Consider the following 57,671-nt stretch of genomic DNA (forward strand, 5'->3'; position numbering starts at 1 on the left):
AAATTTGCCAATAATGTGCTTGCGGATGAAGAGGGTTACGACCTCTTTTTGGACAAGGATCAGTTGGCCGGGCTGCCGGAGTCCTTTGTCGCCGCAGCGGCGGCTCTGGCGGAAGAAAAGGGCAAGAAAGGTAAATATGCCATTACCAATACCCGCTCCTCTATGGATCCCTTTCTGACCTATTCGGATAACCGCGAACTGCGCGAGCAGGTCTGGACCAATTACTATAGTCGCGGCGACAACGGCGACGAGCATGACAACAATGCCATTATCGCCGAGATCCTCAAGCTGCGTGACGAGCGCGTTGCCTTACTGGGCTTCGACAATTATGCCCAGTGGCGTTTGCAGGATCGCATGGCGAAAACACCGGAACGCGCAATAGAGTTGATGGAAGCCGTGTGGCCGGCGGCAGTCGCTCGTGTCAAGGAAGAGGTGGCGGACATGCAGGCGGTAGCCGACGCCGGGAAGGCCGGGATAACCATCGAGCCCTGGGACTATCGCTACTATGCGGAAAAGGTTCGCAAGGCCAAGTACGACCTGAATTCCGATGAAGTGAAACAATATTTACAGCTGGACAAGCTGCGCGAAGCCATGTTCTACGTGGCCGGGGAATTGTTTAATTTCGAATTCACGCCGGTCAAAGAGGGCGCTGTGCCGGTCTTTCACGAAGATGTGAAGGTCTGGGAAGTGACCGACAAGACCAGCGGTGAATATATCGGCCTATGGTATCTGGACCCGTTTGCGCGCTCCGGTAAGCGCTCCGGCGCCTGGGCGACCATGTACCGCGATCACTCCACTTTTGATGGTGAGAGCACTGTGCTGGCTTCCAACAACTCCAATTTCATCAAGGGTGCGCCGGGGGAGCCGGTACTGGTAAGTTGGGACGATGCCGAGACGTTTTTCCACGAGTTTGGCCATGCTTTGCATTTCCTCGCCTCCAATGTCACCTATCCGACGTTGAATAGTGGGGTGCGCGACTACACCGAATTCCAGTCCCAGTTGCTGGAGCGCTGGCTCTCCACCGACGCGGTAATCGACAACTATCTGGTGCACTATAAAACCGGACAACCAATCCCCGACGACCTGGTAGCCAAGATCAAAAAGGCCTCCAAGTTCAACCAGGGTTTCGCCACCACCGAGTACCTGGCTTCTGCACTGGTGGATATGAAGCTTCATACCACCGATCCCAAGGATATGGATCCGGACGCCTTTGAGCGCGAGACCTTGTCGGAACTGGGGATGCCTGAAGAGTTGGTTATGCGCCACCGGACCCCGCACTTTGGTCATATTTTTTCCGGTGAAGGCTATTCCGCAGGTTATTACGGCTACCTGTGGGCGGATGTGCTGACCTCCGATGCGGCGGAAGCTTTCGCTGAGTCCAAAGGAGGTTTTTACGATCAGGAGGTGGCGGACAGACTGGTCAAGTATCTGTTCGCGCCGCGCAATGCCTTGGATCCGGCTGTCGCCTACCGTGAGTTTCGCGGTCGCGATGCCAAAATCGAGGCTCTGATGCGCGATCGGGGTTTCCCCGTGCCCGACAAGAAGGCCTCCACCATCGCGGTGAAGGACTGATTCAGTCCACAGTGTCCGGGGCTTCGGCTCCGGATCTGTGCCGGCAGGTCGCTGTGTCGGAAAGGGAGGTTGAGGCCCGCCTATCCAAGTTGGGAAAAAATTGCAGAGGTTTTTCGACAGGCTGCTGGTCAATAGCCGGGATAACAAAAAGCCGCAATTTATTGCGGCTTTTTTATTGTCAACGGAGCAGTGGTGCAATCGCGTTTTTGCTGCGCGTTGCTATTGTGCCGCCAACCCAAATTATGACCCTGTATCGATTGGGTTGTCGCCCCTGCAAACCGGCTCAATTACATGGGATCACCTGATTTTGAAAGCCCGCCGGCAACTCAATCAATTGTCGGGTCAATATATACGCGCTCACCCTCTACCCAGGTTTCCAACACATTGGTGCGCCAGATTTCCTGTGGGTCGATAGTGAAAATATCCCGGTCCAACAGGATAAAATCAGCGAATTTGCCCGCTTCCAGGCTGCCGATAACTTTTTCCTGGTGGCTGGCATAGGCCGCATCCAGAGTGAAAGCGCGCAGAGCCTGGGGCAGTGTCATGGCTTCCTCGATGCGCCAGCCCCGCAGTGGCTGCCCCTGGCGGTCGCGGCGGGTAACGGCGGCGTGCAAGCCAAACAGCGGGTTTGCCGGCTCCACCGGAAAATCAGAACCGCCGGCGATCGGGGTACCCTGTTGAATAAATTTCTGCCAGGCATAGGCGCCCTCCAGCCGTTCCTGGCCGAGCCGCGCGGCGGCCATGTTCTTGTCACTGGTGGCATGGGTCGGCTGCATCGACGCGATCAGGTCCATCTGGGTAAAGCGGGGAATATCCTCGGTCTGCAGAACCTGGGCGTGCTCTACCCTGTGTCGAAACGGCTTCTGGTCGCTGTCCCGGTGCAGTGTTTGCAGGTGATTCAGTACTATGTGATTTGCGCGGTCTCCAATCGCGTGTACATTGACCTGAAAGCCGCGGTCTGTGGCCAGTTTAAGCAGCTCGAGTATTTTGCTTTGCGGATACAGCAGCAGGCCGGTTTCGCCGGGCCTGTCGTGGTAGGGTTCCAGCAGCGCGGCACCGCGGCTCCCTAGCGCCCCGTCGGCGGACAGCTTGATACTGCGCACAAACAGGCGCTCCTCCGGCTCGCCGATTACGCCGGCCTCAAGCAATTGGGCAAACCGGCTGTCGCTGGCGGCGATCATGGGGTAGGCCCTGAGTGGGATTTCGTCCGCAGCGGCCAGTTGCCGGTAGGCGGTCAGTGTCTGTCTATCGACCCCGGCATCGTGGATACCGGTAAGCCCCAGCGACAGGGCCTTGTCAAATGCGACCCTGAGCGAAGTTTTGTCGTCCTCAAGGCTCGGCGCGGGGATAGCCCTCTCGAGTAGGGACATGGCATTGTCGATCAGGACTCCGCTGGGAGAACCGTCCTTATTGAAAATGATTTCTCCGCCGTCGGGTGACTTGGTATCTCGACCTATTCCCGCCAGCTTCAGGGCTGCCGAATTTGCCCAGCCGGCGTGGCCGTCGATGCGGCGCAACCAGATGGGGTTGTCCACTTCCAGTTTGTCCAACTGGACACGGGTCGGAAACTCTTTGCCCGGCCAGAGAACCTGGTTCCAGCCCCGGCCCAACAGCCATTGCCCCGGCTCGAGTTTTTGCGCAAATGCCTCCACCGCCTTCAGGGTTTCGGGAAGGCTCAGGTCGCGCAGCTGCAGCTGTTGTTGCAGGCGTCCCAGTTCCCGCACATGGCCATGGGCGTCGATCAGGCCGGGTAGCAGTGTCTTGCCGCCGGCATCCACCGTTTCGGCGTCCGGGTACTGACGGGACAGGGCTTTGTGGTCGCCTACTGCCAGAACCTTGCCCTCTTCAAAGGTCAGGGCGTTAAAGGTCTCGAGGCCCTCTTCGGTTATCTGGTAGCCATTGAAATTATGTATTAAGGTGGCCGCCTGAAGGGCCCAGGAAGGGACCGCGAGTGCAATAAGCGCCAGGGTGCGGAGAAGGTGCATAATTGTTAGCCTTTTATTGAACCTATGCCGGAATTGTCCATGGTAGCAGCCGGTTTTCATGGCGGGCAAGCGGTACCCTGACTATTGCAGGCCCGCTACGGCGCTTACTGTATGGTCATGGTGGTGAGAAAACCCTTGGCTGGGTTGTGAAGGGCGAATGCGGATCAAAAGTGGATCAAAAATGGGTCAGGGGGCCTAATGCTATCGAAATGGCTGTTGATCGTCGGTTGCATATTTATTGTGCTGGGATTGCTGTTACATTTTTTCCCGGGCGCACTGAACTGGTTTGGCCGCCTTCCCGGTGATATTCGTATCGAGTCGGAGCGCACGCGGGTGTATTTTCCCATTGTATCCATGATCGTCCTGAGTATCCTGCTCAGCCTGCTGATCGGTTTTTTTCGCCGCTAGCAGCCTGTTGAAAAAATATTTTGTAACAGTTTGTTGTCACGAACGGAGATATTCGAGCCATAAATCAAGGGAGCAATTGCCTGATTTGTGCGTAGGATTTTCGGACATGCACAACAAGCCCGGGTTGAGGAAGGCCAGGAAAGGCTTTGCCAACAGACCGCTGGTGGCTTGCCAATTCGCGGGCCTGGCCAAGTATAGGCCTCTCCTGGCGGGCCGCGGGCGAGTGGGGTCTCTTTGCGCAGAGGCCGGCTGGATCCGGAATATAATATGATATTTATCAATGTTGCCCGCAAATCGTCGAAATTACGTTTTTCGCATACCCGCGGTGGATTGGGTGTCTTAGTCCTCATAGGTAGCTGACAGTGAAAACAAACTTTATGACCAGGGCGGGGTATGATGCCCTGAAGCAGGAGCTGGATAGCTTATGGCGACAAGAGCGGCCGGAAGTGACCCGCAAGGTGACCTGGGCGGCATCGTTGGGGGATCGCAGTGAAAATGCGGACTACCAGTATAATAAGAAGCGGCTGCGCGAGATTGATCGACGGGTGCGTTATCTCAGAAAACGTATCGAACAGGCGAAGATAGTCGACTACTCGGCGGAGCAGGAAGGGCGGATTTTTTTTGGGGCCTGGGTGGAGATTGAAAATGACGCCGGGGATAGAAAGCGTTTTCGTATCGTCGGTGTGGACGAGATTTACGCACGTAAGGACTATATTTCCATTGACTCTCCCATGGCCAAAGCTCTCTTGGGTAAGAGTCTGGATGATGATTGCTCGGTAAAGACACCAAGCGGATATGTTTACTGGTTTGTTACCAATATCGAATATGAAAGGCCATAATTCGGGGAATTTCTTTAGCTAAATTTTATAAAGCCAGTAAAGTCCATGAATCGCGGTAGTCGGAAAATCTGTTTCATGAGTTGCATCGTCAATTACAAATAGTTTTAATTTAAGATCTAAATATTCTCTTTTCTTTAACGTATCATAAAATTTCTTAGTATCCTTAACCATATCATGCTTCCATCCGCTACCTTGATACTTCGGCATCTCTAAACTTCCAATCGACACAAATACATTGGCCCGCAAATTATCATTTTCCTGGGAATAACTTTCTTCCAGATCAAAAATCACTCTGTCGTCATACCATAGCGACGGACTCCCCAGGATGTAGTTCTTAAACATCCCTCCGTCTTTGAAAAGAATATAGGCTCCAAGTAAACCACCAAAAGAATTTCCCACATAGGTTCTTCTCGATGAATCTGCACGAAACCTGGTTTCCACCTCTTTGAATATCACATCCCGAATAAATTTTATATAGTCCTCAGCCCCACCCGTAGGGTCTTCCCAGTTAGCCTTTACGGTAGGCGTATAATCCCGCTGCCTACTTAACGCTGCAGGAGTCTCTTTATCCCAGGAGATACCGACAATAATCGCTTCTTCCATCGTATTCACGGTCATCGGATATCTGGTCGCGCCAGAAACAATCTGAAAAGTATACATGGCATCGGTAAGATAAATTACTGGATACTTTTTATTCGAGCTCTCATAGCTCTTAGAGAGCTTAATGAAGAGTTCATAGTCTCTATCCTGGATGGCATCCGTAATAGGTATGGTAGTTGACCGGGGAATCTCAAATGGTTCGTTGGACTTTACATGACCAAGTACAGGTAGGAAAAATACCAGCAAAATAAATCGAAAATACATTTTAATTTCTATTAAATTTTCAACCTTTCCAAAAGATATAGTTTTTACACGTTGAAAATTTCCAAGCTAGGCCACCCTTACTACCCAACATAACTAGATATGGCAGCAATTTATTTGCGCAAAAAAAGTTCCACCACTTCTTTTTTTGCTGCCACAACATAGGTGATAAGCAGGTTTTCCTGATTAATATCCGTTAGATAATCAACGTCTTTATGCATGTCTCTGATCAGATTGAATTCGTCAGTATCGAGGTTGTATGACCATAGCTGATTGTTGCGATTAATACCATAAATTATATTGCTTTCGACGACAAATCTTTTTTCGCTACCTTGACCGAGTAATTTATCGATAAGCTGGTCTTCAACGGGACCGGGCTTCCAGAACCGGTTCATATGGTCCATATAAATTAGTCGTTCACCCTGGTCTTTTTGGGCCCAGTAAACCCGCTTTTCATTAACGGTTGTAAATTTTAAATGATTTAGATCAGCTTCAGAAAAAATGGTGATTCCGTTGATATTCATGGACAGTAAGGCGGTATTTTCTTCGCTGTTCCATTGAAATAGCCAGTTAACAGGATGCGTTAGTAAAAAACTATTGGTTCTGCCATCCAGAAAAACCTGGATGAGCTGCTTGTTGGCATTTATCAGGAGGCTTTGGCCATCCACAGCCCAATCCATTCCATTAATATTGGTGTCTATAGGAAACTGAGTGATTTGTCTCAAATCTTGGCCGTCAGCTATCCATACCTGATCCTCTCCAGAACGCCTGGAGCTAAATGCGACCAGGCTTCCATTGGGTTGGAAGACACCATTGTCCTCGCCCAAAATTGACCGGGTGGTGCTTGGATAGAGTTTGCGGACGTCAACTTCAGCCGGTGTATTGGTTGATTCTGGTTCATGCAGAGGAATCGATGCGATATCACTGTCATATCGACCCTTAATGGCAACTGCCCTTTGCCCGCTCTGGTGGAAAGTTGGTGAGCTGATCGCTTGATCCAGAGGCAAATCAATCTTACTGATATTGCCGTTATAGGATAGAGAGAAGAGCCGGCGACCTGTGCTGAAGATTAGCTGATCCTCTAAAGGGGAAAAATTAGGGTAAACTTCCGTATTTTCTGCTATTTCGTTTGGGTATTCTATCGGGTTACTGGATAGAATTTTTCCATTAGTATCAAGCAGATCCAGGTGAAGCCGACCATCTTGGTGCTTGCTGGTTATCGCGATCAGGCCTTTGCGGATCGAATAGTCGAAATCGACTAAACTTCCATCTTCCAGGTCATAGAGGACCTGGCTCTTATTATCCCTGGTAGAATAATTGATTAACTGCCAGCGGTTGGTCAGTTTTTGTAAAATGGCGAGGTTACTGTTATTTAGCCATACCGGTTTTTTGATTCTGGAATTTTCACAGCGCATTATAGTCTCTGGTTGCTGAGGACCTTCTAGAGCCTTCTGAAAATCCAAACTAACCAGGTCATAACATATATTTTGGGTTAGTGGTTTGGTGCAATCCTCCATTGCGATAAAAACGAGTGTTTTTCCGTCGGGCGATAGCGAATGGCCGTCGTAAGTTCCCCAGCTTCTGGTCAACTCAAATTCTTCCTGGGTATATATATCCCTGGCCCAGAGTTTATTGACGCAGAGTTTATTCAAATAGCGATGAAAGAGAATATACTGGCCGTTGGGGGAGTAGGCAGCATCAAATTCCTTATGGTCGGTCGCAGTTATCGGCTGCAGCCTGTCGAAGAAAAGCTGTGGGCTCTCTCCGGAAAGACTGAGTTTAAAAACGATAACACCTGAAATTAGCAGTCCCACAGTAGCAATGACTAAAATCCTGCTGTTTTTGCGAAGCTTGACTCGATAATCCGGGTTGTTAGTTTTTTCATTGACTTTAGGGGTGGTAGAGGGAGCAGAAGAAGTGCTCAATTCGCGCGGTGTTACTGTACCTTTGAGGTGAGTACTATTTGTCCAGGTAACATCGCACTCCAGGCTATAGCCCTGTTTGGCATGAGTCTTGATATAGGACTTTAGCTTTCGATCCTCGCCCAGTGCTTTTCTGAGTTGCGCGATACTCCTTTGCAGCGTATTTGGTGTGACTATTGTATCGGGCCAGATCTCGGCTAGCAGCTCGTCCTGGCTCACAACTTTTTGCTGGTGTTTTGCCAGGTAGGTTAAAACGGCGAGCGCTTTTGGAGGGATGGTTTGGGATTGTTTGTTTTGGGTAATTTGATTCCTGGATAAATCGATGAAAAAGTCACCCACCCAATATTGTATGGTCATCGATCTACTGTCCTGGACAAAATTTGAGCTGAATGTGAGATAAAAAATAAGGCCGATGCTAGCATAAATTTTGATCACGGTTAACGCTGATCCGGACTCAATAAAGTGTCCTGGCTTTGTGATCAGCCGCTTATTTGAGGTGAATCAACCAATATGCTTTCTGCGATGCTGGGTACCTTCGCCGGGTTGGCGTAATTTGTTCAACAAGTGTTCATATTTCCTGATAACTTATTGATAAATAAGCATTATTACTCTGGTAACCAAATAAGTTGCTGGGTTGATATCTGGTATCAGCAAAACATCATCCAAAAGTCAGCTGGACGTCAGGTATCTAAGAGCCAGTTTATTTACAGTGAGGGTCCCCCAGGTCATATGTAACCACATGGATATAGGTATGAATAAACACTTGCTGGCAGCCATTTTCTTTTTTCTGCCCCTCGCGGCTCTCAAGGCCAGTGAACCCAGACCTCTGGAGTTACCCAAAATCCAGGTAGTACCAATTCAGGATTCCAGCACCGGTAGGGAATATGAGCTGTTGATTAAGTTGCCCGAGGAATATGCCAAGAGTGGCGCTAAAAAACACCCAGTTATTTATTTTACCGATGCCATCTGGGCTGTGGAAATACTTTCTGCAACCGTAGAATACACAATTCAGGATGCTATTTTAGTGGGTATTGGCTGGCAAAAGAATCGGGTTGACTGGCAAAAGAACCTGGCCGGGGCTGAAAAGGAGTGGTGGAGCAGATTCCGGGACCTGAGACCGGCATCAGATCAGGTTAGTCACGAGAATAAAGGCGAGGCTCATCAGTTTCTCGCATTTTTAAACAATGATGTCATCAAATATGTCGAAGGCAGTTACCGGGCGAATCAGGATAACCGTACCTATTTTGGCTATTCCCTCGGAGGTGCTTTTGGAGTCTATACATTGCTTAACCAGCCGGATATTTTTCAGAATTATATTATCGGTAGTCCGAGTGGCCTGGCTTCCTATATGGGTTCCCTGTCGGAAGCCGGGTCTCAGAAACCCATAAGTAGCCTGCCAAAGCAAACCAATGTCTTTATTTCATATGGTGCCCTGGAGCATAAGTTGGGCGACAATGTAGAGAAATTTGTCGGTCAGCTAAGGAACCGTAAACCGGCTAATTTATCTTTACAGTCGGTGGTCATTGAGTCGGCTGACCATAATACGGCTTTCCCAAAAACCTCGGTTCGCAGTATTGATTGGCTGGCAGGCCGGCTCTAACTCTAGTCGGTGTTGTATCAGGTGATAGTGTAGAGCTCATTTTTATGGGATCAAGCGCTCGATTGGGAATAAGTGTCCGTTTTAAAATCAATATCCTCAGCGCTAAAACCCCGGTTCAGTAGCTGTGATTGAACAGCTTTGCATACGCTCTGGTTCGGTTGACCCGGCTCAACGCAGTCAATGAGGTTACCCTGACACTTGCACTGGACAGGGTAGTGGCGCTCCCGTTACCCATCCAGATTCCTGATAGTAATGCCTGGGCCGGGTTCGGCCAGGGGAAATCCGAATACACGGCTGTAAAATTCCAGCTCACCCTCCAGGGCCATCTTGATGCTGTCACCACTGCGAAACCCGTGGCTTTCGTCGGCAAAAGTAATGTAAGACACCGGGATTTCCTGTTGCTCCAGCGCCTGCACCATGGTCTCGGCCTGACCTGGGGGCACCACTTTGTCCTGCAGCCCCTGGAAAAAGATTACCGGGCAGTTGAGCTGCTGCACATGATTGACCGGTGACCGATCCCGGTAAATCTGCTCTGCGTTTGGCCAGGGGCCTACGAGTTTGTCGAGATATCTGGATTCGAATTTGTGGGTGTCACGGGCCAGGGTGGTGAGATCGCCAATTCCGTAGTGACTGGCGCCGGCCTGAAAGACGTTGTGAAAGGTGAGCGCCGCCAATACCGTGTAGCCGCCGGCGCTGCCCCCCTTGATCAGCAGACGGTTCGGATCTGCCAGTCCCTGGGCCGCCAGGAATTTGGCGCCGGAGCAGACTTCCTCCACATCGAGGATACCCCACTGGCCCTCGAGGCGTTCTCGATACTCGCGCCCGAAGCCGGTACTGCCCGAATAGTTGACGTCGAGCACGGCGAAGCCCCGGCTGGTCCAATACTGCACCTTGAGATTCAGGCCCGCGGAAGTCGCTGCGGTGGGGCCACCGTGACTGAAAACGATCAGTGGCGGCTTTTCTCCCGTTGGTGCCTCGAAGGCTAGGTTAAGGGGCGCATAATAGAAAGCGTGTACCGATCGTTCCCCGACAACAAATTCAATCGATTGGGCGGGGGACAACACGTGGCTTTCCAGCTCAAGACTGCTGCTGCTGGCGATTTGCTCGAAGCGATCACTGTGGCTGTCGTAACTGATGATGGCGGGAAAGCGGTCTGCCGCACTGGCAATCATCACCGCCTCGTTTCCTTCGCAGCGGAGGCTTTCGAGATCACAGTAAGGCTGTTTGATCACCTGGTGATTGCCGCTGGTGAGATCAATTTTCCCCAGGTGCCAGCGCCCGTTCTCGCTAAAGGTGCACAGAATCTCATCGGAGGTGGTGAAGCTGTATGTGGACATGCCAAACACCCACTGTGGCGTAGCAAAATCCGCATGGCGCCGCCATAGCGGTGATGGGTCGCCGACCCGGTAGAGATTCCACCAATTGTTGCGGTCGGATACATAGAAGAGTTCCCCCCGCGGTGACCACTGGGGTTGAAAGACCGATTCCCCGGCTCCCCCGGCAACCACTCTAGGATCGCTCGCCAGGCCCCCGGAATCCATCGAGGCCAGACACAGTTCGGTGGCGTCCCAGGGCATGTCGGGGTGATGCCAGCGCAGAAAGCTCAGTTGCCGGCCTTGGGGGCAGAGGGTGGGGTTGGAGTAAAAATCCGCACCTTCTGCGAGGACCCTTTGCTCCGTCCCGGAACTCTGGTTGAGACCGATGGAAATGATGCGCGCCACCGCTTCCTGGCCGAGGTCACAGGGTGAATAGTCCTCCTGTACACAAAGCAGCCGCTGTCGCTTGCGATCCAGAAAGAGGTCGGCGTAGCGGAAGGGACCTTCAGGAGTGATGGGTTCCGGCACCCGGGTATCGAGATCCATTTGGTAGATGCGCTGGTCCGCGGCGAGAACAAAGTAAACGCGGTTCTGCCACACCAGGTAGCTGGCGCCCCCATATTCGTGTGCTTTGGAGCGGACGCTGAGTGGGGCAGGGGTGATGTCGGTGCGGCCACTGGCCGCACAGTACTGGACCAATACTGAACGCCCCTGTTCTGCCGGGCGGGATTCGAGCCAGTAATAGCGGCCTGCAACCAGGCTCGCCTCGCTTAATCTGACGCTGTTTTTAACCAGCATGTCCGCCTCTATGGTGGATTTCCAGCTGCCGTAGGGCGCCTGAACTGCCTTGGTTGCAGGGGGCTTGCTCACCGGTGGTCTTCCTCGTTCGGCTTCCTTCTGTGGGGTGCGCTATTTTGAAGGCCCGGTTGCGGGCATACAAGGGAACCTCTAATTAATTAGGCGCCCTACGGGGCTTAACGCCGGGTCCGTCCGTTGCGTTGCAGCTGCTTGAAAGGTAACCAGCGTTCCTGCGCGACTGTGCCATACCGGCGCACTCGACGCTAAGCCTGAGATTGCATCGAATTAATCCGGGGTTCCCAAGAGTCCTTTTGGTTGCGTTGACGATATGCTAGCCTCATCAACCAAGCAGTTGCTTGGTGCCTGGCCATAGGTTGCCTCGCCAATATTTTTGCTGCAGGTTATTCCCGGTTGCCTGCCCGGCGGGGGAAACCGGGGTGTGTTGGCTGTCCACTGGGGAATGGTGGTATCGGGGATAGCTCTGGAGCGACTTGGCAAAGCTGTCGCCGAATCAGAATAAATTAGGAGATGTCACAATGTCGGATGAGGTTGTTATCACTTGTGCCCTGACCGGGGTGCTCACCAACCCCAGCCAGCACCCGGTTCCGGTGACCGCGACGGAAATGGCGGCGTCCGCCAGGGAGGCTTACGATGCTGGCGCCTCTGTGATGCATATACATTTTCGCGCACAGGAGCCGGGGCGAGGGCACCTTCCCAGTTGGGATCCGGAAGTGGCAACGGAGATTGCCGGGGCGGTGCGTGCAGCCTGCCCCGGCGTCATTCTGAATTTCACTACCGGTACTATTGGCCGCGATCAAAGTGGCCCTCTCGCTTGTATACGGGCGGGGTGCCCGGAAATTGCCGCCTGCAACGCGGGCAGCCTGAATTACCTGAAAGTGCGCTCCGGAGGCACCTGGGCCTGGCCACCGATGTTGTTTGAAAACCCGGTGGACAAGATCGAGGAGCTGCTGCAGGTCTGCCGGGAAACCGGAGCCCGGCCGGAGTTCGAGTGCTTCGATACGGGTATTGTGCGCTCGGTCTCAATGTTTGCGGAAGTGGGCCTGGTCGAACAGCCGAACTACAACCTGGTGATGGGGGTCGCCTCCGGGATGCCGGCGGATACCGGGATGCTGGCGTTGCTGCCCAAATATATGCGGCCCGGAGCTTTGTGGCAGAGCACTGTTATCGGTCGCGGCGAAATCTGGCCGGTACACCGCAAGACCGCTGAGCTGGGGGGGCATCTGCGCTCCGGCGTTGAGGATACTTTTTATTTGCCGGGGGGCGAGAGGGCCAGCGGCAACGGTCAGCTGATCGAGGCGCTGGTGCAGCTAGCCGAGGACTGTGGGCGCAAAGTGGTGTCACCGCAACGGGCGCGGGAGATTTTTCTGTGATCCCGGGGCCGTAATTCCTCTGGCAGCTTGTTGAAAAAAGGCATCCTGCCTGTTTCAAAACACGAAAAGCGAAAAATGTGATTTTCACTTTTCTCCTAAAATCAACGATTTATGCGTCGCTGATTTTGCCGGAACATCCATATTCCGGTAGCAGGCGTCGAAATTCTTCGAATTTCAACAGCCTGCTAGGGCGGTGGCAATCAAAAGTTTGTGCACAGGAAAAAGCGGGGCAGGCTGGGTGCCTACGGCGCCCTGCAAAGTCGTTCCGCTTTCGTTTTTCAATGTGCACTGTCGGTGGTGGCTGCCTCCGGTTTTATCCGCGCCAGCAGCTGTCCACCGCGAACCTGTTCGCCGGCCCTGACCTGCAGCTGGCTGATTGCGCCGTCGCAACCGGCTGTCAGCGGGTGCTCCATTTTCATGGTCTCCATCACCGCAATTATTTCACCGCGCTTGACCGGCTGGTTGGCCTGAACCCGGACTTCGACGATCATGCCGTCCATTGGTGCTGTCAGGCTGTCGCTGTCCGGCCCACCCGTGGAGGCGGCTGCTGAGTGGGTCCGGTCGAGGAAATTCCACTGCGCGCCCTCCCAGGCGATCGCAAGCTTGTCATTTTCCAGGTGCCCGGAGAAACAATAGCGCACAGCATCGATTTCCAGTTGCCAGTCATTCGCCCGTAAATCCAGGGGCCGGATTACAAAGGCCTCATTCCGGGATTCCACCCGGTAGCCATCCTCTGAACACGACAGGAAAATCGGCAGCTGTTCCGCACCGCGCTGCAGCTGATAGAGCGTTGAAGCCGGGTCCCCGCCACTGCGCCAGTTTGCGCGTCCGCTCCTGACGTCTTGAGGCGGCAGTCGTCGCTGGTGAAAAACCACCGCCGCCACTGGTGGCAGCAGGGCCGGCATTTGAGGCTGCTTTGGAGTGTCCGCCACAGCCTCGATAAAGTCCGTGGCCGCGTGGCCGGCGATAAAACCGGGGTCCGCCAGCAGTTGTATCAGATAGGGTCCATTGGTGGTGGGCCCCAGGTATTCCAGTTGTTGCAGGGATACCAGGAGCCGCCGCCGGGCCTGGTCGCGGTCTCTGCCAAAGGCGATCAGCTTGCCCAGCATGGGATCATAGAATGGCGTAACCTTGTCGCCGGCGCTGATACCGTGATCGCACCGCAGACCCGGGCCCTCTGGTTCACTCCAGCGGTAAACAGTCCCCGTCTGGGGCAGGAAGCCGTTGTATGGGTCTTCGGCGTAGAGCCTGGCCTCGATAGCGTGGCCATTAAAGGTGACTCCCTCCTGCCGGAGGGGCAGCGACTCGCCCCGGGCTATGGCGAGCTGCCAGGCGACCAGGTCCAGACCGGTGACCATTTCGGTAACCGGGTGCTCCACCTGCAGCCTGGTGTTCATTTCCAGAAAGAAAAAATCACCCTTTGCATCCAGTAAGAACTCCACCGTGCCCGCACCCACATAGGCGCAGGCGTGTGCCAGGCGCACAGCGGCAGCGCCCATGCGTTCGCGCAACTGATGGTCGACGGCGGGAGAGGGGGATTCCTCGATGATTTTTTGGTGGCGGCGCTGTACCGAACAGTCCCGTTCACCCAGGTGGATCACATTGCCCTGGCGATCGGCAAAAATCTGGATTTCGATATGGCGGGCACTGACAACAGCTTTTTCCACAATGACTTCGTCGCTGCCAAAGGCGCTCAGGGCTTCGCTGCGGGCGGAGCGCAACTGCTCCCGCAGGCTTGCGCGGTCCCTGACCAGGCGCATACCCCGCCCGCCGCCGCCATCCGCGGCCTTGATCATCAGCGGCAGGCCTATGGCCGTGACGGCCTTTTCCACTTCGGTATCGGAGAGGGCTGCGTCATCACTGTCGGCGACAAAGCCGGGGATGCAGGGCACGCCGGCGGTGGCGGCGAAATTTTTTGCCCGCCGCTTGTTGCCCATAAGTTCGATCACCTCCGCCGACGGCCCCACGAAGACCAGTCCCCGATCGGTACAGGCGCGCGCGAAGTCTGCATTTTCCGACAGAAAACCGTAGCCCGGGTGAATAAGGCTGGCACCAACCTTTTCTGCCGCAGTAATGACCTTGTCGATGCACAGGTAGGACTCCTGCGGGGTAATGCCACCAATGGCCACCGCTATGTCCGCTGTGCGCACATGGGGTGCATTGCGGTCCGCGTCGCTGAAAATGGCGGCCACCCTGTAGCCCTCCGCGCGCGCCGTGCGCATTATGCGCAAGGCAATCTCCCCGCGATTGGCAATCAGCAGGGTTGGAGGGGTCGGCTCGTCAGCGGCTGTGTGTGTCATCAGGTTTGTTTGTCACTCTGTGAATTGCTTTGAATAGCATTGTGGGTTTTGCCCTGTGTCCCGCTTTGCGGTTCTCGCTGCACTGAATTAATCGGGAAGCGCCTTAACCGGCTGCCGAAAAAACGGGTAAATGGCCTGCGCTCCCGCGCCGGCAACTCAGCTGGTAGCGGATCACCTGTTGGATTGCCCGGTTACGCATTGCCGCGCCGGCCGGGCAAAATGCCCATCAATTTGCAAATGATTCCCAGCATGACCTCATCCGCGCCACCACCGATGGATGTCAGGCGGCTGTCGCGGTAGGAGCGGTTGATCGGGGTTTCCTCCATATAGCCCATGCCCCCCCAAAACTGCAGGCACTGGTCGGGAACAGTGCGGCTCAGGCGCCCGGCCTTTAACTTGGCCATGGACGCGAGTGTGGTGACATCCTCTCCGCCTACATAGGCCTCTACGGCCCGCCAGGTGAGGGCACGCAGGCACTCCACTTCCATTTGCATTTCCGCCAGGGAAAAGTGCACTGTCTGGTTGTCCAGCAGGGGCGCGCCGAAAGCCTGGCGGTCGCGCACATAATCGATTGTCGTGCGGACACAGTTTTCCAGCCCCTTGATTGACAGTGCCGCGCCCGCCAGCCGCTCTTCCTGAAACTGCAGCATCTGCAGTGAAAATCCTGCACCCTCGTCGCCGATACGATAGCGTTGCGGAATGCGTACATCATCGAAATATACCGGCGCCGTGCCGGAGGAGCGCATGCCCATCTTGTGCAGTGACTCACCGATGCGCACGCCGGGGCTTTGCGCGGGAATCAGCAGCAGTGATTTGTTGCGGTGGGGCTTGCCCTCCCCGGTGGTCACCAGTGTGCAGAAGAAATCGGCACTGGGCGCATTGGTGATCCACATCTTGCTGCCATTGACGATGTAGTCCTCGCCACTGGCCACTGCCGTGGTCTTTACGCCCGCCACATCCGAGCCGGCTCCCGATTCCGAAACTGCAATGGCGGCCACCATCTCACCATTAATTGCCGGAGTGAGAAATTCCCGCTTGAGTTCGTCCCCGGCAAACCTGGCCAGGGCCGGCGTGGCCATGGAGGTCTGTACGGCGATCGACAGTGGTACCCCGCCGCAGTGGGCGGCACCCAGCTCCTCGAGAAAAATCGCCTCATAGCTGAAATCCAGGCCGAGGCCGCCGTAGGGCTCCGGCTTACTGATGCCAAGCAACCCCAAACGACCCAACTGGCGGAAAATTTCGTGTACCGGAAAGGCCGCAGCTTTTTCCCACTCCGGGACCTGGGGATTTATCTCTTCCCGCACAAATTTGCGGACTGTGCGCTGTAGCTCGCGGTGTTCATCGCTGAGTAGCATGGCCTCGTCTCCTGTGTGTGCCTTACCTTAAAAGCGCGCCACGCCAAAGGTGGTTTTATGCGGGTGTGCCTTTTCTGCCGCGCGGCAGATCTGCAGTAGCAGCCCGAGCAGTTTGCGGGTATCCCGCGGATCGATGATCCCGTCGTCCCAAAGCCGCGCGCTGCAGGCGAGGGCGCTGGAGTTTCCCTGCATAAATGCCGCTGTATCGGTTTCCAGCTTATCGAGAGCGTCGTCGTCCAGCTGCCCCGAGCGGCGCATCTTCTGCTCCGTGACTATGCGCATTACCCTGCCGGCCTGAGCGGCACCCATTACCGCAGTGCGTGAGTTGGGCCAGGCGAAAATAAACCGGGGGTCGAAACCGCGGCCGCACATGGCGTAGTTGCCCGCGCCGTAGGAACCACCGACAACGATACTGAATTTGGGCACGCTGGCATTGGCGACTGCCTGGATCATCTTGGCGCCATGTTTGATGATGCCGCGCTGCTCTACATGGGTCCCCACCATAAAGCCTGTGGTGTTGTGCAGGAAAAGCAGGGGGGTGCCACTCTGTTGGCACAACTGGATAAACTGCGCCGCCTTGTTGGCCCCCTCGGGGGTGATTGGCCCGTTATTGCCGAGGATGCCGATAGGGGCGCCCTCGATCCGGGCGTGACCACACACTGTCTGGCGATCAAAATCCGGTTTGAAATCCAGTAGGGCCGAATCGTCTGCGATACGGGCAATTATCTCCCGCACGTCGTAGGGTGTTTTTGCGTCTGCGGGCACAACACCCAGCAGTTCCTCGATTGGATAGCGGGGTTCACACCAGTTGTGCTCGAATGGCTCCGCTCCCGGCCTGGGCAGTGTGGCAACAATTTCCCGCGCTACGCGGATAGCATCTGCATCATCTTCCGCCAGATAGTCGCCACTTCCCGCCTGGTGACAGTGCATCTCCGCCCCACCCAGGCTTTCCTCCTCGGCGATCTCTCCAGTGGCGGCTTTGAGCAGGGGCGGGCCAGCCAGGTACATCCCGGACTGCCCTCGGATCATCACTACATAGTCGGACAGCCCCGGTTGATAGGCACCGCCGGCGGTGGCGCTGCCGTGCACCACTGTGATCTGGGGAATGCCGGCCGCGGAAAGCCGGGCCTGATTGGCAAAACCACGTCCCCCCGGGGCGAAGGTTTCCGTCGCATAGAGCAGGTTGGCGCCGCCGCTTTGGGCCAGGGTTACCGTTGGCAGGTGGTTTTCCAGCGCTATCTGCTGCATACGCAGCGCCTTTTCCATGCCCGCCGGAGAGATGGTTCCACCCTTGACCGCATAATTGTCCACCCGCACCATGCAGCGCTGGCCGCTTATGACCCCAATACCACAAATAGCCCCCCCTCCGGCACCGGTGCCATCGCTGTCGTCGTACAGCCTGTGGCCCGCCAGGGCGCAGAGTTCCACAAATGGTGCCCCGGGATCCAGCAGCCGGTTGAGGCGCTCGCGGGGCAAAAGCCAGCCGCGCTGGTGGTAGCGCTCGGCTTTGGCCTGCTCGGCCGCGAGAGGTAACTGCTCGGCGTCGCGGAATCGGGCAATCGCCTCCAGCATGGCTGCGCGGTTGTTTCCGAATGTGCAATCGTCGGTGTTGAGCTGGGAATTGATTGGTTGCATCAGAGCTTGCCTTCCGCCTCCAGTTCCCGCACCACTTCCGGCTTGCGGCTTCGATGAAATCCGTTGAAGGCCTGTTTGTCACGGGGGGCGGTTGAGCGCCACATGGGTGAGCGGTGGTTGAGGCCTGCGCCTCCATCTATGCGAAGGGTCTGGCCGGTGATGTAGAGAGCCGCGTCGGAGAGCAGGAAGCAGACACTGCCACTGACTTCCGCCTCCTCCCCGAGGCGGTACATGGGGATGCGTTGGCGAAAACCCGGCAGCAATTCGCGCAGCAAGGCGGGATCATAGGTGTCGAAACCGCTGGAGAGAATATAACCCGGCGCCACCGCATTGACGCGCACAGAGTGGGGCGCCCATTCAACTGCCGCGCTCTGAGTCAGGTTTTCCATGCCGGCCCTGGCGGCGCCGGAGTGTCCCATCATCGGCATCCCGCCCACATTGTCGGCAGAAATATTAACTATGCTGCCGCCGTGCGTCTTCATATATTGCGCGAATACCTCGCGCGCCATCAGAAATCCACCCACCAGATTGTTGCGCACCACCGCTTCGAAGCCGTTTTTGCTAATGTGTTCCAGCAATGCCGGGAACTGCCCCCCGGCATTGTTCACCAGTCCGTGAATGGCCTCTTGATGGTCCAGAATCCGGGCCACTGTCTCCTTCACCCTGTCCTCATCGCGAATATCGAGGCTGAAAGGGCTGCAGCTTCCCCCGTCCGCACGGATCTCGGCAGCCACGCTTTCGAGCTTGTCGAGGCTGCGCCCCAGCAGAACCACCTGTGCGCCGAGGCTGGCCAGTTCATGGGCTATGCAGCGGCCGATACCGCTGCCGGCACCGGTTACGACGATGGTTTTGCCGTTGAAGGTGTCGGCGCGCAATACACTTTGGTAACCCATGCTGTTGTTTCCTTGACGAATCGCTATTGCATCTGAGGTGTTGGATACGCAGAATAACCTAAAGCTACCAAGCAAGTGCTTGGTAAGCAACAGCTTTAATGGGAGTTTGGATGGTTGTTCAATCAAAGGGGCGGGTAGCGGCTCGGCGACCGGCTGGTGCCGGCTCACAGACACTGATCAGCGCACTGGTGGCTGCGGGTGAATTGATCGACCCGGACTCACCGCGGGGCAGGCTGCTGAACGCCGCGGCGCGGCTGTTCGACCAGAAAGGGTATGCGCGCACGACCGTAAGGGATATAGCTGCCGAAGTGGGCATATTGTCCGGCAGCATCTTTCACCACTTCGGCAATAAAGAGGAAATACTCAGTTGCGTGATGCAACAGGTGACTGTGTATGCCCGCGCCCGAATGGCTCAGGCTGTAGAAGCCGCGGCGTCTCCCAGGGAGCGCTTGCGGGCCTGTATCCTGAGTGAACTGGAGGCAATCCACGGTTTGGCGGTGCCGGGGTTTTCCATTCTCGTGCTGGAATGGCGCAGCCTGTCCAGCCAGAACCAGAAAAAAGTCCTGCGCCTGCGTGAAGACTATGAGCGTATCTGGCATGGAGCCATCGCCGCGGCAAAAGGTCCCCAAAGCGACGCCGCCTTGATAAGGCGGCTGTTGCAGGGCGCGCTGATGCATACCTATAACTGGTTCAAACCCTCCGCAAAGGGAATGTCACTGCAACAACTGGCCGACGAAGTGTTGAACGTTTTTTCTCCCCAATAGGCGCCACTCTTCGTTGCTCGTCGCTCATTTGGAACAACCAGACCCCGCCCCTCTTGCCTCGATTGGCAACTTTTCTGTCACAACAGGCCCAATTCCGTTAGTGTGAACAGGTCCTAGCCCCTCTGGCGTATAAAGCTCCTTTTGATTCGACGACCAAATGCGTTATGGAGTGAGAATGAGGGCTTGTCACAATCCGGTAAAAATAGCCTTGTCAACCCATAGCTGACATCATGACTCAGTCATCCCCTATCAAATTCCTGGTGCCTGTTAATCCGGCAGGTAAAACAGATCTGGCCTGTCAGACTCGTTTAGCAGGCTGCCGGCGAAGCTTGCCAGGCGGCCCGCTGCCCTCAACAGGAGGGTTTGGGCCGCGAATCCAGCGATTAACTGCTTGGATTGTTGCGCGCTGTTGTGTACACACGCCGCAAACTTTTGCCTGGAAAACCTTGAAGTGATTTTTCAGCTGGGAAGCTATGGTACTTATCGAAGGCAATGCCAAAGTGAGGCACACTTGCTAAAAAGCGGCATAGACAGTGCTCATCCTGCGCACGGGATTGTGGAACCACTTGAGAATTCCAATGAAATTAGGGCTAAAGTAGATTTCTGTGCCAGATTGGTAATAGGACTGTTTAAATGGAAATATCCTCTATAGTATGATCAAAAACCTGAGTTGTTTTAAGAGTCTGGAAAGCATGGAAGTTCTCGAAAAAAGACTGTCCCTATGGAAATAATGGAACGATAAATTTCCGAATAAATTTAGTTTATTGGACTGCATTTGTAGAAAAATTCCGGTCTGTTCTAGTTGAGTTTAGGAAGCCTGATTTTTTCCTGGAGCATAGGAAAAAACTAGAAGTTGCGCATCCATGTTGAACTGATAATCAACAAGTGTGGCGGTAAATAAGTAAAAAAATTTTAACAGACAGGATTTTCCCAGGTTTGGTTCTCTACCCACAGAGCGGAGGGGAAGGAAAAATTGCATAATCGCTCCATGGAAGATTTTCTATCTCCAGCTCTAACGGCATATTTAAATGCGAAATTACAAAAAGAGCTAACCGACAGGGTGAATCTTCGGTGCGTATTTTTTCCTCTCTTTGGTTAACAGCTGTGCTGGCAGCTTGCGGCATCGCCTATGCCGTTATTGCAGCCACCTTGCCCCGGGCGCAGCTATTCGTTACATGGGATAGCCTGGAGCCGGACAAGTGGGCTTCCATCTGGCTCATCAAACAGCATATCGATCCCGATGCGGTGGTGGAGGTGCGGGCTACCGGAGATCCTGTTTCCGATGGTATTCCTTTTGGTGTTCCAGAGGCGGTCTACAAACGCACCGGCAGCCGCTCGGCCTTTGAGAGTCTCCTGCTCGGTTTTGCGCAAACCGACCCGACACTGCAAGCCATGGGCCGTATTATTACTACTATAGAAACCACTGCATGGAATGCGCCCAGTGATCCCCTGGTGCATGTGGTCGAGCGGAATTTTCGCCAGTTGCAGGACCGTTACGGTCGCGCCTATGTTCCCATAAGCTGCTATGCCCACTTTTTTGACGTCTTATACGCTCAACTGGCTATGGCAGCCCCCCCGGACATACTCGGTCAATCGCTGAGTTTAGCGGTGGATAATCAATCCTGTGCACAGGCGCCCACCATGGCTGAGCGCACAGGGGCCCTGCGGGTAAAGGAAATGGCAATCGAAAACCTGCTGACGGAGATTGCCCTGAACAAATCCGTCGTATTTGTCGATACGCGCGAGCCTGCGGAATTTCAGCGGTCGCATATTCCAGGTGCTATCAATATTCCCATGCGCAGCCTGAATGAAAAAGTCTACCGGCAATTGAGGCAGGCCGACCTGGTGATCAGTTATTGCGTCAAGGACTTTCGAGGCTATGAGGTTGCGCGGCAGATGCTGGACAATGGCCTGAACAATGTTGCCGTGATGAAACCGCACGGCCTTTCCGGTTGGCAGTCTTCCGGGCTGCCGATAACCTCGCTGGACTTGCCGGAAAAGGCCGCACTGGAAAAACTCATGCATTGCGCAAAAGGGCAGCAGGAATGCCTGAAGTAGCCCTCGCAAAATCGGAGCTTGTACTGGCGCCCGACCGCTTGTGGCGCTCGGCACGCCCTTTCTGGGTAGCGGTCTTTGTCCTGCCCCTGTGCCTTTGGCATATCACCTCCGACGTCTATGTCTATTTTCGCTACGGCGCCCCCAGTGGTCAGGTCTGGTATGTGTTTTCCAAATTATTCGGGCTTTATGGCGCTCTCCTGCTGTGGTATCAGGTCGTTTCCACGCTGCTGAAGAAAACTCGCTATGCGTGTGTGCTGCCTCGCTGGACACTGCTGCGTCACCGCTACCTGGGCGGTATGACGCTATTGTTTGTCGCGGGGCATGTGGCATTTTTTGTTACTGCCGTATCCCTGCGCAAAGGGGTGTTCGCGGGGAGTCTGTTGCTGCCGGATTTCCGGGACTTTTATCACAGCGCTATCACTTTGGGATTGGTGGCAAAACTACTGCTGCTGGTGGCGGTGCTGGCCGCGATGGGGCGGAAGTACATTCCGGGGGTTTGGAAGGGAGTGCATCGGGGAATGCTTATCGTTGTGGCGTTGGGGCTAGTACATGGCTTCCTTATCGGCACTGAAACCCGCTACGGCCTTTATGAAATATTCTATTGCGCACTCATGGCCGCTATAGGAGTGGCATTGTGGCTGCGCTGGCGTGAAGCCGAGGAGAGCCGCCTATGAACACCCCGCTGCAATTTTCGCTGATGCTGCTTCTGTGTTTGTTGTACCCGGCGGCACAAGCTGCCGCGGGCAAATGTGATCAGTGGCCTCGGGGGTTGGTTTTTGTTGGCCTGACCGATGACGGCTGGCAGACCTATGTCGTGACCAAAGCCGGCCACGCACCAGCCAACATGCATCTCGACACTGAAGCGAGAACACCAATATATACATCCGCGCCGGAGTCCCTGATCTATATCGACGATGCCGGGCGCGTCAACCAGCTGTCCCTGCAACCGCGCAAGGGCAGGGTATTGCTGGCTCCGTCCAGCGATGCCAGCTACGCCCAGCCGGAATTCGATCCGCAGAACAACGCCCTGTACCTGGTGCAGCTCAAGGCCGGCAAGAGTGTCGATACGGATATATTGCGCCTGGACCTGGCCACTGAAACCGCCAAACCCGTGGTGCTACAGCGCTCGGCGCAGTTTGAACCGAAAACCGCCCGGGACTGGCTCTACTATAGCAACGTCCACTGCGTCGTCGGCTGTGGCAAGATCATCCAGGAAATCTGGCGCTACCATACAGTTAGCGGCATCGCGGAGCAGGTCACACTGCTAAATACCATCAGCCGGCAGCCGGTTGTAGACCCGCAAAACGACTGGTTGTATTTCAGCAGCAACGCCGCCGGTAACTACCATATCTACCGCCAGTCGCTGACCGGGCAGGACAGCGGGCGGGTCGAGCAGCTCACCCAAGGCGCCGTCACCGATATGTCGCCCGCCATACACCAAAATCGCCTCTATTTTATCCGCCACAATGCCACCGGCAGCCAGTTGATGTGCCGGGATAATGACAGTGGCGAATTGCTTGCCCTGGCGCTGCCGGGCGGCGTGGGGGACATTCGAGACCTGGAGATCAACTGATGCCCAATCACCTGATTGTTTTCGCCTTGCTGCTGGGCATATCCATGCCCTTGTACGCCTCCGTCAGTATCGAGCAGTATGGTGCACAGGAGTTCAACCCCTCGCTTGGGCAGACGTTTGATATTCCCGTCCGCATAGACGAGCCCGGTAGCATACAGGTGGATATCTTTACCCCGGACGGCGATTTGGTGCGCAGCCTGCCCGGCGGCAGACAGACCGGGGCCGGCGTCTATCCCGTTACCTGGGATGGCCGTGACCAGGCCGGCACACCTGTGCCCGACGAAGCCTATATTCCCGTGGTCAGGCTGGTGACAGGGCGCGATGGGGAAGCTGCCAGCTATGACCCCCGCACGATCAGTGGTGGTGAGGAAGTCATACTTCCGGTCACCACCAACGCCCGCCAGCAGCTGATTTTTCAGTTGGATAAGCCCTCGCGGATTTTAGCACGGGCAGGCGTTAAGTCGGGCCCCATGATGAAATCCATCCTCAACTGGCAGGTGCGCGGCAGGGGTCGCAACATGGCCTTGTGGAATGGCAGCGACCAGGATGGCCTGGTGAATCTGTATGACAACGACAGACTGGCGCTGCTGGTCACTGGGTTTGAATTGCCCCTGCATTCCATTATCGCCGTCGGCAACGAAAACCTTGAGTATCTGGCCTGGCGTACCGCCAGGCAGTGGCCGGTCGGCATCCCGGACTTGAGCGAGGCTCAGTTTGAGCGCGATGGACGCCGTATATCCCGCCATTATTACTTGCCGCGCTCGGTGGAAATAGATCCCCGTATCACCCTCGAAATTATCGACCAACTGCCGGTTGGCGAAGACGGAATTCCCATTGTATCCGGGCCCATCGCACTGCGGGTAGATATGCACAAGGAAGATCGCTGGGCGATGCAGCAGAGTTTATACGAAGTGGCATTTTTTATTGATTATGAGTTCCTGTCCGAGGAGGAACAGGGCTATATGCCCCTCACCTGGCGCTGGAACCCGGTGGCCCTGAAGCCGGGTATTCATATGGTAACGGTGAATGTGTCCGGCTTTAACGGCCAGGTGGGTGTCAAAAGTCTGCAGATAGCAATACCCAAATAATATTCCGAGCCTGTGGTTGCAGTTAATTAGCCAGAGGTTCGCTGGGAGGTTGTTGAAAAAGCCCTTCAATCGCAGTCAGGCCAACGATAGCGCCTTGCAGTATGAGCGCGCCAGTCAACTGACCTTCATAGATCACGGCGTCAACCAGCGCAGCTATCAGTATCAGTACGACCAGGCCAGCCGCGTCAGCCAATGGCAGGGGGTAGCGGACGAGACCAGAAGCTACAACTATGACAGAGTGGGGCGCTTGACCTCAGTGCAGTCCCCAAATACGCCGGATAGCTTTAGCTACGATGCCCTGGGAAACCGCCAAAACAATAATGCCAGCTTTGATAGCGCCAACCGGATTACCGAAGACAACGATCACTCCTATTTGTACGATGTCAATGGCAATCGTATACAGAAAACTAACAAGGCAACGGGCGAAATTGAGCGCTATACCTATAACGGCCTCGATCAGTTGGTAGCTTATCAATACCATGCCGATAGCCTGTCCAGCCCCACAATCGACTACAGCTACACCTATGGCCCCATGGGGAGGCGTTGGTCCAAGAGCAACAACCTGGGTCCCGAAGTGACCCGGTTTTATTGGTCCGGCTCAACCTTGATCGGAGAAAACCTGAATGGCACGCGGCGCCGCTACCTGGCCGTCGGTGTCACACCGCTGGCTTATGTGGAAAATGGCCGGCAGTTTCACTATCTGCGGGATCACCTGGGCACAGGGCACCAGGTGATAGACAACTCCGGTACAATCGTTTGGGAAGGGGACTATGCAAGCTTTGGTCAGGTACAGGAGCTAGTCACCTCTGCAGAGAATAATCTGCGTTTTGCAGGACAGTACCATGATCGTGAAAATGGACTGTTTTACAATTACTTTAGAGACTATGATCCTGGCATTGGTAGGTATCTTCAGAGTGACCCCATCGGGCTTAAGGGTGGTCTCAATACTTATGCTTATGTGGGCGGTAACTCCCTGATTTACATTGATCCACTTGGACTCGAGGTTTTGTTACAAACTCACCCTGTCGCATTTGGGCTGGACCATGCCAAAGTGACTATTATTCCAAATAATCAAGCTGTATGGGCGAACGATTCTCGGTTTTCAAATTCACTTCCTGACGGAAGGAGGTACCTTACTTTGGGGGCGGGACCAGAGGGCGGTGATTTGGTGAGTAATATAAACCGATCAAGGGATGTAAACCTTGGGTACAACCAAACGAGCGCACTATGTCCAATTCCAGATCAGTACGCTTCAGAAGATGAACTTATTCAAGCACTTTTGAATGCGGATCAAAACTATCAAGACAATTTAGATTACGAGTACTTTCCCCAATCCTTCACTGATGGGTACAATTCCAACTCCTATGCAAATGGGCTACTACGTGCAGTAGGAATTACAATGCCGACTCCTCCAAGTTCACCGGACTTCAATAAACTGCTGCCAGAAAATTCGTTTAGGTGAGTCTATGAACCTATTCTTACAAGTTATTTTGGCGGTAGCTGTTTATACCATGTATATGGTTTCGTCCAGGTATTTTGAATTTGCAAGTCCAATTGCAGACTGGTTCTTTCTGGTAGTTTGTTCACTGATGCCGGTTGCTTTTCATAAGTCAATGAAAAATTCTGTTGTAAGAACCGTTTCCTTGGTTATGTTAAATGCAGTGATTTTATTTTTTGATAGTTTTTGGTTAATCGAATTTATATTTAAGGATGGCCTATAAGCTGCCAGTTCTGGTATTGAGAAAAATTAAAATTTGGTTGGAATAGTCTTCTGTCGAATTTACCCTTTCTTGAGCAATTTATTGGCATTATATTTGATCAGAGTGTGCTATTTTTTTAAGATTTCCAGGGACTTAAGTATAGAAAGCGTTAAGTTGGCGAATGCGGATTTATTCGACTTTATTTTTCACCCGAAACGGGGAGGATTTTGTAGTGTATACAGGTTAGGCGGCTTAAGCCGCCAAATAATTTTCCAGTAAATTTTCTGTTATTTCAAAACCTAATTTTTTCTTGGCCTGCTATTCAAATCGTATAGCATCAATCTCACAGACCCCGCTCGCTGAGCGTTCCCATAGGCTATCATTGTAAACTTGAAAACGGACTCGTTTCTGACCCATGTATGCAGCCAAGAGAAAGGAGGTCATATTATTGTATCCAGGAGCTGAGGGGGAAAGCCATACTCCCGTCGGACATTCGTCTATGCCTGTTTCCATCCAAGCAACAATATCCGTTCCTTCCTTACCTTCAATCGCCCCAACATCGTCATAAGTGAAAAGCCTTTCTATTGTCACTATATCAGTTGTTACGATCTCTGCCTGTACCAGAGAAGACACTGATAGCCCCAGAAATAATAGAAATAAATTTTTCTTCATAATTGTATGCCTTTGTCAATCTCTCATTAGGGTTTGTTGTTAAGGGTAAATGATTATATCACACTGTTTTTTGGAGGGTATTTGAGGGTTTAAGCTGGGACCTTGATTGACCAAGGTCTTGGAATATGCTTAAAGCAATGTTATGGATCAGTCAGGCGGATAAGAAGATACTGGGTAGAAGTACAACTAGACTTGGCATACTGCGACATTCCTACTTGGCTCTTGAAGTGCCCTTGGTTTGCCGGCCCGATTTGGCTCGAATAAAAAGTAACTCCCCGATAACTTAGAAACCATTAGGCCTCCTTGCCGCTTCGATCGTTTCTCAATCATGTTGGCTGAAAATAAATCAATGCAGCTTCAAGTCAGTCGAAAAAATTTTTCTTGTGATTAGAGACAGGTGAAGACTGCACATGTGATAATGCGCGCCAACTAATAGAACGAAAGTAAGCTTTTCCTTGGGGACTGCCGCCTATGGAAACTTTGCTGTCCCTTGTGGTGGCAAGTTTTTGGCAACCATAATTGTATGGCCCCGGTGAGCACAAATTTCTCTTTCGAGGGCATCATGTTGGCACAGCGATTTCGTCAGTTCGTTTCAACTTCAATTTTTATCCTCAGTTTGGCCTTGGCAGCTGGTGGTGCCTCGCTTAGCCATGGGCAGACTGCGCCCTATATCCAAGCGACGAGAGTATCCGAGTTCCAAATTGAAGTAACCGTTGGTGGTGTACTGGACACTCTATATTGGGTGCGGGAATACCGAAATGGCGCCTATGCCCGGGAAATTATTAGTTATCCTTCTACTGTAAAAACCAAGACAGTAACCATTTCAGCCGAAGGCGTTTATAAATATGAAGCGAGATACGTAGGTGTAGATCAGCTCACGAGGAATATAAGCACCTCCCTCGAGGTCATTTTTCCACCAGATGGCCCCTTTAATGTCAATGTGTCGACCGTCGAAGCCCAGGTTGGCGATACGGTTACCGTGACCTGGGAGGATGTGCCTAATGCAGATGACTATAATGTTTGGCAAAAAATAGGCAGTGGGGGATGGACGAGTTTAGCTACAGTTCCCGATGCCTCTCCCAAGTCATATTCCGTACAAGTCATGAATGTGGGCACTTATCAATTTGAGGTCGATGCTTGCAAGGATAGCGATTATACCGAGAGTAGCGCCTGTGGAGATGGGGCAGAATCTCCAACCGTTGAGGTCGAGGGTATAGATTACGACCTTGGGTCTTATGGTTACTCAGTGTTTGCCGGTGATCTTAATGGAGACGGTGTTCATGAGTACTACTTTTACAGTAGAGAGCGGCTGCTCCTTCTTCACGGTGATATTGTCACGCCTATAACCTTGCCCGCGAACCCCACTTTTATTATTAACGGTGTGATCACCGGCCTAGCCCCACCTTGGAAACATGATCCTCCACAGGAATGGTCCCTGACAGATTACGATCTTCTTGGGATGACCCAGCTTACCGAGGGCGTCGACTACTTTACCGGGGATTTTGATGGAGATGGTAAAGTTGATTTCCTTCTTAGAGGGCAGAGTCTGGCGGAGTATGGAGGGCCAACTGAATACCCTTATATCGTCTACGCAGTAGATCAGCTGTCAGTGCCTAGCGGCATAACGCATTTGGTGGATGTTTCCTCCGATGTATCCGAGCTGGTAGCGCAAGGTAGCTCGTTCTCTATAAGAGATGTCAATGGGGATGGGGCTGATGATCTCGTATTTGGATCAGGCAATGCCTATATTGCAGACAAGGCCTATCTGTCCACAGGGGGAGTACCGCAAAATCCCCTGGATTTGACTGTTCCAGAAACACAGCACGCCAATCTAACCGGAAAAACAGAAACTATTTCGAGCGTGACTGCCGGCGGTGCTGCCAGTATCAGTGTGCCCCTGCAGTTGCCGGAGGGGTCGGGTGGGCTGGCACCGGAACTGGCATTGAACTATTCGAGCCAGGCTGGCAATGGTCTTATGGGCTTTGGCTGGACGATGCCCGGTCTGTCGGTTATCCAGAACTGTTACCGCACCTATGTACATGATGGCAGTGGCAGTGTGAATAGTGACGATAAGGACCGCTTTTGCGTGGATGGACAGCGGTTGGTAGCAGTCTCCGGCACCTATGGGGCGCTGAACTCCACTTATCGCACGGAGATCAATACTTTTCGTGAATACACTTTGGTGAACGATTCCAGCGGTGATACGGGCTTCACTGTGTCCTCCAAGGACGGCAAACAGGCCACCTATACGCAGATGGGACCGGATACCTATGTGCTTACCCAGTTGAAAGACAGCAGTGGAAACAACAAGATTGTCTATTCCTATCTGGATGACAGCAACGGCCTGCGTATCGACAAGATCGAGTATGCCTATGGGAGTGGCACCACGCCCAATGCGATGGTTGACTTCGTCTATGAATCGAGGCCGGATGCACTGGCGGGTAATCTGGTTCCCGGCGAGATGGATTTAAAGCGGCGGCTGAAGCGAATCGATATCACCAGCCTGGACAGCGAATATCGCAGCTATAGTGTCAACTACCTGAAGCAGCCTGACGATGGCAGTGTGCTGGTAAGCCGCGTTGCCAGTTTGCAGGAATGTGTGGGCAGTTCCTGCCTGCCGGCTTTGAGCTTTGAATGGGAAATCGCGGATAATCCCGGCTTTAGTTCCGTGGTTGACACGAGTAAATATGTGGAGTTCCACCACACTAATAATTCCCGCTTTCAGCCGGACAGCGTCGCCGATGTCAATGGCGATGGCAAGGATGATTATCTCTGGTATTATAAAGATGATGAAGGAAGAAGATACTTCCAGATAGCTTTCTCCGACGGTCAGAAGTGGGTGCGATCTGCCACCAATTATACGGTTCGCTCTTATTCTGCCGCCCGCAACGATTGGCATTTGGTCGACTACAATGGCGATGGGAAGCTGGATCTGCTGCACCGTACTGAGGACTACGGCTGGGTTGTAAGGCTTTTTAACACCAGTACCAATCACTTTTCCGGTACTTCGATTGGTACCGGAATACCCTCTTCCGCCGGCAACCAGACCGTCCTAACAGATGTAACCGGTGATGGCTGGGCCGATCTGGTGATGCGGCATGAAGATTCCCAGGGCATGAGCATCTATTATGCTGAACCTAACCCGAGTGGCGGCTTTAAATTTCCATCAACTCCCGACCGGACACTGGAGTTCAATGGGTTGTTCAGTTCGTGTGGTAGTGGTGATGCAACCTATGAGATTCTCGATCTGCATGCAATGCGAGTGCTTGACGAGGACGGTGATGGGCGCACGGAATTTCTCTATCCGGTAAAAGAGCAGTGCTCCAATGGAATCCGGAAGTATTTTTGGGGCAAAAGTGATTCCAGCAGTTCGAGGTTGAGCAGTTCGGGAGTGGATCTCGGTGATGGGGTAGGGCAATACCAGTGGATTCCCGCGGATCTGAACCGGGATGGCCTCACCGACCGGGTACGCAAGGACGATGAGAACAATTGGTCCTACGCTCTTTCGGTCGATGGCATTGTTTCGTCTTACACCAGTCTTGGAGAGAAGAGTAGCCGGGCCGAGCTGGTGGACTATAACCACGACGGTTATCTGGATTTTATTTGGCCCGGCAGTAGCACTCTAAAGGTAAAACTCTGGAACGGCTCCGGCTTTGATTCGGAGGCTATCGATGCTGGTGTTCCATCGAGTACGGAGGACTTTATTCATCCCGTGTTTGCCGATATCAATGGAGACGGCTACCGGGAATATATTTATGTTTACGATGGCGGTCAGCAGAATCCCCATGCACAAATCTATGCTTCACGGGAATCCTCTACACCAAATAATGTAATTAGCAAAGTGACTGGTGCCTACGGGGAGCAGGCGACGTTCACCTACAAACCCCTGACCGATAGCAGTGTCTATACCAAGGGGAGCAACGCCGGTAGTGTCGACTGGGGAACGCCGGTATTCGACATCACCGGCTCCTCTTACGTGGTGTCCAAGTATGAGTTCAGCATGCCTACAGCGGCCAGTGCCACAAATCTGGAGGCGCTGACTTATCAGTATGAAGGGCTCAAATTCCAGGGTGGAGGCCGGGGTTCCCTGGGGTTTGCCAAGGTCACCACCACGGATGCCCGAGTAGGGAAGACGGTCAGCACCTTCAAGCAGGAGTTTCCCTATTCCTTTATGCCTTTGACGGTGGAGCAGTACAGCCGCGAAAGCAAATTGTTGTCCCGGCAGACGAACACTCTGGCATCAAAGTCCAGTGGGGGAGTGTACTGGCCCTATGTTGAGACTTCGACCACAGATTATTATCTGCTGAAAAATAACGGTGCCAGCGCCGGCGCTTTGTATAAAAAGCTAAGTGTAAACAACGATTACGATGATTACGGCAACCTGGAACTGTCCACCACGGAAATCCGCAATGCGGCCAATGTCCTGGTGTCCACAGTAACCCAGGACAACTGTTTTAGCTGTTACAGTGCGCCGGCGTGGTTTCGCGAACAGGGGCGGGTTGCCAGAACTTCTGTGACTTCTACCCGCGGTAACGAGTCGGTGCAGCGAGTTGTCCGCTTTGATTATTTTACCAGCGGCAGCAAGCAGGGCCTGTTGCAAAATGAAATCATTGAGCCGGATTACACCGGTGCGGATGCCGACGATCTCAGGCTCACCACCAGCTATGGCTACGACGATTTCGGCAACCGGCTGAGTACCACCAAAACCGCCGCGAACGAGCCAAGCCGCGGCTCCAGTTCTGAATATGACGCGTTAAAGCGCTATATCGATATTGTGCGCGATGCGGACGGCCGCAAGCTGACGGAAGTGATAGCCCGTAATGTGATGGGTCTGCCCACGGAGGTGCGCCGCTACACCAATGTTTCCGGCAGCGCCTATGTGACCACCAACTTCGAATACGATGTTCTCGGTCGGGAGACTTATCGGGATCCGGGCGATGGCCCCTGGGTAAAAACCGAGTACCGCAACTGCAGTGGCTGCGGTGTAACCGGGGCGGCCTACTACACCGAAGTCACCAGCGAAACCGGGGCAAAGTCCAGCAGCTATTATGACCTGTTGGGCCAGGTGCTGCGCACAGAACAGTTGGGTTTGGATACCAGCGACGTGATTCAGGTGCAGACCGAGTATGATGATCTGGGCCGCGTGGAGCGCCAGAGTGAACCTTACAACAGAGGCTCCCTTCCGCAGTACTGGACCCAGAACAGTTACGATATTCAATCCCGTCTCACTTCGGTGCTGTTGCCAGACTCTGGCACCATCGTCCATACCGAACCGGTACTGGAAAGCAACCTCATTGTGGCCGTAACCACCAACCAGAAGGGACAGACGCGTACGGAGAAGACCAATGTCCTGGGAGAGCCGGTCTATGTGGTAGACCACAAAGGCGGCACGGTGGAATACCAGTACACGGCGAGCGGCCAAGTGGAGCATGTCATCAGCCAGGGCCGCGCGGGCGAGAACCTGGGCATTACCATCACCACCAGATACGACCGGCGCGGACGCAAGGAATCCATGTCCGACCCCGACAAGGGCAATTGGAGTTACCGTTACAATGGCTTTGACGATCTGGTAGAGCAGACCGACGGCAAGCAGCAGCGCACCGAAACCCAATACGACCGTTACGGCCGCCCGCTGCGCCGTACCGACTGGACCGCCGTCGGGACCGTGGATTACCACACCCGCTGGTACTACGATGACCAGGATGCCGGCGGCACCAGTGTGCCCTATGCCCTGGGCCAGGTGACCTCGGTGGTCCACTCGCGCAGTGCGAACGACGAGCTATGCTACGATGCCACCGCCGAGTACTGCGCCCTCTACAGTTACGACAGCGCCGGGCGCCAGCGCTCCATGTCCTCGGTGCTGGGTGTCGGCGGTGCGGATGGCGACTTTATCCGCCAGACGGAGTACGACAGCCTGGGGCGGCCCTACAAGCAATTCGATGCCCTGGATGGTGTGGTGACCAGTGGCGGCAGCGCCATTACCAGTGGTACCCGCCAGTACTATACCAACAGCGGCCACCTCAGTTATGTGGTGGACCTGAACAGTGGCAATGAGTTGTACCGGGTGATCGACACCAACAGCCGCGGCCAGGTGACGGACTATGACGTCGTCAGCGGCGCTGTGCGGGTGGATCACAACTTCGACCCGGCCACCGGGCGCCTGCTGTCGCAAAAGGCCGACAATGCGACCACCACTGTGCAGCAGATGGCCTACGGCTGGGATATCCTCGGCAATCTCACCAGCCGGAACAACCAGCGGAGCGGTCAAAGCGAGTCCTTCTGCTACGACCACCTCAACCGCTTGCTGCAGGTGAATCCCGATACCACCAGTGTCACCGGCTGCAACCCCGATGCTACCAGTACCCAGTACCGCTACGACAGTATCGGCAATGTCACCCACAAGGATGGGCAGGCCTACGTCTACGGCTCCAGCAAGCCCCACGCGGTGACCCAGGTTGGCAGCAGCAGTTATGTCTACGCCGACAACAACGGCAATCTCACGTCGGACAGCACTGGGCGCCTGTTCAACTACACGACTTTTGACAAGCCATCCCTGATCAGCAGCGCCAGCGGTGACAGTACTGCCTTTGACTATGGCCCCGACCGGGCGCGCTATAAGCGCGTGGATACGCGGGCCGGCGGGGAGGTCATCACCACCCTGTACCTGGGCGCTGTGGAGCTGATCAAGCGCAGCAGCGAAAGCACGGTTAAGTGGAAGCGCTATCTGCCCGGTGATGCCGTATTTACCTATACCACCAATGCCGCCAATGAGCAGCAAAACCTGGACAAGCGCTACCTGCTCAAAGACCATATCGGTTCCACCGATGTGGTGCTCGATGGCAGTGGTGCGAGCATCAGCGGCGAGGGGATGTCTTTCGATCCCTGGGGACAGCGGCGGGACAGCAGCTGGCAGCAGATTGACATCAGTGCTCTGGTGGCGACAGACTACAGTTTGCTCGATACCCTGACCGACACCACCACACGCGGCTTTACCGGCCACGAGATGGTGGACGCCCTGGGCATTATCCATATGAACGGGCGCGTCTACGATCCGGCGTTGGGCCGCTTTTTGCAGGCCGACCCCATGATCGACGGCGCCATGGATACTCAGGGTTACAACCGCTACAGCTATGTCAAAGGCAACCCCCTGACATTGACCGACCCTACAGGCTATTACAGCTGGGGGGATTTCCGCAAAGACTGGAAAGAGTTTTGGAAGGACCGCAGTGTCGGTGTGAGTGTCGGTTCTAATGGCGTTGGTGTTTATGGCGGCGATCCCAACCCCGACAGCCAGGGATTCTGGGCGCCTGCGGGTGGTGCAGGGGCAGCACTGCCGGAGGGGTCGTCCAGCGGCGCCTTCCGCTCCGCCAACTCGGAAGGTATTTCGGCACTGGCCTATGCCAGTTCCGGCACCATATATAATGGCGGTGGTTATGATGCTGTTGTAGCGGAGGAGACGTTAGGGTACTTCGACGTTGGCCAGGGTGATTTTGGTTCAGTTCTACGAGTTAGTGAATTTAGCGAGGATGCCTTTTTACTTGCTAGTAACGATGACTCGGTAACGATGGCTGCTGCTTTAGCGAGTGAGCGGCGCAAGAATGCACAAAAGGGGCGAGAGCACTATATGAAATATGGCGTATATCCAAGGGTTAATGGTAAACGCCAAGCTCCTAGCACATGGGACAAATTGGTTCACGGTTGGAGAGTAAAGAGTGAAGTGGAAGTTTTGGGTGAAACTGCTCAATTTATGAGAGACAACCCAGACTTTGTAAATGGCGTCAAATTGACTGTAGATGTTGCAACAGTGCCATTTAAGATTGTTAGGCTTGCTGCTGACTCTCATGTCGTTATCGAGTCCTCAGTTGCTGGGTACAACGGAGCTTACGGTGATGCTGCGATAGGGCTGATATCATTAGCCGCAGGTTCCGGTGCAACTCACTTTCTTAAGAATTTTAATATCAAAGACAATGTCGTTTTAGACACTTCAGGTTTGATAACTTCAAAGGCTACTGAAGCTACACTTCAACAGGATTGCTTTTCGTGCGTGAAATAAAGATATGGATAGCAGGAGTACTTTGTTTCCTGATATATCGTTTTCTATTTAATAGCCTCCTGTCTACAGGTGCAGTTGTTGGTGTGCTATTTTTAGTGCTGAGTATGTTTTGGTTTATTGTTCCATTTCTTTCTGGGAAAGATATATTCCTGCCCAGGTTCTCCAATACCAAGTTTAAAAAAGGAGCTGATGATTCAGTTAGAATATTCCTTTTTCTGCTTGGGCTAGGCATGTTCTATGTATCTCTAGAGGCTTAGTGCACGAAAGGGGCCATCCGGTTTACACAGGCTTAAAGGTTTATTTAAAACCAAAGGGATAGAATCTCTAAATGCTCTCCAAGAGTGCATTTCTGAAAACGGGTTTATAACTTTACAAGTATATGATGGTTATGGATTTGTGGGTTGTTTAAGAGTTTTTTAATGGACACAGGTATAAAAGCTTATATAGGCACAGGTGTTGGGGCTGGTTTTTCAGCAACAGCAACTCCAGGGGTCATAAGATGAAATTGATTGGGAGTAGAGCTGAAAATGAATACAGAGATGAATTGATTCGTTCTCATGAATCTTTGTTTGAGGATAAAAGTAAGAGAGATATTTTACGTGCGCTGTGCAAGCGATATCCTGATATACAGACTGCGTACACTATTGGCTGGATTTCAGAACAAGGGGAAGATATATACACTTTCTTGATCGATACAAGCTTAATTTCAGTAGTTGAAGTTGGTCGGCTGGATTCGGGAGATAAAGTAATCATTAAAGTTATGTCGTTATCGGAGTATCAAAAAAATCTAAGTAAAGCTGATCGATTAAAATTAGCTGTTGCAGTTGATTTGGCTGAATCTGAGGGTTGCTAGGTGCAGCCACCTGGGGTCAAGAAAATTAGGGTGGGAATAAAATTCTGATTCTTGTGTTTCTATAAGGAGTGATTAGTTGATTTTGGTGGATTAAAATCAAACAATCGCTCCTATCTTATCTCTATGATAATTGTGTCGGATGAGAGTGTCGCTAAAAAGTTGATTCAAACGCTTTCCTTTAACGTATACTTAGACAAATACTAGAAAGTGCAGATTTCGCTCTATCTTCTTAAAGTGTGTTTTTCTGGTAAGTGAAATGGGATGGCAGTAAATAGCCTGGATCAACGGAACAACTTCTTTTATTAATTGGGTAAGCTATTGAGTTTTTTGGCCAATGGATTTATTTATATCCTTGGTTTCAACTCGGGTGCAAGTCCCGAGTCTACGGAACTAGCCGGCGGTATTGATATTGACGTCCTCTTTCTATTTGCACTTTCTATCTATTCCTGTGGTCACTCTATTTTGGTAGGAAAAACCGGTCTGCAATAGGCTGAAGGCTGGCTGAATTATCGATTTTGTTTTTAAATCAGTCCTCCCGCGGTAGTCTTGACGGATTAGCATCGAATCAGCTCTAATTGGAATCCCTGTTATTATCCAGGGCAACTTAATTTCCAGACAGGGATCTGCCTTTAATGCGCTGTTTTAGCTCAAAGGCTGGGGCTATTGCTGGAATTAAATATTAAGCAATAAAATAGAGAGTAAGGAATGATCAATTCTTTTGGTAAGTATTTTGCTTCTTTTCTTTTGGCCTTTGCTAGTTTTTCTGTAGGCGCGACTGAGCATTACCTAAGGGGTACAATGGACTATCTGGCAAGCACCAAAACCGGCTTGGTGGTTAGACTGGACACTGGGGTTCCAGATAATTGTGCCGGAGCGACTGTGATGCGCATCAGAAAAGAAGACTCGGTAATTATATCCGTCACCCTGGCTTCCTGGGCAAGCGGAAAGAGAGAGGTGGATGTATATACTGAGGCCCTTGCAGCTGGTGTATGTTATATCTATCAACTCGATCCAAGGCCCTAACAGGTTGTTGAAAAAGGCATCCTGCCTTTTTCAACACACGAAAAGCGAAAAATGTGATTTTCACTTTTCGCCCAAAATCAACGACTTAGGCGTCGTCGATTTTGCCGGAACATCCATATTCCGGTACCAGGCTGTCGAAATTCTGCGAATTTCAACAGCCTGCTAATAAATAAACGATTATTAACTCCGGAATTCAATTGGTGATTCCTTATCCATTGGATTGCCGGGTTAATAGCAAGGCCGGAACTGCGGGACGCGGAGTATATCTTCAAGAGGAAGAGCCCCCGATCCTGCTGGAGATCGCGAGTTGGCCCTAAAAATGGCTGGCCCAGAGGAGGGTTGCCGAAACCTGCCAACAGGCCAATGATGGCAATTGGCTATCTGGCAGGCCGTTGAAAAAACCTTTGCTAGCAACCTGTTAGCCGCATCTGCGACTATGGCTCCAGGACAGCGGGTGATAAACACCGGCCTTTACCGGCAGTGCCTCATGTCGGATAATGCCGCCCCTGGTTCCCTGCGACTGACCTGGCAACCCGGCCCTGACCTAAGGGGTAGTGGCCATCGGGGTATCCATGGATAGGGTCCGCCAATTGTTGCAGGAAGTTTGTTCCAGGTTATTTATAGCAGCTGGTTATACTAGTATGCCTTGTGGGCATAAATCACAGTTTGGGAGTCATCGGTGACATTATCAGCGGTAGAGCGCAAGGCCACCAATATCCATTGGCACAAGGGTAAAGTGACCCGCGAGGATCGCGCGGGAATATTGGGTCACAAGGGTGCGACCCTCTGGTTTACCGGCCTTTCTGGCTCCGGCAAGAGCACCGTGGCTGTGGCGCTGGAAAAGGCTCTGATGGCCCGCGGTGTCCTCTGCTATCGCCTGGATGGCGACAATATCCGCTTTGGGATCAATGCCAACCTGGGCTTTTCCGCCGAGGACCGCAAGGAGAATATTCGCCGTGTGGGGGAGATCTCGAGGCTGTTTGCGGACGGTGGTGTGGTGGTGCTGAGTAGTTTTATCAGCCCCTATCGCGAAGACCGCGAACTGGTGCGGCGTATGCACCTGGAGAGCGACCTGCCGTATCTGGAGGTATTTGTGGACTGCTCCCTGGAGGAGGCGGAATCCCGCGATCCGAAAGGTCTCTACAAGAAGGCCCGCGCGGGTGAGATCCGCGGCTTTACCGGTGTGGATGATCCCTACGAGGCACCGCTGGCGCCGGAATTGCACCTGCATACGGACCAGATGAGCCTGGAAGAAGAGGTGGAGCTGCTGCTGGAAAATCTGCGCTCCGGCGGCATTATTGACTGACGGCCGCAAAGCCGGTTCCAACTTCCCGGGGAACCGGCATCTCCCCATTCCCTTTCTCTAAAAATCCCTTTTGCCGGAAGCAGGCCGCGGTTCGGCACCCTCGCCTCTGAAGAGCTGGCTTGCCGCTGTGTCGGCTGGGCAAGCATACCCCGCCAAGACTGGGCGACTCTCAATTCTGCACTGATGTCTAGTTAGCCGCCATCTGGCGTCCGGTCTGAATATCCGCACATATACTCAATTTATACCTGGATCGCATCTTGCCAGTTTGGAGGCGGCTATGTCGGGAAGGGGAGCGCGGGTTCTCTATGCAGTTGTATTCGTAGTTGTGGTGTTGGTTGGAGTTGGTGGCTGGTCCGGCTATAAACACCTCCCGAGAATCCCAGGCGTTCCCCCGGCACCGGTGTTGGGGGTGCCCGATGGTGCGCTGCTGCATCAGCCATACCCGGCTTATAGCGGTCCCCATCCGCGGGTTCTGGAAAGGCCCCCGGAGTATTTCCCCTTTCCGATTTTGACCGGCGAGGTGGGACCGGTGGAAACACTGTTTGCCGGGCCTTCCAGCTATCCATTTTACTGCGGGGAAAACAAGATCAGCGGCCGGCAACCACTGGTCGACAACCAAAAGGGTGAAGGTGTTCCGGTTTTCGCGCTGGATGATCGGGGGGTAAAAACCCAGCAGATCATTGGTTACAGCCGCGACTGCAGTCATGGCACCCGGGTCAATTATTTCTACCGCAGTATTACCGACGGCCGTTTTCATCCCCTGGAAAAGGCCAGCGGTGATATAGACCAGGTGACAGTCAACGGCAAGACGATCGACTTTGTGGTGCGGGTGGAAACCGGCACTATCAACCGCTATTTCTACGCGATTGCTGTTTTGCGTGGCGAGGGGGAAACCCCCGAGCGGCCCACCGCCACTAATTGGAATAGGCGCTTGATCTACCAGTTCCGGGGCGGAGTGGGCATTGGCCGTCGCCAGGGGGATATCAGCAAGGGCGACGTGGTGACGCGACGCCTGGACCAGCTGGCGCGGGGCTATGGGGTTGTCTACTCCACAGCCAACCAGACCAGCAATCACTACAATATCTGGCTGGCGGAGGACACGGCGCGGCGACTAAAGAAACAGTTCGAATCGCTCTATGGTGAACCCATGTATACGGTGGGTGTGGGGGGCTCCGGCGGTGCCATTCAGCAGTATTTGCTGGCGCAAAATGCCTCGGACCTGCTGGACGCCGCCATTCCTCTTTATTCGTATCCGGATATGGTGAGCCAGATCATCTATGTATTCGACTGTGAGCCGCTGGAGTATTTCTTTGATGTGATCGACGCGGACAATCCACGTTGGCGCGAGGCATCGGAGCGCTCGGTTATTCAAGGGCTGGCGGCGAACTCGGATACGGAGAGCCGCTTTCGGGTTCTGAAACTGGTGGCGGCGCTGTTCGATGGGCGCTACCGGGATGGTGTCAAAGGGGCGACGGAGTGCACCCAGGGCTGGCGGGGTCTGGTGCCGCTGATCAACAATCCCCGCTTTACCCACTTTATAAAGAATTACGCGGATGAGGTGGCGGCCGATACCCACTGGACCCACTGGGAGGACCTGCGCCAGTTTTACGGCGTGGGGGAGAGTGGTTTCGCCAACAGTGTCTGGGATAACGAGGGGGTCCAGTACGGCCTGGAGGCGCTGGTGGCCGGGCAGATTTCTCTGGAGACTTTTCTCAAGCTGAACGCTTCTATCGGTGGTTGGAAAGCGCCTGAGAATCAGGACGATGAAAAGCTCTGGTTTCTCAACGGGGACCTGGTTCCCCCCAGGTTGTCGGTCTGGAGTGAGCACAATATGAATCTCGGCGGGCTGGACAATCCCGCCAAACGGAGCCGTGCCAGTATTGAGGCCATAGAGGGTATATATCGCTCTGGGCATGTGTTCCTGGGAGACGTGGAGATCCCGATCATTGATCTGCGCCACTATCTGGATAGCGAGCTGGACATGCACCACAGCCTGGCGTCGTTCACCAGCCGCGAGCGTATTCGCGCCGCCCGGGGACATGCGGACAACCAGTTGATATGGGTGAGCCACAAGAAATACACCCCCCTGGATGAGGCATTGGATACCATCGACCAGTGGATGCAGAATATCATGCGCAACCCCGGGGCGGGAGTGGCCGCCAACCGGCCGGAGGAGGCTCGCGACCAGTGCTTTGACCGGGACGGCAATATCCTTGCAGCGGGCGCCGGTGTCTGGAATGGAGACTGGAACCGGGAACCTGCCGGGGCTTGTATGCAGGCATTCCCCATCTATCGCACTTCGCGCCAGGTAGCTGGCGCGCCCATCTCCGATGATATTTTCAAGTGTGCGCGGCAGTCGGTTGCGCGGGCCCTGGTCAACGGGGTCTACGGTGCGCTGACGGAGGCGGTTGGCGAGCGTATCGAGGATATGCAGAGGATTTTCCCCACCGGTGTATGCAATTACAACCGGCCGGACTTGGCGCGGCCGGCTGAGGATTTGATTCCATCGCCGGGCCCGGTGCGTATAGCCGGCCAGTTGGTGGAACCGGACTACCGGGTGCCGCTGGATCAGCTGGCGGAGCAGCCGCAACCGCCGGTGGAGGTCCCGGTGTCCGTATCCCTGGGCGGGGAGGGCGACTGATTTGGTGCAGTGGTGCCGGGCAAAACGGGGGTTGGCGTCTATTGGGTTATTGTTGACAGGTCCCTTCAATCCGGTATTATGCGCGTCGCCCGGGAGCCAGGCCCCCGGTGCTCTGAGGGGTGGTTAGCTCAGTTGGGAGAGCGACGGCCTTACAAGCCGTAGGTCACAGGTTCGACCCCTGTACCACCCACCAGCTCTCCATAGGGAGAGGCGTTCACTGCGGACCGGTAGTTCAGTTGGTTAGAATGCCGGCCTGTCACGCCGGAGGTCGCGGGTTCGAGTCCCGTCCGGTCCGCCATATACGCGAGGCTCACACGAAAGTGTGGGCCTTTTTCGTGCCCGCTCGATTTTCCACCCCGGTTGGGTCTGCGGTAGCGGGGTTGGGAGCCGGCCTCAGGGGAGCTGGCGATTTAGCCTGACTTTGGCCCGATAGAGCCTTTGCATGATGTCCGATAAGAGTGTATATTCGGACATATAGGCAACTCCTGGAGGTAAAATGACTGCGCCATGTTCCAATCAGGTTGAGCCGAGTGATGGGGTGGTGCTCCTGGAAGCGCTGATGAATACGGGTGCCCAGCTGGGATTGCGCAAGCGGGAGCTGGGGGAGATTGTTCATTTGGATGATCGCACCCTGCGGCGCAAGAGTGAGCTGGACCCCTATAGTGCCCCGGGGCAGCTGGGGCTTTTACTGGTCCGGGCCTACCGCTCCGCATTCGTATTGATGGGGGGCGCAGAGGGCGCCCGCCACTGGTTCCAGACCGAGAACCGCGCCCTGAATGGTGTGCCCAGGGAGCTGGCGACCCGAATAGATGGCCTGGTGCGTATCGTGACCTACCTCGATGCCATGCGGGGCAAGGTGTGAACCCTTCCCACATCGACCGTATCCGAACTACTTCACGGCGCCTGCTGGGCAAGCTTTACCGGATTGTCGAATCCCAGGAGGAGGTGGCCACCCGCAGCCTGGTGGATAATCTCCACAAGCAGGAGGTGTTGGAGAGCCTGTTGGAGTGGAGTAAGCCGGCGAGACTTCCCGGGTGCGAATCCCTCCATTATCTACTGGCGACACCTTTCCGCTATCCCCCCTTGCCCTGGGGCTCCCGCTTTGGAACAGTGGCGGAGAGCGGGATTTTTTACGGCAGCAAAACAGTTCCCACAGTGCTGGCAGAAGCCGCTTTCTACCGACTCCGCTTTTACAGCGATATGGTGGAGCCGCCCCCCAATGCGTTGACCAGCTACCACAATATCTTTTCGGCCAAATACCGAATCCCCAATGGAATCCGGCTGCAGGACTCCGCCTGGCGGGATTGCTGGACATCGTTGGCGGACCCGGCCAACTATGGTTTTTGCCAGCAACTGGGGGTTCAGTTGCGGGGCGAGGGAGTCGGCGGTATTGAGACATTATCGGCCCGCGCCATTCAGTCGGGGCTGGCTGCGCCTCCACTGATGGGGGCGGAGGGAATCAATATCGCCCTGTTTGACCCGGATTCACTACTCAACCGGCCTCCGGCGCAGGAGGCGGACGTCACCGCCGAAACCTCTGCCGAAGGTGTCACCTTTCTGGTAAAAAGCGCCGATACCGTGAAAACCCATCCCTATGAAGCGGAAGCCTTCGCGGTGGGTGGCTGTCTTCCGGAACCGGCATAGCTGTATTGGAAACCTCTCTGCCCATCCGCTACCTGGATCGCCTTGACCTGGATGCCCTGAGGGGGTTGGCGGGGGCGGTTCCCTACCAGCTGTTGGCGACTGATCTTTTCCCCAGGATAGAAGTCTGGATACGACGTGACGACCTTCTGGATCCGTTGATCTCAGGTAATAAAGCGTACAAATTACTGTTCAATCTGATGGACGCGCGGGAGCGGGGTATTGAAAAAATAATCACCTGCGGCGGTGCCTGGTCCAATCATATTCACGCCGTGGCCGCTGCCGGTCGCCGGTTCGGCTTCCAGACTGTGGGGATTATCCGTGGGGAGCGCCCCAGGAACCTGAGCGCGACACTCAGGGATGCGGAGCGCTTCGGTATGGAACTCAAGTTTGTATCGCGGGACCTGTATCGCAGGCGGGCACAAGAGAATTTTCTGCAACTTGTCGATATCCGGTACCAGGATGCACTCTTTGTGCCGGAAGGCGGCGCTAATCTCGCAGGTGTCCGCGGGGCAAAATTTCTGGGACAGACAATTGCCGCAACTTTACCGGGGAAATTTGACCAGGTTTGGCTGGCTTGTGGGACGGCGACAACACTCGCGGGTGTTCAGTGGGGCTTGAATACTGCCAAGGTGACCGGCGTTCCGGTACTCAAGGCTGGAGCTTCATTTTTTTCACAAATTGATACCTGGCTGGCCGCACTGGGAGAGGGCCCGGGGTCCGCCAGCCTGTGTGAAGGGTATGAATGCGGCGGTTATGCCAAGTTCCCGGATTACTTGCGTCAGTTTATGTTGAACTTCGAACATCAATCCGGGGTTCCCCTGGACCCAGTCTATACCGCAAAGCTGGCTTTCGCCCTGCACAGTGAAATCCGTAAGGGCAAGGTGGCTGCGGGCTCCCGTGTTTTACTGTTGCATTCCGGAGGGTTGCAGGGGCGGCGGGGGATGGCGCTCTAAACTGCCTCCCAGAGCTTTTGAGGGGGCAATAATCAGTCTGTCGCTCAATTCTACTGAGCCGCTAGCCCGGCAGCTGTCTGGACCAACATCGGCTTCAGTTTTGAATCAGGTGTTCTATTCCTGGCAACTTTACTTCCTTTAGATCCACTGAGTGCAGTGATACCGCTTACAGTCAGTTGATCACTCTCACAATACCTATATGGCTATTTCCTGGCTACTCCTAGCAGGCTGTAGAAATTCGAAGAATTTCGACGCCTGGTACCGGAATATGGATGTTCCGGCAAAATCGGCGACGCCTAAGTCGTTGATTTTGGGAGAAAAGTGAAAATCACATTTTTCACTTTTCGTGTGTTGAAACAGGCAGGATGCCTTTTTCAACAACCTGCTAGGTTGTCAGTTGGATTGATATAACCGCCTGATTGATAACAGCTTTATTCCAGTTTCTCAATTTGGTTAGGGATGGTGAGGCATGTTTGACGGGCATACGGTTCACCATGAGTTATTGTCAATTCTGGTGTTCAACAAACCTGGTTAAGCAGCGTTCCCAACGAAACGCAGGCTCATTGGTACAACAACCAATTCAAGCAATTGTTGAGTGAGCTGGAATCAACAGCGCGATTAATACAGGCATCGTATGGGCATCAGAAGTGGTCGCGCTAAAGCTTTCCCTTGATACCTCGGCCTTTGATCGATAGAGTACAATACCTCATATGTTGGATATCCTGCTTCGCTTCGTATCAGATGATTGAACGAACTAAAGCGCCTAAAGCTGCTCAGTAAGCACGTTAGCCTTCTGGAATTCTGTGAGAGAAAAGAAACAAGTTAATTCTGTAGTCTCCGATTGATGAGCTGGTTAGGTGATATATGCTCTCCAGAACTTGCTTTTAATTTGGATATTGAAGCCAGCATAAAGAAAATTACGATGACTTCTATATAAATAATGCGTGCCAGTTGTTGCATATTTATAGCATATGAAGCTTGAGTTTATGTAGGGTTAAAATCATTTCAATAAATTTTATAGTCAAGGAATGAAGCAATGGAAAATGAAAAGTGTGTAAAGGATAGAAAGGTTATTTTATCCACATTATGGGTTTTTTATGTTCTAAATATTCTTTATGCAGATATTCTAAATTTGATAGGTGAGACAACAGTAGAAGATGCTGAGTTAATTGCTCTATTAATATCCCCCGGAATGCTACTCGGTGCGGCCATCTTTTTAGAAATAGCAATGATTATGATCGTCCTTTCACGTTTGCTAAAGCATGGTATAAATCGCTGGTTTAATATGGTTATAGCCACATTACATACCTTAGGGGTTTTAGCTTCGATTTTTGTTGGAGATCCTACAATATTCTATATATTTTTCGTGATGGTTGAGGTAGCAACTTTGTTGTTTATTATTTGGTGTGCTTGGAGTTGGAAAGCCCAGAGTGAAAAATCTTAAATAATGCATATGTAGGCGATGCCACACTCAACCTGCGGCTCGGGTTTCTGATTTGTGATGTGACCGACGAGGGCCTGGCCAGGGCTAGCCTGGAATCCAAGTTCGAAGTCGGTGCCAACAGCGAGAACAACACCGTGCCCAACAGTGTGCGGGGTATCGCCAGAGTGATATCCGATGCGCGTCTGAGCGGCCACAACGGTTGGTACCTGGCCGCCAGTCCCGCCATGCACGACACCATCGAACTGCTCTACCTGGATGGGCAGCAGGCGCCGGTGCTCGAACAGCAGAACGGCTGGAGTATTGATGGCGCCGAGCTCAAGGTACGCATGGATACCGCGACCAAGGCCTGGGACAGCAAATTTAGTGTGCCACTACATACCACCCGCTCTGCGGGTGGTTGCTAATTTTTATAGTGCTTTGAAAGTGCTCGGTTCAAAAGTTATAATAGTCATTGGAGGTTGTTATTCAACTAGACTTTGTAAGCCAATTGGCAATATAAAAAGATAAGCGGTAAACTTTTACTCCGCCACAGTAATTTTAGGCAGTCGCTGATAATTAAGGTAATAATAATTTGACTGAAGCACTTTTATCTTTAATATCTGCTACTGCTCTCCTACTTGGCTCACCTGGACCGGCAACACTTGGGCTAGCTGGTGTTGGCGCTACTTTTGGTATTAGAGGTGGTCTAAACTTCCTGGGTGGAGTTCTAGTTGGCCTTTGTGTAGTTATTGTCGGCGCAGGTCTCGGTTTAGCAGCCCTTTTTGCGGCTTTTCCTAGCGCTCGTCTTGCGGTACAGATTATTGGGGGCTTATACATTTGCTATATCGCGACAAAAATTGCATTAGCGCCGCACATAGCTAACACTAATCATACAAAAGCCTCTCGTCCTAAATTTATTGAAGGTTTCATCCTTAATTTGCTGAACCCAAAAGCTTACGCAGCCTTTCTTGCGCTATTTTCACAATTTTTACTACCTTTTTCTTCAGCTGCGGTTGCATTCATCATTACAGCAGTAACTTGTTTTTTGGTGGCTGTTTTCGTAGACACTTTGTGGCTTTCTTTTGGGGGGATTATTCGCCCACTTTTTCGCAGGCAGAAACAAGCAAGAATTGTGCGTGTGATATTTGCTGTATTAATGATAACGGCAGTTCTGTGGGCATTCACGCAGTGAAAAAATATTTATTAACCCGGCAATCAAATAAATGAAGTATAATGCGGATATGAATAATGAAGATTCCCGCAAACTGTCTCCCTCGGCTCAAGAGGAAAAACGAAAACTTGCTATCAAGCTCTGGAAGAAGGGAATGTCCCAGAAAAAGGTTGCAGAGATAGTGGGTACCACACCGCAAACTATGAGCGGGTGGATGAAACGTCTGTCAGCCTTGAGGGCCAGAAAGCGTAGTGTGTTTCTTGTTGAGCGCCCGACGTTTAACGGCTGAGCAAGAGAAGCGTTTACAGGGGCTAATTTCAGATAAAAGCCCAGATCAGATGAAGATGGCCTATGTACTTTGGACGCGGAAAGCGGTCATGGAACTGATTGAGCAAAAGTTTGGCATCAAAATGCCCATTCGTACTGTCGGCGAGTATTTGAAACGCTGGGGATTCACGCCACAAAAGCCAGCGAAGCGTGCTTATGAGCAAAATCTTAAGGCCGTAAAGCGTTGGCTGGATGAGGATTATCCCGAGATCAAGTCTCACGCAAAAGCTGAAAAGGCAGAGATTTACTGGGGCGATGAGACTGGAGTTCGCAATGATAGTCACCATGAGAGAGGGTATGCTCCCAGGGGGAAGACACCGGTTGTCAGGCTCAGTGCTAAACGAGCATCGACAAACATGATATCAACGGTAATCAACCAAGGAAAGGTGCGCTTCAAGGTGTTTGAGGGAAGTATGAATACTGATATTTTGATTGATTTTTGTCAGAGGTTGATCAAATCAGCTGGCAAGAAAGTGTATCTGATATTGGATAACTTGAGAGTGCATCATTCTAAGGTGCTCAAAGCGTGGCTGGAGAAGCACGAAGGTGAGATCGAGGTTTTTTACTTGCCCTCATACTCTCCTGAATTGAATCCGGACGAATACTTGAATTGCGACTTAAAGGCCGGCGTACATAGTGGAAAGCCAGCCAGGGACAAGCAAGCGCTGAAAAAGAAGGTGGTCTCGCACATAAAAATGCTGCAAAAGAAACCTGGTCGGGTTGCAAAGTACTTCGAGCACAGGAAAATTCAGTATGCAGCTTAATGGAGTTCACTTAAATCATTGTGGGGTCAATACTATGATTAAAGAGTGCATCATCTTATTGTTTTTTCTGTCCATGTCTATTCATCTATGGGCGGATGAACCACGTTCAAGTAATATGAATATTTGGACGGAAAATGATGATGTGTATGTTCTTCATACTCATAGTGTCACAGCCTGGACAATTAGGAAATCAGAACTTAAAGTCATTGACAAGAAAAACGGTAGTGAGATATTTCGCGCAGAAACAACGCCCTTTACTAAACTGGTCCCTGTAGACGGTGGAAAATACTTTGCCGGTTTTTCCGATTTGCAAGCAGGCTCATTACCACATGGCTATAACTTTGCCCTTTTTACGCCTGATGGAGAGTTCATTTCCAGGGTCTATGTGTCGAAAAAAACAGGTCACTGCGACAAGGTCTCGCAGTCTGTATCTCAGTACTTGCGTTGGTTTTCAAAATCACCAAATATAAAGCTTGCTAAGGATGAAAATGGTTCGATCAAATCGATTATAGTTTCTCCTCTATATTATGAGTCCAGTCCATGTAAACTTCCTATTGGCGATCAACTAGTTAAACTCGAAAAATAGAAAAGTGAACGAATTGCAGGATCTTCAATCTGTCTGGAGTAGATTTGAGCGTTAAACAATATGGGTTTGAGATTCACCCAGAATTTCTGGATGATGTTTCTGTTCGAAATATCATCAATGAGATTGAAGCTTTAGAGCCTGATTTTCCTAAACATGGAATTCGCAATGCGGAGAAAAAACTCCTCTCTGTAAATGAACTCGTAACCTCAAGCGTGCTTAGGGATAAGGCTTCTATTTATTTGTCGAGTGATCCTGAGGTTGTTCGGGTTATTTTATTTGACAAAAATCCAGAAAAGAATTGGCTTGTAACCTGGCATCAAGACAAAACAATCGCTGTCAGCGGCAAGGCTGAAATTCCGGGATGGGGGCAGTGGACTGTTAAGGATGGAGTGTATCATGTTCAGCCAAGCTTAGAAATTCTGGAAGATATGATTACCTTTCGAATCCATCTTGACGACACGGACGAGAAGAATGGGTGTTTAAAAGTCATTCCGGGCAGTCATAGATTGGGTATTCTTTCGAGAGATGAGCAGGACCAGATTGTAAAAGAATCACCAGAATATATCTGCTCCGCTCGATCCGGTGACTTATTAATTATGCGACCATATATCCTTCATTCCTCAAGTAAAGGGATTAATCCAAGTCATCGGCGCATTCTTCATGTAGAGTACAGTGGAGCCAAGTTACCCAAAGGATTAAAGTGGGCTTAAAAAAATACGATCTTCGGCAAGCCTGCAGTGACCACTGGGAGCTGACAAAATGGGCCGAAATAAATTAACTCGTAACAAACATGGCTAAACTTTGAGATAGTGAATTGAAGGCTCCATTACAATGTATATAATCAAGGATTGGCTGTATAATAAATGAGCGTTTCCGTGTGCTTAGCCCACATAGACTGACAGAGAATAGCATTGTGAATTTTTCCAGAAGAAATTTTATCAAGTTTGCTGGATTGGCCCCCCTGCTTTATGGCGGCATTGTCGGTATGGCAGATCCTGCGCGAAAGAAATCTAGAATATCCCTAACCAGTCTGACTGGATTGGATTCTCCCATTCAGGAAATATATCCTGCGGTATTTGAAGAGGAAGCCTATGTGGCTGGTGGTTTTTCCCCATCACCAAAACCAATTTTCTATGGCCTCTCGCCAACCAAATACACTTATATATTCTCTCCGAAAACTAAAACCTGGAGAAGCGGTCCAGCTCTACCGGAAGTTAGGCATCATCTGGGTATGGCTGCAAATTCTAAATACCTGTATGGTATTGGTGGCTTTTATGGGCAAAAAGGTAGTGTTTGGCAAGCCAAAGGCACGGTGCATAGATTTTCTTCTGGAGAAAGTTGGGTATCAGCGCCAGATTTACCGCAGCCAATGGCTGAGAGTGTATATGCTAGTATTTCAGAAGATATCCATGTCATTGGAGGAAAGTCTCCTGGCGACCTGTCAAGAAATGCCGACACAAAAAGCCACTATATATTAATCGACAATACCGATTGGGAAATGGCAGCACCAACCGCTATTCGCAGAAACTCTGCCGCAGGTGCTGTAGTCGAGAACAGGATTTATGTTGTCGGTGGCCGTCAGGTTAGTAGCGATGGGCGTAAAGCCAGGAATCTATCGTATTCTGAGGTCTACGATCCCCGGCTTGATAAGTGGGAAAAAATACGACCTTTACCGGAAGCAGTTGCTGGGCTTACAGCGTCTTCGCTTAATGGAAGAGTAATTGCGATCGGCGGTGAGGCTTTTGGTCCCAATGGTAATTGGAAAACAGGCACTGCATATAGCGTCGTTTGGGTCTATGATCCCATAAGCGACCAATGGTGTAAGGAGGCTTTGTTAAATGAGGCTCGACACGGTCATGGTGCTGTAGTCATAGATGATACTCTTTATATTATTGGCGGAGCCTCTCAAGTAGGGCCTCAGAATACACTTGCTTCAGTTGTGCAATTGCGCTGGAACAAATAACCCAGTTCTGCAAGGCCAGGGAGTTGTGCCTGTAAATGGAACTGTTTAAGGGGGGCGCCAATATATACAGAATATACAGACGACCTGAAGTACTATTTTACTTCACCACACAAACCCGCTTAGGCGGGTTTTTTATGCCTGGAGATTGACCCATGAGCTTGCTTGTCGCCCCGCTGTTACAGCGGGGTGACAAGTGGGGCCCGCTGCGCTACTACGGGATCGCGGGGAAAGGCTAAAAGGCTAGCGCATCGATGTCGTCGCCACCACCGACTCCCGGCGGGGCTGGCACGAGGCCCATCGCCGCCGCGGGAATCAGCAGTGCGAAGGGCCCCGTTCCGCCGGGGGCGACGAAGACGTCGGCTGCGCTGCACGAGCCCGGCATGGGAGGAGGGGCGACGCAGGTCGGGTTGGGTATGGTGCCGAGCGACGGTGAGGCGGGCGTGAGCGAGAAGATGATGTCGCCCGTGACGGTGTCGAAGTGCAGCGCGTCAATGTCATCGGTGGGCGTGAGGCCGAGCGTCGCAGCCGTGGTTACCACACCGACACCGGGCGCGAGTAGGTCGGCGCCACTGACTCCGAAGGAATTGGCGGCCTGCACGCTAAAAAGCGGGAAACCGGCACCCGGCGGCGTGGTCGACAGGTCGAGCCCGTCGATGTTGTCGTTCGCAAAGCCCATGAAGGGTGCACCCGCTGGAATCGCCGGGATCAGGCCGAGGGCATCCTGGTTGATGAACAGCGGGTTAATCGGCGGCCCGACGGGTGAGGTGAAGATATCGGCGGGCGCCTGGGCGGCGAAGAGTTCGCTCTGAACGTCTGGCGGGGTGCCGGGCGTGCCCGCAGCGAACCAGTCCACCGAAAAGTGGATCGACCCGAGCGAGGTGACAGGGCGGCCGTAGGTGAAGGCGTCGAGGTCGTCGGCGGGACTGGGGTAGCCGGCTGGCGGGAAGCCGAGCGAGACACCGGTCGCGAAGACGGTCGGCAGAATTCCCAGACTGCCGGGGCTCAAGATATCCGTGTCATCGATTGCGGGCGGCCCGAAGCCGATGGTCGGTGAAGCGAAGGGAGGCGCCGTGGGGCTCGGCCCACCATGGAGCGAGAAAGTCATGGCGCTCACTTTACCGGCACAGAGGAGCAGACCGAGGAGCGGGATTCGGAGGGCGCTGGCGGAAGCGGCAAGGGAATGGAAAGACATTGGAACTCTCCTAGTTTATTTTTTTTCTTGCCCAGAATATAGTAAGGAAAGAGGGTAGTGTAAATATTTTTCGCACTTTTCTTTGAGCGGCTTCTTTCAAGCTGCGTGTTGAGCTTCCAGTTTCTGTTGTCGTAACCAGACTTTCGAGACGTACTTGCGGTCTCTCCATTTTAAAGAGCGTATTGCGCAGCACTTGCCGCTGGAAACTGCCAAAATATACGTAGCGTTATCTCGTGAAATTCTAATATCGCTTCAACCGCAGATTCGATATTTGTGCGTTCATTCCACAGCTTGTCTATGTCTCTCTCCGGACACTATTTCTACCGGAAATATTTCTGATACTTGACTTGGTTTAAGCAACAATTTGGAAGCAATATAGAAATAATGCAATGTCAAATAGATCTCGCTATTAATTAAATAATATTGGGAAAGGGTTGCACTCTTGCTTTATCAAAGTGTAAGCAAAGACGAATCAGATCTGAGATAGGTGTGGGCAGCGATAATTTATCAGTGGCTATCGGAGAATAATACAGGTAAACACGTCCAGGTTTGCTATTACTTGTATTATCCCGAGGGAGCACTGCAGGATAGGTGCTGGGGTGACTTTTCTGAAGAGGAAAAATTGAATTGAGGCTCTCTGTGGGACTCTAAAATAGCAGTCGCAAACTATGAAACTTGTTCTTGTTGCTTTTGTAAGAATTTGTGGGTAATGGCATTTCAAAGGTTCATAATTCAGATGCTAAGAAATATGCTTGCTTAAGGGCAAGGGTGATAGCTGCATGAGGAATATTAAAAAGATCATAAAAATTTCAGTTTTTTGATATTTTTTATTGGGGTTTCCATACTGCTCACGCCTTCCGTTATAGACGAAGAACCTGCTGAAGTTGCAATGCAAAGGCTTGACCGAGTGAGCATGAGGGTGTTGTCCCAATTTATAAATATCTACAGTGAAGAAAATGGGAGATTGCCCTCCAAAGTTAATTGGCAAAAGCAATTGCTGAGACTGGAAGGCTTAAAAGGGAAAGATCAAGCAATATTCTTAGATGCTTGGGGGAGGGAATTTGAATTTAGCTCTGGAGTAGATGGACCTCCATCCAAATTATGGGCATACGGCAGGGATGGAAAGCCTGGTGGTGAGGAGCGAGACAGTGATTATTATATTGGATTTTAGCGTTCACGAAATGTGGTTGGCGATTGTGATAATCTGGCGGCGCTGGGTACTGATGGATTTTCGGGTTTATTGCGGGTGGGGTTGGAGACTGAGTAATGGATACTGATATCGTAGTGAATCCCTATAATGATCCGCTCTCAAAGGGGAGAAAGGGGATTTTTGTTAAGACCGCCTGGTCTGATGAGTACAGGGGCTATATCAGAAAGCATGCGGTCAAGGCTTTGTATTTCAACTCGGCAAAGGGTTGGGACCAAAGCAATTTCGATTTTTTGAGAGACCTCGACGGAATTGAAGAGATTGATATCCTCTGCCCGAAACTGGAAAATTTCAAGGCTATCGAGGGTGTCCGCTCTCTGCAACAGCTCAGTGTGACAGGTGTTGTGACTGATGCGGTGGACTTTACCGTATTTTCGGAGCTACAGCGTTGCTATCTTTATTGGTGGCGGGGGGCGGAGAGTATTTTGCAGTCGTCCAGCCTGCGGCAGGCATATTTCGATAAGCTGAGGTTAAAGGACTATGGCCTGCTGTGTAAGTTGAAAGCTGCCCGCTCCCTGACCATCGGTAATTCGCCCATGCCGTCCCTGGCCTGGATGGAGGATTTCGAAGGGGAGCTTGTGGAATTCAGTCTTTTGAATTGCAAAAAGCTGGAGGATTTTGCCGCAATCACTAGCCAAAAAGGGCTCAGAAAACTGGCGATTTCCGGCTCACCAGAACTTTATGAACTGGACTTTTTGGCGTCCTTTCCCGAGTTGGAGGTTTTGGATTTGAGTGATAGCGGCCCCTTGAAAAGCCTGGCACCCCTGGAAAATATCAAATCCCTGAAGGCGTTTTCCTTTGCGGGTACAAGAACGGTGGTTGAGGATAAGGACCTGTCGGTGCTGACGAAACTGCCGAAACTCTCCATGCTGATGTTTGGACCGCGCCGCGGATATACGCATAAATTAGTCAAACAGTGGAATTGGCAGAATTTTGATCATCCGGACAAGCTGCTGGATCCTGTATAAGGCAGTGCGCCCTTGTCCGGAATCCCGGTGGATTGGGCGCTGCTGTGATTCGGGGGCATGTCGAGGCGGGCCGGCGGTCTCTGTTTTGCTTCCTAAATTCAGCCGCGGTGTTTTTTCACGGTGTGCAGCGCCATATCCCGCTCGAAGTATACGTAGAAATCGGCATACTCCCACCGGGTGATGGCCGGTTCGCCGATCGGCCCCTGGATAGTCACTGGTTCTCCCAGGCGCGCATTGACCTGGTGCTTGTTTAGGCCGCGCAACTGCTCAACGGGGATGTCGTCGCCCTGGGCGCCCACCGGCACCTCGATGGTCTCCGCCTGGGCGCCAGCTGCGAGAAGCAGGGCGGCTGTAGCGGCAATGAGGGTTCCGGCTTTGCTGAGCATCTTTTCTTCTCCGGATAGTATTTATTGACGGATGGGCCATTAAAGCAGATTTTTCGCCATAACACCTGGAATTCTTCACGTTCCTTTATTTCCAGTGCATCGGTTCCGACAGCAGGCAGGTGCCTGCAGTGTGCTAGGCTGAAGATCAGTCTTCAACCTGGGGCAGTTGCGGATGCGTGTGGGAATCCATTTTTCCATCCTTGGACTGCTGCTGGGCGGCATCTTCTTTGCGCTTTCCCTGACCCCATCTCTTATCCCCCGCACTGGCACGGTCCAGGGGGTCATATCCGGCTTGTCCTGGGTGGCGGGTTACGGTGTTGGCGCTTTTTTGGCCTGGCTGTGGTCTTACCTGCAGATGCCGGCGCCCGGCGACCGTACCCGGCAGTGGCTCTGTATCACAGTAGTTGTCGTCTGCGGCGTTTTGGCGGTGGGTTTTCTGGTGCAGGCCGGTAACTGGCAGAACTCTGTGCGGGCTCTGATGGGTATGGAAATGGCGTCCAGCGTACGGCCGCTGACCATCGCCTGGGTCGCCCTGTTGGTGTCTGTAGTGTTGCTGCTGATCGCACGGTTGTTTCGGCGCACATTTCTATTCTTGTCCGCCGTGTTAGAGCGATTGATTCCCCGGCGTGTTGCGTTATTGGTGGGACTGTTGGCGGCTTTCTCTTTATTCTGGGCTGCAGTGAGTGACCTGTTGCTGCCGGCGGCGCTGCGGGGGGTGGATTCCGTCTATAAACGTCTGGATGCCCGCCAGGAGCCGGACCTTCCCGCTCCGGCGGACCCGGGATTGCCGGGCGGGGCCGACTCCCTGCTGCGCTGGCAGGATATGGGACACCAGGGACGGCGCTATCTGGCTCTGGGGCCCACGGTGGAGGACATTGAGGCGGTGGCGCCGGGAGCTATGGCGCCAATCCGGGTGTATGTGGGGCTGAATGCGGCGGCTACGCCCGACCAGCGGGCCCGGCTGGCACTGGATGAGCTGAAGCGGATAGGGGGCTTTGACCGCAAGCTATTGCTGCTGATCACCCCCACGGGCACCGGCTGGGTGGATCCGGGGGCGATCAATTCAGTGGAGTTCCTGCATAGAGGGGACATCGCCAGCGTCGCGGCACAGTATTCCTATCTGCCCAGCCCCATAGCCTTGATGACACAGGGGGCCTATGGTGTTGAGACGGCGCAGGCTCTGTTTCGGGCTGTTTATGGCCACTGGCGAACTCTGCCGGTACAGCGACGGCCAAAGCTGTATCTGTTTGGGCTCAGCCTGGGTGCACTCAACTCGGATCGTTCCTTCGATCTATATGACATCATCGATGAGCCGTTTCAGGGAGCACTCTGGACCGGCCCGCCGTTTCGCAGCAATACCTGGCGAGAGGTCACCGCGCACCGGGATCCCGGCTCGCCGGCCTGGCTGCCACAATTTCGTGGCGGGGCGGTGGTGCGCTTCGGGAATCAGTATGGGGGTTACAAGTCGGGCAAGGTGCCCTGGGGCAGTTTCCGTATCGCCTACCTCCAACACGGCAGCGATCCGATCGTTTTCTTTGCCCCGGAATCGCTCTATCGCAAGCCGGCCTGGATGCTGGAGCCCCGGGCCCCGGATGTTTCACCGGATCTGCAGTGGTATCCCATAGTGACTATGTTGCAGCTGGCCGCGGATATGCACGCGGGCATAGCGCCGGCCGGATTCGGCCACAGCTATGACCCGGCTGATTATACCCGCGCCTGGCGGGCACTGACGGACCCTGTCGGCTGGACTCCGGACTCGTTGGCGCGCCTGCAGGCGAAGCTGGGCGAATACAACCGCAAGTGAAGTTTGGCCGGCAGAAGAGCTACGGGAACAACAAATATTTGGATTTCTTGGCACTTTTCCGCTTAAATCGTCTTTATGTTAAAGCCTGTTTCTCTCTACATTGGCCTGCGTTATGTTTCCGCGCGCCGTCGACAGCAGTTCATCTCCTTTATTAACGGTTTTTCCCTGCTGGGTATGGCACTCGGCGTAATGGCACTGATCGTCGTCACTTCGGTGATGAACGGCTTTGACCGGGAACTCAAGACGCGCATCCTCAGCGTGGTACCGCACGGATTTGTGCAGCGGGAGGGCGGCTTGCGGGACTGGCGCACTCCGGCCGCTAAGCTGGAGCAGCAGCCCCATGTGGTGGCGGCCAGCCCATTCGTGCGCGGTTTTGCCCTGCTGGGATCCGGCGCCACCAGCCACGGGGTGGAATTCCAGGGGGTGGACCCGGAAGCTCTGCGCAAGGTGTCCTCAGTGGGGGACAATATCGTGATGGGAGATCTCGACGCCCTGCAACCCCGCAGCTACAACATAGTGCTGGGACGCCTACTGGCCGGCCAGCTCAATGTTATCCCCGGAGATTCGGTAGTGCTGACACTGCCGGAGGTGACGGTGACGCCGGCCGGTATTTTCCCCCGCACAAAGCGCTTTACCGTCGTGGGCATTTTTTCTGTCGGTGCCCAGGTGGATCAGAATATGGCGCTGATGCACATCGACGACGCGGCGCGCCTGCTGCGCATGCCCGGTAAGGTGCAGGGTCTGCAGTTGCGCTTTGACGACATGGACAATGCACTGGGCCGGGTGTCATTGTACGCCAGTCAGCTTGGTGAGGGTTTCGAGGGGCAGGACTGGAGCCTTTCCCAGGGAAGCCTGTTCCAGGCGGTAAAAATGGAAAAGACGGTGGTGACGCTGATGCTGATGATCATCGTCGCGGTGGCGGCCTTCAACATCGTATCGGCGCTGGTACTGATGGTGGCCGACAAGCGCTCCGATATCGCGGTGTTGCGCACCCTGGGAATGACGTCGCGGCAGATTATGGCGGTGTTCGTGGTGCAGGGCAGTGCGATAGGTATTATCGGTGCGGTCAGCGGGGCTTTGCTGGGTATCCTTATTGCCTTCAACCTCACTGACATGGTCAGTTGGGTGGAGAACCTGCTGGGTGCCAAGATCTTTGATCCCCGCGTGTTTTTTGTCAGCTTCCTGCCATCGGAATTCCGCGCCGGCGATGCGCTTATGGTATTGAGCGCGGCGGTATTGATGAGTCTGGTGGCAACCTTGTTTCCCGCCTGGCGGGCGGCGCAGATAGCACCGGCGGAGGCCTTGCGATATGAATAGACAACAGGTCTGGAGATGAACAGCCAAGTGGAATTGGATACCGAAAAGGCAGCCCCGGTTGAAGCACAGGCGGATGCGGCGGTGCTGGCATGCCGCGGACTGCGCAAAAGCTATCACCAGGGCAGCAACGAACTACGGGTACTGCGGGATGTGGAGTTGTTGGTGCAGCGCGGCGAAAAACTGGCCATTGTGGGCGCTTCGGGGTCCGGAAAGTCGACCCTGCTGAATCTGCTCGGGGGACTGGACACCCCCACTGCGGGCGAAGTCTGGGTGGCGGGGCGCAATCTCGCCAGCCTGAATGCAAATGAGCGCGGCTGGTTGCGCAACAGCGAACTCGGCTTCGTATACCAGTTTCATCATCTGCTGGGGGAGTTTACCGCGCTGGAAAACGTCGCCATGCCGCTGCTCATCGGCAAGGCGTCGGTCGCGCGCGCGCGGCGGGAGGCGGCCGAAATGCTGCGATCGGTGGGTCTGGGTGAACGGCTGGAGCACAAGCCGGCGCAACTGTCCGGCGGCGAGCGCCAGCGGGTGGCGATAGCGCGCGCCTTGGTCACAAGACCCGCCTGTGTATTGATGGATGAACCCACCGGCAATTTGGACCGGGCCACAGGCCGCGAGATACACAGTTTGATGGAAGAGCTGAACCGCGAACTGTCGATCAGTTTTGTGATAGTGACTCACGACCCGGAACTGGCGGCATCTCTGGACCGGTGCCTGCACCTGGTGGATGGCCGGCTGGAAAGCAGCTGGCACGAGGGCGACCGTGTTTAGGCCACTGCCGGCCTTTGTCGGCCTGCGTTATGCGGGTGCCCGGCGGCGGGGGAATGACTCGGGTGGGCTGGTTTCCTTTATCTCCGGCTTGTCCATGCTGGGACTGGTGCTGGGAGTGGCGCTGATGATCGTGGTGATGTCGGTCATGAATGGTTTCGATCGCGAGTTGCGTGATCGCATCCTCGGAATCATGCCCCATGCGACCATCTATAACGCCAGCGGGGAAGTTGACTGGCCGTCTCTGCGGCAGCAGCTGGCCCTGTCCCCGGATGTGGTTGCCGCCGCGGAGGTCTGGCAGGTCAATGCGTTGGCGCGCAAAGGCAGCCAGGTGACGCCACTGCTGGTGCAGGGGATCAACCCCAACACCATTGCCGGGGTTTCCAACATAAGCCGCTTCCTGGCGCCGGAAAGCCTGGCAGGCCTGATGAGTGATGCAGATCCGGGTGTGATCCTCGGGCGCGGTATTGCCGACAAGCTGGGGGTGGAGAAGGGTGAGCATCTATCGCTGATAGTGCCGGGTGACGGCGGTGCCGGCAGCGGACGCCGCGCTGCGCACCTGGCCGGGTTTCGCGTTGTCGACATATTTCAC

At 53.3% G+C, this 57,671-nt stretch carries 44 protein-coding genes, 2 tRNA genes and 1 pseudogene (2 of these 47 running past the window's edge); 36 read left to right on the top strand and 11 right to left on the bottom strand.

Annotated elements, in window-relative coordinates:
- Positions 1 to 1,572: the 3' portion of a M3 family metallopeptidase gene (locus tag ABVT36_RS05385; protein WP_368455616.1), read on the top strand. Its footprint begins 627 nt before the window's first position; only the last 1,572 of its 2,199 coding nucleotides appear in the window; its start codon lies off the left edge, out of view; the stop codon is at positions 1,570 to 1,572.
- 326 nt (positions 1,573 to 1,898) lie between these two features.
- Here ABVT36_RS05385 and ABVT36_RS05390 read toward each other — a convergent pair whose 3' ends face one another.
- Positions 1,899 to 3,557: an amidohydrolase gene (locus ABVT36_RS05390; RefSeq protein ID WP_368455617.1), complete on the bottom strand. Its 1,659-nt coding sequence runs from the start codon at positions 3,555 to 3,557 to the stop codon at positions 1,899 to 1,901.
- A gap of 198 nt (positions 3,558 to 3,755) precedes the next feature.
- Between ABVT36_RS05390 and ABVT36_RS05395 the strand changes: the two genes are divergently transcribed.
- Together ABVT36_RS05395 and greB are read left to right on the top strand one after the other, a co-directional pair.
- The gene (locus tag ABVT36_RS05395) at positions 3,756 to 3,965 is read left to right on the top strand and encodes a DUF2905 domain-containing protein (RefSeq protein WP_368455618.1); all 210 of its coding nucleotides are present in this window, start codon (positions 3,756 to 3,758) and stop codon (positions 3,963 to 3,965) included.
- Positions 3,966 to 4,327: 362 nt separating this feature from the next.
- Positions 4,328 to 4,804 (top strand): transcription elongation factor GreB, encoded by a 477-nt coding sequence (gene greB / locus ABVT36_RS05400; RefSeq protein WP_368455620.1) that lies wholly within the window; start codon positions 4,328 to 4,330, stop codon positions 4,802 to 4,804.
- Between the two features lie 18 nt (positions 4,805 to 4,822).
- Here greB and ABVT36_RS05405 read toward each other — a convergent pair whose 3' ends face one another.
- Entirely contained in the window at positions 4,823 to 5,668 is an 846-nt protein-coding gene (locus tag ABVT36_RS05405) for an alpha/beta hydrolase (protein WP_368455621.1), read from the bottom strand.
- A gap of 110 nt (positions 5,669 to 5,778) precedes the next feature.
- Positions 5,779 to 7,944 (bottom strand): winged helix-turn-helix domain-containing protein, encoded by a 2,166-nt coding sequence (locus ABVT36_RS05410; RefSeq protein WP_368455622.1) that lies wholly within the window; start codon positions 7,942 to 7,944, stop codon positions 5,779 to 5,781.
- 394 nt (positions 7,945 to 8,338) lie between these two features.
- On the opposite strand from ABVT36_RS05410, the gene ABVT36_RS05415 reads away from it, so the two are divergent.
- Positions 8,339 to 9,187: an alpha/beta hydrolase gene (locus tag ABVT36_RS05415; protein WP_368455623.1), complete on the top strand. Its 849-nt coding sequence runs from the start codon at positions 8,339 to 8,341 to the stop codon at positions 9,185 to 9,187.
- A gap of 227 nt (positions 9,188 to 9,414) precedes the next feature.
- Here ABVT36_RS05415 and ABVT36_RS05420 read toward each other — a convergent pair whose 3' ends face one another.
- Positions 9,415 to 11,373, bottom strand: coding sequence for a prolyl oligopeptidase family serine peptidase (locus tag ABVT36_RS05420; protein ID WP_368455625.1), 1,959 nt, complete (start codon positions 11,371 to 11,373; stop codon positions 9,415 to 9,417).
- A gap of 464 nt (positions 11,374 to 11,837) precedes the next feature.
- Here ABVT36_RS05420 and ABVT36_RS05425 point away from each other — a divergent pair, with 464 nt between their 5' ends.
- Positions 11,838 to 12,692: a 3-keto-5-aminohexanoate cleavage protein gene (locus tag ABVT36_RS05425; RefSeq protein WP_368455626.1), complete on the top strand. Its 855-nt coding sequence runs from the start codon at positions 11,838 to 11,840 to the stop codon at positions 12,690 to 12,692.
- A 278-nt stretch (positions 12,693 to 12,970) separates the two neighbouring features.
- Here the strand turns inward: ABVT36_RS05425 and ABVT36_RS05430 are convergent, their stop codons facing one another.
- The 4 genes from ABVT36_RS05430 to ABVT36_RS05445 form a co-directional block, all read right to left on the bottom strand.
- Positions 12,971 to 14,992 (bottom strand): biotin carboxylase N-terminal domain-containing protein, encoded by a 2,022-nt coding sequence (locus ABVT36_RS05430; RefSeq protein ID WP_368455627.1) that lies wholly within the window; start codon positions 14,990 to 14,992, stop codon positions 12,971 to 12,973.
- A gap of 191 nt (positions 14,993 to 15,183) precedes the next feature.
- Positions 15,184 to 16,347: an acyl-CoA dehydrogenase family protein gene (locus tag ABVT36_RS05435; protein WP_368455628.1), complete on the bottom strand. Its 1,164-nt coding sequence runs from the start codon at positions 16,345 to 16,347 to the stop codon at positions 15,184 to 15,186.
- A gap of 27 nt (positions 16,348 to 16,374) precedes the next feature.
- Positions 16,375 to 17,982, bottom strand: a complete 1,608-nt coding sequence (locus tag ABVT36_RS05440; RefSeq protein ID WP_368455629.1) for an acyl-CoA carboxylase subunit beta — start codon at positions 17,980 to 17,982, stop codon at positions 16,375 to 16,377.
- Entirely contained in the window at positions 17,982 to 18,875 is an 894-nt protein-coding gene (locus ABVT36_RS05445; protein ID WP_368455630.1) for an SDR family oxidoreductase, read from the bottom strand. The genes ABVT36_RS05440 and ABVT36_RS05445 overlap by 1 nt, the downstream gene beginning before the upstream one ends.
- Positions 18,876 to 18,985: 110 nt before the next feature.
- Here ABVT36_RS05445 and ABVT36_RS05450 point away from each other — a divergent pair, with 110 nt between their 5' ends.
- From ABVT36_RS05450 to ABVT36_RS05480, 7 genes are all read left to right on the top strand, one after another.
- Positions 18,986 to 19,639: a TetR/AcrR family transcriptional regulator gene (locus tag ABVT36_RS05450; RefSeq protein WP_368455631.1), complete on the top strand. Its 654-nt coding sequence runs from the start codon at positions 18,986 to 18,988 to the stop codon at positions 19,637 to 19,639.
- A gap of 1,104 nt (positions 19,640 to 20,743) precedes the next feature.
- Positions 20,744 to 21,697 (top strand): chromate resistance protein ChrB domain-containing protein, encoded by a 954-nt coding sequence (locus ABVT36_RS05455; protein WP_368455632.1) that lies wholly within the window; start codon positions 20,744 to 20,746, stop codon positions 21,695 to 21,697.
- Positions 21,685 to 22,371, top strand: coding sequence for a hypothetical protein (locus ABVT36_RS05460; RefSeq protein ID WP_368455633.1), 687 nt, complete (start codon positions 21,685 to 21,687; stop codon positions 22,369 to 22,371). The genes ABVT36_RS05455 and ABVT36_RS05460 overlap by 13 nt, the downstream gene beginning before the upstream one ends.
- Complete coding sequence (locus tag ABVT36_RS05465) at positions 22,368 to 23,270, top strand: TolB family protein (RefSeq protein WP_368455634.1); 903 nt, start codon at positions 22,368 to 22,370, stop codon at positions 23,268 to 23,270. Before ABVT36_RS05460 ends, ABVT36_RS05465 begins: the two co-directional genes overlap by 4 nt.
- Positions 23,270 to 24,358, top strand: a complete 1,089-nt coding sequence (locus ABVT36_RS05470; protein ID WP_368455635.1) for a FlgD immunoglobulin-like domain containing protein — start codon at positions 23,270 to 23,272, stop codon at positions 24,356 to 24,358. The genes ABVT36_RS05465 and ABVT36_RS05470 overlap by 1 nt, the downstream gene beginning before the upstream one ends.
- A 52-nt stretch (positions 24,359 to 24,410) precedes the next feature.
- Entirely contained in the window at positions 24,411 to 25,820 is a 1,410-nt protein-coding gene (locus ABVT36_RS05475) for an RHS repeat-associated core domain-containing protein (protein WP_368455636.1), read from the top strand.
- Positions 25,821 to 25,824: 4 nt separating this feature from the next.
- Complete coding sequence (locus ABVT36_RS05480) at positions 25,825 to 26,079, top strand: hypothetical protein (RefSeq protein WP_368455637.1); 255 nt, start codon at positions 25,825 to 25,827, stop codon at positions 26,077 to 26,079.
- Positions 26,080 to 26,376: 297 nt separating this feature from the next.
- Here the strand turns inward: ABVT36_RS05480 and ABVT36_RS05485 are convergent, their stop codons facing one another.
- The gene (locus ABVT36_RS05485) at positions 26,377 to 26,730 is read right to left on the bottom strand and encodes a hypothetical protein (RefSeq protein WP_368455639.1); all 354 of its coding nucleotides are present in this window, start codon (positions 26,728 to 26,730) and stop codon (positions 26,377 to 26,379) included.
- A gap of 1,459 nt (positions 26,731 to 28,189) precedes the next feature.
- Here ABVT36_RS05485 and ABVT36_RS05490 point away from each other — a divergent pair.
- The 18 genes and pseudogenes from ABVT36_RS05490 (at position 28,190) to ABVT36_RS05575 (ending at position 49,437) form a co-directional block, all read left to right on the top strand.
- Entirely contained in the window at positions 28,190 to 34,783 is a 6,594-nt protein-coding gene (locus tag ABVT36_RS05490; RefSeq protein ID WP_368455640.1) for an FG-GAP-like repeat-containing protein, read from the top strand.
- Positions 34,771 to 35,040 (top strand): hypothetical protein, encoded by a 270-nt coding sequence (locus ABVT36_RS05495; protein WP_368455641.1) that lies wholly within the window; start codon positions 34,771 to 34,773, stop codon positions 35,038 to 35,040. Before ABVT36_RS05490 ends, ABVT36_RS05495 begins: the two co-directional genes overlap by 13 nt.
- A gap of 242 nt (positions 35,041 to 35,282) precedes the next feature.
- Positions 35,283 to 35,636 (top strand): hypothetical protein, encoded by a 354-nt coding sequence (locus ABVT36_RS05500; protein WP_368455642.1) that lies wholly within the window; start codon positions 35,283 to 35,285, stop codon positions 35,634 to 35,636.
- Between the two features lie 705 nt (positions 35,637 to 36,341).
- Complete coding sequence (locus tag ABVT36_RS05505) at positions 36,342 to 36,659, top strand: hypothetical protein (RefSeq protein ID WP_368455643.1); 318 nt, start codon at positions 36,342 to 36,344, stop codon at positions 36,657 to 36,659.
- Positions 36,660 to 37,338: 679 nt separating this feature from the next.
- Positions 37,339 to 37,965 (top strand): adenylyl-sulfate kinase, encoded by a 627-nt coding sequence (gene cysC, locus ABVT36_RS05510; RefSeq protein WP_367150828.1) that lies wholly within the window; start codon positions 37,339 to 37,341, stop codon positions 37,963 to 37,965.
- Between the two features lie 277 nt (positions 37,966 to 38,242).
- Entirely contained in the window at positions 38,243 to 40,606 is a 2,364-nt protein-coding gene (locus tag ABVT36_RS05515) for a DUF6351 family protein (protein ID WP_368455645.1), read from the top strand.
- 117 nt (positions 40,607 to 40,723) lie between these two features.
- Positions 40,724 to 40,799: transfer RNA gene (locus tag ABVT36_RS05520), tRNA-Val, on the top strand.
- A gap of 28 nt (positions 40,800 to 40,827) precedes the next feature.
- Positions 40,828 to 40,904, top strand: a tRNA-Asp gene (locus ABVT36_RS05525).
- A 198-nt stretch (positions 40,905 to 41,102) separates the two neighbouring features.
- Entirely contained in the window at positions 41,103 to 41,468 is a 366-nt protein-coding gene (locus ABVT36_RS05530; protein ID WP_367150824.1) for an antitoxin Xre/MbcA/ParS toxin-binding domain-containing protein, read from the top strand.
- Complete coding sequence (locus ABVT36_RS05535; protein ID WP_368455646.1) at positions 41,465 to 42,250, top strand: RES family NAD+ phosphorylase; 786 nt, start codon at positions 41,465 to 41,467, stop codon at positions 42,248 to 42,250. The genes ABVT36_RS05530 and ABVT36_RS05535 overlap by 4 nt, the downstream gene beginning before the upstream one ends.
- A gap of 5 nt (positions 42,251 to 42,255) precedes the next feature.
- Entirely contained in the window at positions 42,256 to 43,203 is a 948-nt protein-coding gene (locus ABVT36_RS05540) for a 1-aminocyclopropane-1-carboxylate deaminase/D-cysteine desulfhydrase (protein ID WP_368455647.1), read from the top strand.
- A 1,036-nt stretch (positions 43,204 to 44,239) separates the two neighbouring features.
- Positions 44,240 to 44,647, top strand: a complete 408-nt coding sequence (locus ABVT36_RS05545) for a DUF6326 family protein (protein ID WP_368455648.1) — start codon at positions 44,240 to 44,242, stop codon at positions 44,645 to 44,647.
- Between the two features lie 59 nt (positions 44,648 to 44,706).
- Complete coding sequence (locus ABVT36_RS05550) at positions 44,707 to 45,051, top strand: hypothetical protein (protein WP_368455650.1); 345 nt, start codon at positions 44,707 to 44,709, stop codon at positions 45,049 to 45,051.
- Positions 45,052 to 45,218: 167 nt separating this feature from the next.
- Positions 45,219 to 45,818, top strand: a complete 600-nt coding sequence (locus tag ABVT36_RS05555; protein WP_368455651.1) for a LysE family translocator — start codon at positions 45,219 to 45,221, stop codon at positions 45,816 to 45,818.
- Positions 45,819 to 45,867: 49 nt separating this feature from the next.
- Positions 45,868 to 46,888, top strand: a pseudogene (locus ABVT36_RS05560) (IS630 family transposase).
- A complete protein-coding gene (locus ABVT36_RS05565; RefSeq protein ID WP_368455652.1) occupies positions 46,878 to 47,474 on the top strand; it encodes a hypothetical protein in 597 nt (198 codons plus the stop codon). Before ABVT36_RS05560 ends, ABVT36_RS05565 begins: the two are co-directional and overlap by 11 nt.
- Positions 47,475 to 47,518: 44 nt before the next feature.
- Entirely contained in the window at positions 47,519 to 48,184 is a 666-nt protein-coding gene (locus ABVT36_RS05570; RefSeq protein WP_368455653.1) for a phytanoyl-CoA dioxygenase family protein, read from the top strand.
- A 203-nt stretch (positions 48,185 to 48,387) separates the two neighbouring features.
- On the top strand, positions 48,388 to 49,437 hold the full coding sequence (locus ABVT36_RS05575) for a Kelch repeat-containing protein (RefSeq protein WP_368455654.1): 1,050 nt from the start codon (positions 48,388 to 48,390) through the stop codon (positions 49,435 to 49,437).
- Positions 49,438 to 49,669: 232 nt separating this feature from the next.
- Here the strand turns inward: ABVT36_RS05575 and ABVT36_RS05580 are convergent, their stop codons facing one another.
- A complete protein-coding gene (locus ABVT36_RS05580) occupies positions 49,670 to 50,629 on the bottom strand; it encodes a hypothetical protein (protein ID WP_367150816.1) in 960 nt (319 codons plus the stop codon).
- Between the two features lie 889 nt (positions 50,630 to 51,518).
- Here ABVT36_RS05580 and ABVT36_RS05585 point away from each other — a divergent pair.
- On the top strand, positions 51,519 to 51,800 hold the full coding sequence (locus ABVT36_RS05585) for a type II secretion system protein GspG (RefSeq protein WP_367150815.1): 282 nt from the start codon (positions 51,519 to 51,521) through the stop codon (positions 51,798 to 51,800).
- 95 nt (positions 51,801 to 51,895) lie between these two features.
- Positions 51,896 to 52,804, top strand: a complete 909-nt coding sequence (locus ABVT36_RS05590) for a leucine-rich repeat domain-containing protein (protein ID WP_368455655.1) — start codon at positions 51,896 to 51,898, stop codon at positions 52,802 to 52,804.
- Between the two features lie 98 nt (positions 52,805 to 52,902).
- Here ABVT36_RS05590 and ABVT36_RS05595 read toward each other — a convergent pair whose 3' ends face one another.
- On the bottom strand, positions 52,903 to 53,190 hold the full coding sequence (locus ABVT36_RS05595; RefSeq protein WP_368455656.1) for a hypothetical protein: 288 nt from the start codon (positions 53,188 to 53,190) through the stop codon (positions 52,903 to 52,905).
- A gap of 172 nt (positions 53,191 to 53,362) precedes the next feature.
- Between ABVT36_RS05595 and ABVT36_RS05600 the strand changes: the two genes are divergently transcribed.
- The 4 genes from ABVT36_RS05600 to ABVT36_RS05615 form a co-directional block, all read left to right on the top strand.
- Positions 53,363 to 54,994, top strand: a complete 1,632-nt coding sequence (locus ABVT36_RS05600) for an alpha/beta hydrolase (protein ID WP_368455657.1) — start codon at positions 53,363 to 53,365, stop codon at positions 54,992 to 54,994.
- A gap of 75 nt (positions 54,995 to 55,069) precedes the next feature.
- Positions 55,070 to 56,311 (top strand): lipoprotein-releasing ABC transporter permease subunit, encoded by a 1,242-nt coding sequence (locus tag ABVT36_RS05605; protein ID WP_368455658.1) that lies wholly within the window; start codon positions 55,070 to 55,072, stop codon positions 56,309 to 56,311.
- Positions 56,312 to 56,326: 15 nt separating this feature from the next.
- Positions 56,327 to 57,082 (top strand): lipoprotein-releasing ABC transporter ATP-binding protein LolD, encoded by a 756-nt coding sequence (gene lolD / locus ABVT36_RS05610; RefSeq protein WP_368455659.1) that lies wholly within the window; start codon positions 56,327 to 56,329, stop codon positions 57,080 to 57,082.
- A protein-coding gene (locus ABVT36_RS05615) for a lipoprotein-releasing ABC transporter permease subunit (protein WP_368455660.1) crosses the window boundary here: on the top strand, positions 57,075 to 57,671 show its 5' portion. It continues 666 nt past the right edge of the window; the window shows 597 of its 1,263 coding nt (coding positions 1–597); the start codon lies at positions 57,075 to 57,077; its stop codon lies off the right edge, out of view. The genes lolD and ABVT36_RS05615 overlap by 8 nt, the downstream gene beginning before the upstream one ends.

It is taken from the genome of Microbulbifer sp. TYP-18 (genome assembly GCF_040932045.1).
GTDB lineage: Bacteria > Pseudomonadota > Gammaproteobacteria > Pseudomonadales > Cellvibrionaceae > Microbulbifer.

Coding starts and splice junctions, on each gene's coding strand:
- ABVT36_RS05390 (WP_368455617.1), bottom strand. CDS start 3,557: ATGCACCTTCTCCGCACCCTGGCGCTTATTGCACTCGCGGTCCCTTCC.
- ABVT36_RS05395 (WP_368455618.1), top strand. CDS start 3,756: ATGCTATCGAAATGGCTGTTGATCGTCGGTTGCATATTTATTGTGCTG.
- ABVT36_RS05405 (WP_368455621.1), bottom strand. CDS start 5,668: ATGTATTTTCGATTTATTTTGCTGGTATTTTTCCTACCTGTACTTGGT.
- ABVT36_RS05410 (WP_368455622.1), bottom strand. CDS start 7,944: ATGACCATACAATATTGGGTGGGTGACTTTTTCATCGATTTATCCAGG.
- ABVT36_RS05415 (WP_368455623.1), top strand. CDS start 8,339: ATGAATAAACACTTGCTGGCAGCCATTTTCTTTTTTCTGCCCCTCGCG.
- ABVT36_RS05425 (WP_368455626.1), top strand. CDS start 11,838: ATGTCGGATGAGGTTGTTATCACTTGTGCCCTGACCGGGGTGCTCACC.
- ABVT36_RS05430 (WP_368455627.1), bottom strand. CDS start 14,992: ATGACACACACAGCCGCTGACGAGCCGACCCCTCCAACCCTGCTGATT.
- ABVT36_RS05435 (WP_368455628.1), bottom strand. CDS start 16,347: ATGCTACTCAGCGATGAACACCGCGAGCTACAGCGCACAGTCCGCAAA.
- ABVT36_RS05440 (WP_368455629.1), bottom strand. CDS start 17,982: ATGCAACCAATCAATTCCCAGCTCAACACCGACGATTGCACATTCGGA.
- ABVT36_RS05445 (WP_368455630.1), bottom strand. CDS start 18,875: ATGGGTTACCAAAGTGTATTGCGCGCCGACACCTTCAACGGCAAAACC.
- ABVT36_RS05450 (WP_368455631.1), top strand. CDS start 18,986: ATGGTTGTTCAATCAAAGGGGCGGGTAGCGGCTCGGCGACCGGCTGGT.
- ABVT36_RS05460 (WP_368455633.1), top strand. CDS start 21,685: ATGCCTGAAGTAGCCCTCGCAAAATCGGAGCTTGTACTGGCGCCCGAC.
- ABVT36_RS05465 (WP_368455634.1), top strand. CDS start 22,368: ATGAACACCCCGCTGCAATTTTCGCTGATGCTGCTTCTGTGTTTGTTG.
- ABVT36_RS05470 (WP_368455635.1), top strand. CDS start 23,270: ATGCCCAATCACCTGATTGTTTTCGCCTTGCTGCTGGGCATATCCATG.
- ABVT36_RS05480 (WP_368455637.1), top strand. CDS start 25,825: ATGAACCTATTCTTACAAGTTATTTTGGCGGTAGCTGTTTATACCATG.
- ABVT36_RS05485 (WP_368455639.1), bottom strand. CDS start 26,730: ATGAAGAAAAATTTATTTCTATTATTTCTGGGGCTATCAGTGTCTTCT.
- ABVT36_RS05490 (WP_368455640.1), top strand. CDS start 28,190: ATGACCCAGCTTACCGAGGGCGTCGACTACTTTACCGGGGATTTTGAT.
- ABVT36_RS05500 (WP_368455642.1), top strand. CDS start 35,283: ATGAAATTGATTGGGAGTAGAGCTGAAAATGAATACAGAGATGAATTG.
- ABVT36_RS05505 (WP_368455643.1), top strand. CDS start 36,342: ATGATCAATTCTTTTGGTAAGTATTTTGCTTCTTTTCTTTTGGCCTTT.
- ABVT36_RS05515 (WP_368455645.1), top strand. CDS start 38,243: ATGTCGGGAAGGGGAGCGCGGGTTCTCTATGCAGTTGTATTCGTAGTT.
- ABVT36_RS05530 (WP_367150824.1), top strand. CDS start 41,103: ATGACTGCGCCATGTTCCAATCAGGTTGAGCCGAGTGATGGGGTGGTG.
- ABVT36_RS05545 (WP_368455648.1), top strand. CDS start 44,240: ATGGAAAATGAAAAGTGTGTAAAGGATAGAAAGGTTATTTTATCCACA.
- ABVT36_RS05565 (WP_368455652.1), top strand. CDS start 46,878: ATGCAGCTTAATGGAGTTCACTTAAATCATTGTGGGGTCAATACTATG.
- ABVT36_RS05580 (WP_367150816.1), bottom strand. CDS start 50,629: ATGTCTTTCCATTCCCTTGCCGCTTCCGCCAGCGCCCTCCGAATCCCG.
- ABVT36_RS05585 (WP_367150815.1), top strand. CDS start 51,519: ATGCAAAGGCTTGACCGAGTGAGCATGAGGGTGTTGTCCCAATTTATA.
- ABVT36_RS05590 (WP_368455655.1), top strand. CDS start 51,896: ATGGATACTGATATCGTAGTGAATCCCTATAATGATCCGCTCTCAAAG.
- ABVT36_RS05595 (WP_368455656.1), bottom strand. CDS start 53,190: ATGCTCAGCAAAGCCGGAACCCTCATTGCCGCTACAGCCGCCCTGCTT.
- ABVT36_RS05600 (WP_368455657.1), top strand. CDS start 53,363: ATGCGTGTGGGAATCCATTTTTCCATCCTTGGACTGCTGCTGGGCGGC.
- ABVT36_RS05605 (WP_368455658.1), top strand. CDS start 55,070: ATGTTAAAGCCTGTTTCTCTCTACATTGGCCTGCGTTATGTTTCCGCG.
- lolD (WP_368455659.1), top strand. CDS start 56,327: ATGAACAGCCAAGTGGAATTGGATACCGAAAAGGCAGCCCCGGTTGAA.